At 43.3% G+C, this 57,671-nt stretch carries 52 protein-coding genes and 1 riboswitch (2 of these 53 running past the window's edge); of the genes, 23 read left to right on the forward strand and 29 right to left on the reverse strand.

What is annotated here, in order from left to right:
- The 10 genes from BM271_RS03865 to brnQ all read left to right on the forward strand — a co-directional run.
- Positions 1 to 1,026: the 3' portion of an undecaprenyldiphospho-muramoylpentapeptide beta-N-acetylglucosaminyltransferase gene (locus BM271_RS03865; RefSeq protein ID WP_046790305.1), read on the forward strand. It extends 51 nt beyond the left edge of the window; the window shows 1,026 of its 1,077 coding nt (coding positions 52–1,077); its start codon lies off the left edge, out of view; the stop codon is at positions 1,024 to 1,026.
- Positions 1,026 to 1,652: a phosphatase PAP2 family protein gene (locus BM271_RS03870; protein ID WP_046790306.1), complete on the forward strand. Its 627-nt coding sequence runs from the start codon at positions 1,026 to 1,028 to the stop codon at positions 1,650 to 1,652. Before BM271_RS03865 ends, BM271_RS03870 begins: the two co-directional genes overlap by 1 nt.
- 257 nt (positions 1,653 to 1,909) lie before the next feature.
- A complete protein-coding gene (locus BM271_RS03875) occupies positions 1,910 to 2,584 on the forward strand; it encodes a response regulator transcription factor (RefSeq protein WP_046790307.1) in 675 nt (224 codons plus the stop codon).
- On the forward strand, positions 2,581 to 3,939 hold the full coding sequence (locus BM271_RS03880) for a HAMP domain-containing sensor histidine kinase (RefSeq protein ID WP_046790308.1): 1,359 nt from the start codon (positions 2,581 to 2,583) through the stop codon (positions 3,937 to 3,939). The genes BM271_RS03875 and BM271_RS03880 overlap by 4 nt, the downstream gene beginning before the upstream one ends.
- A gap of 106 nt (positions 3,940 to 4,045) precedes the next feature.
- The gene (locus tag BM271_RS03885) at positions 4,046 to 6,820 is read left to right on the forward strand and encodes a 2-oxoglutarate dehydrogenase E1 component (protein ID WP_046790309.1); all 2,775 of its coding nucleotides are present in this window, start codon (positions 4,046 to 4,048) and stop codon (positions 6,818 to 6,820) included.
- 11 nt (positions 6,821 to 6,831) lie between these two features.
- Complete coding sequence (odhB, locus tag BM271_RS03890) at positions 6,832 to 8,127, forward strand: 2-oxoglutarate dehydrogenase complex dihydrolipoyllysine-residue succinyltransferase (protein WP_046790310.1); 1,296 nt, start codon at positions 6,832 to 6,834, stop codon at positions 8,125 to 8,127.
- Between the two features lie 90 nt (positions 8,128 to 8,217).
- A complete protein-coding gene (locus BM271_RS03895) occupies positions 8,218 to 8,421 on the forward strand; it encodes a DUF6501 family protein (RefSeq protein WP_046790311.1) in 204 nt (67 codons plus the stop codon).
- A 2-nt stretch (positions 8,422 to 8,423) separates the two neighbouring features.
- Complete coding sequence (locus BM271_RS03900; protein WP_046790312.1) at positions 8,424 to 9,215, forward strand: ATP-binding protein; 792 nt, start codon at positions 8,424 to 8,426, stop codon at positions 9,213 to 9,215.
- A gap of 5 nt (positions 9,216 to 9,220) precedes the next feature.
- The gene (locus BM271_RS03905) at positions 9,221 to 10,966 is read left to right on the forward strand and encodes a vWA domain-containing protein (RefSeq protein ID WP_046790313.1); all 1,746 of its coding nucleotides are present in this window, start codon (positions 9,221 to 9,223) and stop codon (positions 10,964 to 10,966) included.
- Between the two features lie 107 nt (positions 10,967 to 11,073).
- Positions 11,074 to 12,387 (forward strand): branched-chain amino acid transport system II carrier protein, encoded by a 1,314-nt coding sequence (gene brnQ, locus BM271_RS03910; protein WP_046790314.1) that lies wholly within the window; start codon positions 11,074 to 11,076, stop codon positions 12,385 to 12,387.
- Between the two features lie 50 nt (positions 12,388 to 12,437).
- Here brnQ and BM271_RS03915 read toward each other — a convergent pair whose 3' ends face one another.
- The 3 genes from BM271_RS03915 to BM271_RS03925 are packed head-to-tail and all read right to left on the reverse strand — an operon-like array spanning position 12,438 to position 14,653.
- A complete protein-coding gene (locus tag BM271_RS03915) occupies positions 12,438 to 13,646 on the reverse strand; it encodes a toxic anion resistance protein (protein WP_046790315.1) in 1,209 nt (402 codons plus the stop codon).
- Positions 13,630 to 14,358, reverse strand: a complete 729-nt coding sequence (locus tag BM271_RS03920; RefSeq protein ID WP_046790316.1) for a 5-bromo-4-chloroindolyl phosphate hydrolysis family protein — start codon at positions 14,356 to 14,358, stop codon at positions 13,630 to 13,632. Before BM271_RS03920 ends, BM271_RS03915 begins: the two co-directional genes overlap by 17 nt.
- Positions 14,359 to 14,383: 25 nt before the next feature.
- The gene (locus BM271_RS03925; RefSeq protein ID WP_046790317.1) at positions 14,384 to 14,653 is read right to left on the reverse strand and encodes an acylphosphatase; all 270 of its coding nucleotides are present in this window, start codon (positions 14,651 to 14,653) and stop codon (positions 14,384 to 14,386) included.
- A 103-nt stretch (positions 14,654 to 14,756) separates the two neighbouring features.
- On the opposite strand from BM271_RS03925, the gene BM271_RS03930 reads away from it, so the two are divergent.
- Both BM271_RS03930 and cspA read left to right on the forward strand, forming a co-directional pair.
- Positions 14,757 to 15,056 carry a DUF1033 family protein gene (locus tag BM271_RS03930; RefSeq protein WP_046790318.1) on the forward strand — a complete coding sequence of 100 codons (300 nt, stop codon included), beginning with the start codon at positions 14,757 to 14,759 and terminating at the stop codon, positions 15,054 to 15,056.
- A 168-nt stretch (positions 15,057 to 15,224) separates the two neighbouring features.
- Complete coding sequence (gene cspA, locus BM271_RS03935) at positions 15,225 to 15,425, forward strand: cold shock protein CspA (protein ID WP_017548994.1); 201 nt, start codon at positions 15,225 to 15,227, stop codon at positions 15,423 to 15,425.
- A gap of 85 nt (positions 15,426 to 15,510) precedes the next feature.
- Here the strand turns inward: cspA and lysA are convergent, their stop codons facing one another.
- The 9 genes from lysA to BM271_RS03980 form a co-directional block, all read right to left on the reverse strand.
- Entirely contained in the window at positions 15,511 to 16,773 is a 1,263-nt protein-coding gene (lysA, locus tag BM271_RS03940; protein ID WP_046790319.1) for a diaminopimelate decarboxylase, read from the reverse strand.
- On the reverse strand, positions 16,751 to 17,839 hold the full coding sequence (locus BM271_RS03945) for an alanine racemase (protein WP_046790320.1): 1,089 nt from the start codon (positions 17,837 to 17,839) through the stop codon (positions 16,751 to 16,753). Before BM271_RS03945 ends, lysA begins: the two co-directional genes overlap by 23 nt.
- Before the next feature lie 14 nt (positions 17,840 to 17,853).
- Positions 17,854 to 18,990: a M20 metallopeptidase family protein gene (locus tag BM271_RS03950; RefSeq protein ID WP_046790321.1), complete on the reverse strand. Its 1,137-nt coding sequence runs from the start codon at positions 18,988 to 18,990 to the stop codon at positions 17,854 to 17,856.
- A complete protein-coding gene (dapD, locus tag BM271_RS03955) occupies positions 18,983 to 19,699 on the reverse strand; it encodes a 2,3,4,5-tetrahydropyridine-2,6-dicarboxylate N-acetyltransferase (protein WP_046790322.1) in 717 nt (238 codons plus the stop codon). The genes BM271_RS03950 and dapD overlap by 8 nt, the downstream gene beginning before the upstream one ends.
- A gap of 4 nt (positions 19,700 to 19,703) precedes the next feature.
- Positions 19,704 to 20,435 carry a 4-hydroxy-tetrahydrodipicolinate reductase gene (dapB, locus tag BM271_RS03960; RefSeq protein WP_046790323.1) on the reverse strand — a complete coding sequence of 244 codons (732 nt, stop codon included), beginning with the start codon at positions 20,433 to 20,435 and terminating at the stop codon, positions 19,704 to 19,706.
- A complete protein-coding gene (gene dapA / locus BM271_RS03965) occupies positions 20,432 to 21,325 on the reverse strand; it encodes a 4-hydroxy-tetrahydrodipicolinate synthase (protein WP_046790324.1) in 894 nt (297 codons plus the stop codon). The genes dapB and dapA overlap by 4 nt, the downstream gene beginning before the upstream one ends.
- 6 nt (positions 21,326 to 21,331) lie before the next feature.
- Positions 21,332 to 22,312: an aspartate-semialdehyde dehydrogenase gene (locus BM271_RS03970; RefSeq protein ID WP_046790325.1), complete on the reverse strand. Its 981-nt coding sequence runs from the start codon at positions 22,310 to 22,312 to the stop codon at positions 21,332 to 21,334.
- 18 nt (positions 22,313 to 22,330) lie between these two features.
- Positions 22,331 to 23,533, reverse strand: a complete 1,203-nt coding sequence (locus BM271_RS03975; RefSeq protein WP_046790326.1) for an aspartate kinase — start codon at positions 23,531 to 23,533, stop codon at positions 22,331 to 22,333.
- Between the two features lie 79 nt (positions 23,534 to 23,612).
- Positions 23,613 to 23,789: riboswitch (Lysine riboswitch) on the reverse strand.
- 86 nt (positions 23,790 to 23,875) lie between these two features.
- Positions 23,876 to 25,480 (reverse strand): ABC-F family ATP-binding cassette domain-containing protein, encoded by a 1,605-nt coding sequence (locus BM271_RS03980; protein ID WP_046790327.1) that lies wholly within the window; start codon positions 25,478 to 25,480, stop codon positions 23,876 to 23,878.
- An 84-nt stretch (positions 25,481 to 25,564) separates the two neighbouring features.
- Here BM271_RS03980 and BM271_RS03985 point away from each other — a divergent pair, with 84 nt between their 5' ends.
- The gene (locus BM271_RS03985) at positions 25,565 to 26,290 is read left to right on the forward strand and encodes an NAD-dependent protein deacylase (RefSeq protein ID WP_046790328.1); all 726 of its coding nucleotides are present in this window, start codon (positions 25,565 to 25,567) and stop codon (positions 26,288 to 26,290) included.
- Positions 26,291 to 26,301: 11 nt separating this feature from the next.
- Positions 26,302 to 27,171: a CvfB family protein gene (locus tag BM271_RS03990; RefSeq protein WP_046790329.1), complete on the forward strand. Its 870-nt coding sequence runs from the start codon at positions 26,302 to 26,304 to the stop codon at positions 27,169 to 27,171.
- A gap of 284 nt (positions 27,172 to 27,455) precedes the next feature.
- Here BM271_RS03990 and pepF read toward each other — a convergent pair whose 3' ends face one another.
- Positions 27,456 to 29,261 (reverse strand): oligoendopeptidase F, encoded by a 1,806-nt coding sequence (pepF, locus tag BM271_RS03995; protein ID WP_046790330.1) that lies wholly within the window; start codon positions 29,259 to 29,261, stop codon positions 27,456 to 27,458.
- A gap of 156 nt (positions 29,262 to 29,417) precedes the next feature.
- Between pepF and BM271_RS04000 the strand changes: the two genes are divergently transcribed.
- Positions 29,418 to 29,762: a hypothetical protein gene (locus BM271_RS04000; protein WP_046790331.1), complete on the forward strand. Its 345-nt coding sequence runs from the start codon at positions 29,418 to 29,420 to the stop codon at positions 29,760 to 29,762.
- Positions 29,763 to 30,157: 395 nt separating this feature from the next.
- Here the strand turns inward: BM271_RS04000 and BM271_RS04005 are convergent, their stop codons facing one another.
- Positions 30,158 to 30,721: a recombinase family protein gene (locus BM271_RS04005; protein WP_046790332.1), complete on the reverse strand. Its 564-nt coding sequence runs from the start codon at positions 30,719 to 30,721 to the stop codon at positions 30,158 to 30,160.
- A gap of 452 nt (positions 30,722 to 31,173) precedes the next feature.
- Between BM271_RS04005 and BM271_RS04010 the strand changes: the two genes are divergently transcribed.
- Positions 31,174 to 32,742, forward strand: a complete 1,569-nt coding sequence (locus tag BM271_RS04010) for a BCCT family transporter (protein WP_046790333.1) — start codon at positions 31,174 to 31,176, stop codon at positions 32,740 to 32,742.
- Between the two features lie 146 nt (positions 32,743 to 32,888).
- Here the strand turns inward: BM271_RS04010 and BM271_RS04015 are convergent, their stop codons facing one another.
- The 4 genes from BM271_RS04015 to BM271_RS04030 form a co-directional block, all read right to left on the reverse strand.
- Positions 32,889 to 33,179 (reverse strand): hypothetical protein, encoded by a 291-nt coding sequence (locus BM271_RS04015; RefSeq protein WP_046790334.1) that lies wholly within the window; start codon positions 33,177 to 33,179, stop codon positions 32,889 to 32,891.
- A 159-nt stretch (positions 33,180 to 33,338) separates the two neighbouring features.
- Complete coding sequence (locus BM271_RS04020; protein WP_046790335.1) at positions 33,339 to 34,583, reverse strand: peptidoglycan bridge formation glycyltransferase FemA/FemB family protein; 1,245 nt, start codon at positions 34,581 to 34,583, stop codon at positions 33,339 to 33,341.
- Between the two features lie 25 nt (positions 34,584 to 34,608).
- A complete protein-coding gene (locus tag BM271_RS04025) occupies positions 34,609 to 35,871 on the reverse strand; it encodes an aminoacyltransferase (RefSeq protein WP_046790336.1) in 1,263 nt (420 codons plus the stop codon).
- Between the two features lie 8 nt (positions 35,872 to 35,879).
- Entirely contained in the window at positions 35,880 to 37,139 is a 1,260-nt protein-coding gene (locus BM271_RS04030) for an aminoacyltransferase (protein ID WP_046790337.1), read from the reverse strand.
- Positions 37,140 to 37,336: 197 nt separating this feature from the next.
- Here BM271_RS04030 and BM271_RS04035 point away from each other — a divergent pair, with 197 nt between their 5' ends.
- A complete protein-coding gene (locus BM271_RS04035) occupies positions 37,337 to 37,993 on the forward strand; it encodes a sigma factor-like helix-turn-helix DNA-binding protein (protein WP_046790338.1) in 657 nt (218 codons plus the stop codon).
- A 112-nt stretch (positions 37,994 to 38,105) separates the two neighbouring features.
- Entirely contained in the window at positions 38,106 to 38,333 is a 228-nt protein-coding gene (locus BM271_RS04040; RefSeq protein WP_234960406.1) for a hypothetical protein, read from the forward strand.
- A gap of 27 nt (positions 38,334 to 38,360) precedes the next feature.
- Here the strand turns inward: BM271_RS04040 and BM271_RS04045 are convergent, their stop codons facing one another.
- Entirely contained in the window at positions 38,361 to 39,623 is a 1,263-nt protein-coding gene (locus BM271_RS04045) for a Y-family DNA polymerase (RefSeq protein WP_046790339.1), read from the reverse strand.
- Positions 39,624 to 39,724: 101 nt separating this feature from the next.
- Positions 39,725 to 40,129: a sporulation protein gene (locus BM271_RS04050; protein WP_046790340.1), complete on the reverse strand. Its 405-nt coding sequence runs from the start codon at positions 40,127 to 40,129 to the stop codon at positions 39,725 to 39,727.
- Positions 40,130 to 40,257: 128 nt separating this feature from the next.
- On the opposite strand from BM271_RS04050, the gene BM271_RS04055 reads away from it, so the two are divergent.
- Entirely contained in the window at positions 40,258 to 41,277 is a 1,020-nt protein-coding gene (locus BM271_RS04055; RefSeq protein WP_046790341.1) for a cation diffusion facilitator family transporter, read from the forward strand.
- 39 nt (positions 41,278 to 41,316) lie between these two features.
- On the opposite strand, the gene BM271_RS04060 is transcribed toward BM271_RS04055, so the two are convergent.
- Complete coding sequence (locus tag BM271_RS04060; RefSeq protein WP_052749855.1) at positions 41,317 to 42,297, reverse strand: LCP family protein; 981 nt, start codon at positions 42,295 to 42,297, stop codon at positions 41,317 to 41,319.
- Positions 42,298 to 42,458: 161 nt separating this feature from the next.
- Between BM271_RS04060 and BM271_RS04065 the strand changes: the two genes are divergently transcribed.
- A complete protein-coding gene (locus BM271_RS04065; RefSeq protein ID WP_052749856.1) occupies positions 42,459 to 43,412 on the forward strand; it encodes a DUF1002 domain-containing protein in 954 nt (317 codons plus the stop codon).
- Between the two features lie 38 nt (positions 43,413 to 43,450).
- Here the strand turns inward: BM271_RS04065 and BM271_RS04070 are convergent, their stop codons facing one another.
- From BM271_RS04070 to parE, 5 genes are all read right to left on the reverse strand, one after another.
- On the reverse strand, positions 43,451 to 43,864 hold the full coding sequence (locus BM271_RS04070; protein ID WP_052749857.1) for a MarR family winged helix-turn-helix transcriptional regulator: 414 nt from the start codon (positions 43,862 to 43,864) through the stop codon (positions 43,451 to 43,453).
- A 45-nt stretch (positions 43,865 to 43,909) separates the two neighbouring features.
- Complete coding sequence (locus tag BM271_RS04075; protein ID WP_046790343.1) at positions 43,910 to 44,956, reverse strand: NADH:flavin oxidoreductase/NADH oxidase; 1,047 nt, start codon at positions 44,954 to 44,956, stop codon at positions 43,910 to 43,912.
- Between the two features lie 160 nt (positions 44,957 to 45,116).
- Positions 45,117 to 46,586 (reverse strand): alanine/glycine:cation symporter family protein, encoded by a 1,470-nt coding sequence (locus tag BM271_RS04080; protein WP_046790344.1) that lies wholly within the window; start codon positions 46,584 to 46,586, stop codon positions 45,117 to 45,119.
- Between the two features lie 71 nt (positions 46,587 to 46,657).
- The gene (gene parC / locus BM271_RS04085; protein ID WP_046790345.1) at positions 46,658 to 49,069 is read right to left on the reverse strand and encodes a DNA topoisomerase IV subunit A; all 2,412 of its coding nucleotides are present in this window, start codon (positions 49,067 to 49,069) and stop codon (positions 46,658 to 46,660) included.
- Positions 49,066 to 51,045 carry a DNA topoisomerase IV subunit B gene (gene parE / locus BM271_RS04090; protein WP_046790346.1) on the reverse strand — a complete coding sequence of 660 codons (1,980 nt, stop codon included), beginning with the start codon at positions 51,043 to 51,045 and terminating at the stop codon, positions 49,066 to 49,068. Before parE ends, parC begins: the two co-directional genes overlap by 4 nt.
- 217 nt (positions 51,046 to 51,262) lie before the next feature.
- Here parE and plsY point away from each other — a divergent pair, with 217 nt between their 5' ends.
- Positions 51,263 to 51,847, forward strand: coding sequence for a glycerol-3-phosphate 1-O-acyltransferase PlsY (gene plsY, locus BM271_RS04095; protein ID WP_046790347.1), 585 nt, complete (start codon positions 51,263 to 51,265; stop codon positions 51,845 to 51,847).
- Positions 51,848 to 51,863: 16 nt separating this feature from the next.
- Entirely contained in the window at positions 51,864 to 52,145 is a 282-nt protein-coding gene (locus BM271_RS04100) for a HesB/YadR/YfhF family protein (RefSeq protein WP_046790348.1), read from the forward strand.
- Positions 52,146 to 52,196: 51 nt separating this feature from the next.
- On the opposite strand, the gene acnA is transcribed toward BM271_RS04100, so the two are convergent.
- Complete coding sequence (gene acnA / locus BM271_RS04105) at positions 52,197 to 54,899, reverse strand: aconitate hydratase AcnA (protein WP_046790349.1); 2,703 nt, start codon at positions 54,897 to 54,899, stop codon at positions 52,197 to 52,199.
- 174 nt (positions 54,900 to 55,073) lie between these two features.
- On the reverse strand, positions 55,074 to 56,663 hold the full coding sequence (locus BM271_RS04110) for a BCCT family transporter (protein ID WP_046790350.1): 1,590 nt from the start codon (positions 56,661 to 56,663) through the stop codon (positions 55,074 to 55,076).
- Positions 56,664 to 56,887: 224 nt separating this feature from the next.
- Here BM271_RS04110 and mscL point away from each other — a divergent pair, with 224 nt between their 5' ends.
- On the forward strand, positions 56,888 to 57,262 hold the full coding sequence (gene mscL, locus BM271_RS04115; protein ID WP_046790351.1) for a large conductance mechanosensitive channel protein MscL: 375 nt from the start codon (positions 56,888 to 56,890) through the stop codon (positions 57,260 to 57,262).
- 43 nt (positions 57,263 to 57,305) lie between these two features.
- On the opposite strand, the gene BM271_RS04120 is transcribed toward mscL, so the two are convergent.
- A protein-coding gene (locus tag BM271_RS04120) for a YfcC family protein (protein ID WP_046790352.1) crosses the window boundary here: on the reverse strand, positions 57,306 to 57,671 show its 3' portion. Its footprint extends 1,044 nt past the window's final position; 366 of the gene's 1,410 nt are visible here — the last part of the coding sequence; the start codon falls outside the window, past its right edge; its stop codon occupies positions 57,306 to 57,308.

Here is a 57,671-nt window from a genome sequence, read left to right on the forward strand (position 1 = left end):
CATGTAATGCTTAATAAACTTCTGATTCCCGGACTGTTCAACAGAGACGTCGAGCCTGTATATATCGGCTCCAAGAAGGGTATAGAAAAAGAAATAATCAGTGCAACTTCGATTAAATATTTCAATATCTCAAGTGGTAAGCTGAGACGTTATATTTCAGTTGAAAACGCAAAAGATGTTTTTAAAGTAATAAAAGGCATCTTCGATGCCAGAAAGATACTGAAGAGGGAACAGCCTGAATTCGTATTTTCAAAAGGCGGATTTGTGAGTGTGCCTGTTGTACTTGCTGCAAAATCCCTTAACATCCCGGTCTACATCCATGAATCCGATATTACGCCAGGTCTTGCCAATAAAATAGCCAGTAAATTTGCGACCAGGATATTTGTTACATTTAAAAAAACCCTGGATTATCTGCCGGAAGGCAAATCTGAATATCTCGGCCCGGTCATCAGGGATGAGTTGAAAAGAGGATACTCCCGCATCGGATACGAAATGACAGAATTCACTCCCGAAAAGCAGATTATGCTGGTCATGGGCGGCTCCCTCGGCTCAAAATCAATCAATCAGTTCGTCAGAAATAACTTGGAGTCGCTGCTCGAAGAATGGCAGATTATCCATCTCTGCGGCAGAGGAAACTATGATCCTTCCCTTGAGAGGGAAGGATACAGACAATATGAATTTGTCAAAAGAGAACTGCCTCACCTTATAAAGATATCCGATCTTATTGTCGGACGGAGTGGATCAAACGCTATATATGAGTTCCTTCTCAATGAAAAACCGATGATCCTCATCCCGCTGCCTCTGTCCCAAAGCAGGGGAGACCAGATGGAGAATGCGGAATTCTTTAAGGAGAAAGGATATGCAGAAGTGATTCAGGAAAGTGACTTAAACCTGGAAGCGTTCAATCGTAGTGCATCCAGAATAGAAGACAACAGGAGTGAAATTATCGCAAGAATGAAAGGGTTTGAAGGAGGGTTCAAGCCTGAAAACCTTGTCGATCGATTGCTCAGCAAGGAGGAAAAATAGTGAGTCGGACAAAAAAACTATCATTATTTCTTGTATTCACACTGATATTTGGAGTGATCGCCTACTTTCATGAATCCAGAGTGGGGAAATGGATTGATACCGAGGTCTATGAGTTCATCTATGCTTCCGAAAGCTTCATCACTACGGCTCTGATGCTCGGCTTTACACAGGTCGGCGAAGTATTATCAATGGTGATTCTGTCTTTGATAATGATTACTATTTTAATGTTATATAAACTTAAATTTCATACACTTTTCCTGATTGTTACAATGCTGGCAAGCAGCATCCTGATTCCTGTAACTAAAAACACCTTTGACCGAGAAAGACCTTCGTTATTAAGGCTGATTGATATTACCGGATTCAGTTTCCCCAGCGGACACGCTATGGGCTCCTCGATATTTTTCGGATCACTTTCGGTAATCATTAAAAACAGCGGGCTGCGGAGTAAAGGATTGTTGTATGCACTTTGCGGCTTCTTCATACTGATGATATCGTCTTCGAGAGTTTATCTTGGTGTCCATTATCCAACGGATGTCATCGCAGGAATCGTTGCGGGAACAATGGTTGTACTTGCAACTACAATGATTTTTCATAAAAGGCTTGACAGTCTGAGAATAACTGGATAGAATGTAATTGAAAATGATTATCAATGAGAATGAATAAGCCCCCCTTATTTAAAAGATCATTTTCAAACCAGAGGAATATATCCAACACACATACGACAGCGTCTAATTTTTGGGCGCTGTCTTTTTTATATTCTGGAACCGGATATAATGGATAAGGATTTTTCATCAGAGAGACGGTTTTCTCATGACACATTTAACTTTTTCCATAGAACACTTAAAATGATATGATATGAAAAACAGAAGATAGGAAGATGCATATGAAACATATTTTGGTCGTAGAGGATGAGATCAATCTCGCGCGGTTCATTGAACTGGAACTTGTTCACGAAGGATACACCGTGACACTCTCGGATAATGGCACAGACGGCCTGGAAAAAGCTTTGGATAATGAATATGAATGCATCCTGCTCGATTTGATGCTTCCTGAGCTGAACGGGCTTGAAGTCTGCAGAAGAATTCGGAAAGTCAAGGATGTCCCCATCGTAATCATCACTGCAAAAGGGGAAACTTATGATAAAGTAGTCGGGCTTGATTACGGAGCGGATGATTACATCGTAAAACCTTTTGAAATAGAGGAACTGCTTGCCCGGATCCGTGTCATCATGAGACGTTCTGCGAATTCTGAAGAAAAACAGGAAATTCTGGAGCTTTACGGGATTTCAATAGACACTTCAGCCTACAGGGTTACAATTGAGGGCGAGGATGTTGAACTTACCAAGACAGAATATGAACTGCTTCATCTCCTTGTTAAAAATGCCGGCATCGTCCTCCAGAGGGAAACTATCCTGAATCATGTATGGGGATATGAAAGTGAAGTTGAAACAAATGTCGTAGATGTGTATATCAGATATCTGCGCAATAAACTAAAGCCCTTTAATAAGCACAAGTACATTGAAACAGTACGCGGGGTTGGATATGTGATCCGGGCATGAATAAAAACTCATTAAAATACAGATGGCTGAAACTGTCCACACTGATCATTACGATCACTTACCTCATATTCAGTTCTTTACTCATTTATTTTACGAGCGTTTATTTAAAAGACCAGGAGGATCGTTCGCTGAAAAGAAGCCTTGAAGAACTGGAATCTCTGTATGAATCCCAGCCGATAAATACTATAGGGCAGAATGAAATCTACTCAAGCCTCTATGACAGGCAGAAAATGATCCTCTATACCCAGGGCGGGGATGTCGTCTACAGTGCGACCACAGGTGTACCCATGGACCTTGAGAGTGAATTCGAGCCGGTTCATGAGAGAGAGATTTCCCAGATGGAAACAGATGAGACCAGTTATCTGATTGGCAGGGTTAATATCGAATCCCAATACTGGAGTGGATATTTATCTGTAATCCATCCGCTTGATTCCTACAATGCGGTTATCCGCATGATGATGTTCATCGCCATCATTGTCGGTTTCCTCTCAATACTTTTCACATCGATCATCAGTTACTTCTTTTCTACACAGATGGTCAAACCAATCAGAAGTATTGCGAACCAGTTAAAACGGATTGAATCGGAAGGTTTTTCGGAACGGCTGAAGCTCAGTACCAACACTGAAGAAACCGATTATATGGTGGATTCATTCAACCATATGATGGATTCTCTGGAAGAGTCATATAACCAGCAAAAGCAGTTTGTAGAAGATGCCTCACACGAACTCAGAACACCGCTGCAGATTATCCAGGGACATCTGAAACTGATCAGCAGATGGGGGAAACATAAGCCTGAAGTACTGGATGAATCTCTCAACATTTCGATAGATGAACTGAAAAGAATCAATAAGCTTGTGGAGGAACTGCTTCTTCTTACAAAAAATGATGGAAAAACGAATGACACCAGGGATGAAATTGATATTAATGCAGAAATCAGAAGCAGGGTGAACTCAATGCAGAAAGTTCATCCGGATTATACATTTTCTCTGGATCTGGATAGTTCACCCATCCATTTCACGATTAATTCCTATCATCTGGAACAGATGCTCATCATTTTTCTCGATAACGCCATAAAGTATGACACTGAGAATAAACACATCATCGTAACGTCGGAGAAGAAAGAAGACTATTTCGATATTTCAATCCTGGATCACGGCATAGGAATTCCGAAAGATGAAATAGAAGCGATATTCAACAGATTTTACAGAGTGGATAAATCCAGGAGCAGACAACAGGGAGGAAATGGCCTTGGCCTTTCTATTGCTAAAAAATTAATTGAGAACTATAAGGGAAACGTATGGTTGGAGAGCGCTGAGGGTAAATTTACCAAAGTGACGATAAGATTCCCGTTATAATTGTCTGTATTGTGACTTTTACACCTATAATTCGCTTTAAAACAGTATATCTTAATGCTAAAATAGTATGTGTAAAAGTTAAAAAGATTCTAAAGAGGGTGGCAAAATGCAAGAGAAAGAACTTGAGAACGCTCCGCTTCGTTTTGGAACAAATCTGGGGATGATTCTCGAGCTTCATGACATGTATCAGGAAGATCCCAACAGTGTGAGTGAGGAAATGCGCACACTATTTGAAAGTATCGGGTCAGGCCAGGCCGGTACTGCCGTATCAAATCTGGATCACAGCAAAGTAAAAGGCCTGCTGAGGCTGTTGGATAACATCAGACTGTTCGGTCATCTGAAATCGGATATTTATCCAGTATACAGACCCGATGTCAAAAATGTTCCAAGCCTTGATTTTGAGGATTACGGTGTTACTGAAGACGATCTGAAAAAGATGCCTGCTTCTCTGGTTAGTTCGCATCTTGGAGATCATTATGATAACGCATACGAAGCAGTGTCCCAGCTGTATGAATTATACACGGGTCCGCTTGCTTATGAATACATGCATATCAATGACACTGAAGAGCGTCAATGGCTTAAAGAAACTATCGAGCAGCAGAGCAGTATTTCTTTAAGTGACGATGAAAAGAAACATCTTTTTAAAACACTTGCAAAAGTTGAAGGTTTCGAAAAATATCTTCATAAAAATTTTGTCGGTGCTAAACGTTTCTCAATTGAAGGTGTTGACAGTTTAGTTCCGATGCTTGATCACCTCCTGGATTTAATGGCTGGCGAAGGGATTCCAAATCTCCAGATCGGCATGGCACACAGAGGACGCCTTAATGTATTGACACATATCCTTGAAAAGCCTTATGAAATGATGATCAGTGAATTCATGCATACTGATCCTATGAAATTCCTCCCGGAAGATGGTTCACTTGAAATCACTCAAGGCTGGGCACGCGATGTCAAATATCACCTGGGCGGTGCCAAAACAAGAAATGACAAAGGTTTGGATCAGCGCATCAGCCTTGCAAACAATCCAAGTCATCTGGAAGTTGTAGGTCCCGTAGTACTTGGTAAAGCACGTGCACAGCAGGAATCAACGGCACATGCCGGCTTGCCTGAACAGGACTTCAACCAGGCAATTGCTGCAATCATTCACGGGGATGCGGCATTCCCGGGTCAGGGCATCGTATATGAATCTTTAAACTTAGGTAAACTTGACGGCTATTCCGTAGGAGGTTCCCTCCATATCATTGCAAATAACCGTATCGGATTCACAACTGAAGAGACGGATGCGAGATCAACAGTCTATGCATCAGATGCAGCTTTAGGTTTTGATCTGCCGGTTCTTCATGTGAATGCGGACAAGCCTGAACATGTATTGAGATCGATTGAAATCGCATTAAAATACAGACAGAAATTCAACAAGGATATTGTGATTGATCTTGTCGGCTACCGCCGGTACGGGCATAACGAAATGGATGAACCGACTACGACCAATCCAATGCTCTACAAAGAAATCAAAGAACGTGAAACCATCGATGAAATTTATGGAAATGAGCTGGTAGAACAGGAAGTCATCACTGAGGATGAAAAGAAGCAGGTTATCCAGGATGTGATCGACGAAATGAGAGCAGCTCACGATAAAATTGATAAATCCGATACCAACATCGACAGTGAGCTGAAAACTCCTGAGGCGGTTCTTAAAGGTCACGAGAACGCTGTTGAATCTATCACGTTGGACAGACTTGCAGCAATTAATGAAACACTGTTCAATTATCCTGAAGATTTCACTGTCTTCAAAAAACTCTCCAATGTTCTGGATCGCAGAAAGAAACCTTTTGAAGATGAAAGTGCATTGATTGACTGGTCACATGCAGAAGCACTTGCATTTGCTACAATTAATCAGGACGGCACCCCGATCCGATTGACCGGTCAGGATTCCGAACGTGGTACGTTCGCACAGCGCCATGTCGTTCTCCACGACCCTGAAACAGGAAAAGAATTTATTCCGCTGCATGAAGTTGATGATGTAAATGCATCATTTGATGTTCATAATTCACCACTTTCAGAAGCTGCAGTAGTCGGATTCGATTATGGATATAATGTCGAGAACAAGAAAGCTTTGGCGATATGGGAAGCACAGTACGGGGACTTCTCCAACATGGCCCAGGTGTTCTATGACAACTTCCTGTCTGCAGGTAATGCCAAATGGGGTGAACAGTCAGGTATGACCTTGTTCCTGCCGCACGGTGCAGAAGGACAGGGGGCCGAGCACTCCTCAGCACGACTGGAAAGATACCTGCAGCTTGCTGCTGAAAACAACATGACGGTTGCCAATCTCTCAAGCAGTTCCAACTACTTCCATCTTCTTAGAAGACAGGCTAAGTATCTGGGTACTGACAACATGAAGCCACTCGTGCTTATGACGCCGAAGAGCCTGCTCAGGAATCAAATTGTCAGCGAACCGGCCAGTGCTTTTGTTGAAGGCAGTTTTAAAGAAGTCATCATACCTGAATATAAAAAGACCAAAGTCAAAAAAGTTCTCATTGCAAGTGGTAAAATGGCGATAGATCTGATTACTGCACAGCAAGATAATCCTGATGACTCAATCCTGGTTGTCCGTCTGGAACAGATCTATCCATTCCCATCCGAAAGAATCAAGGATCTGTTCGGTGATCTCAAAAATCTGGAGGAAGTCAGATTTGTTCAGGAAGAGCCGAAAAACCAGGGTGCATATCATTATGCACTGCCTTATCTTCTGGATATTGTTCCAGAAAAGACAGAGTTCAATTATGTAGGCAGAATCAGACGTGCTTCGACGGCAGAAGGCGATGGCGAGTCCTACAAACTCATACAGCAAAATATTATTGACAACGCTCTAAAATCCTAGGAGGTAAAATAATGGCAGAAGTAAAAGTACCTGAATTGGCGGAATCCATCACAGAAGGAACGATAGCAAGCTGGTTAAAACAAAAAGGCGACAGTGTGGAAAAGGGTGAAAACATCCTTGAACTTGAAACTGATAAAGTCAACGTAGAAGTTATCAGTGAAGAAGCCGGAGTAATTACAGAACTTAAAGCTGAAGAAGGTGACACTGTCGAAGTTGGACAGGTCATCGCCATCGTTGATGAAAATGGTGAAGGCGGCGGATCTTCAGACAGTTCTTCTGGAGAGAACAAATCAGAAGAGAGCAAACAAGAAGAAAATAAAGCAGAAGAAAGCAAATCTGAGAAAAAATCTGCTGAAGACAAAAAAGAAGAGCCTGCTTCATCGGAAGAAAGTGAATCCGGCGATAATGATGAACGTATTGTTGCCACACCGTCAGCAAGACGCCTGGCACGTGAAAAAGGCATTGATCTAAGTGAGATCAATGCATCAGATCCACGTGGACTTGTAAGAAGTCAGGATGTCGACAATCATTCCAAGCAACCTGCTAAAGCGGAAACGCCAAAACAGGAAGCACCTAAGTCAAAATCATCAGATAAACCTGAAAAACCGGTAGTCAGAGAAAAAATGTCCCGCAGAAGAAAAACAATTGCCAAGAAACTTCTTGAAGTGTCACAGAACACAGCAATGCTGACAACATTCAATGAAGTGGATATGACAAACGTTATGGCACTTAGAAAACGTAAGAAAGATCAATTCCAGGACCGCCATGACGGCACCCGTCTCGGCTTCATGTCATTCTTTACAAAAGCATCTGTCGCTGCGCTCAGAAAATTCCCGGCAGTAAATGCCGAGATTGATGGCGACGACCTTATTCTTAAGCAATTCTTCGATATCGGTGTTGCCGTTTCAACAGAAGAAGGACTCGTTGTTCCTATTGTAAGAGATGCGGAGCGTAAAACATTTGCTGATATAGAATCTGATATTGCAGCTCTTGCCAAAAAGGCACAGGATAAGAAACTCGGTCTGGATGATATGACCGGTGGATCATTCACGATCACGAACGGCGGAGTTTTCGGATCACTTATGTCAACACCGATCATTAATGGCACTCAGGCTGCCATCCTGGGTATGCATACAATCCAGAAACGCCCAGTAGCGATAGACGATGATAAGATGGAGAACCGTCCGATGATGTATATTGCCCTCAGTTACGATCATAGAATCATTGATGGCAAAGAAGCTGTCGGTTTCCTTAAAACGATCAAAGACTTGATTGAAAACCCTGAAGATCTTCTTCTCGAAGGTTAATACGCAATTTCCGCAGCAGGTTTCCTCATGGGAAGCCTGCTGTTTGTATGTTAGAATATATTTAAAATCTGAAAGTCTGGGGAGATAGACATGCTTCATGAAACTTGGAACGACAATAATTTGAAAACAGTAAAAGCAGTACATACGAATGCTGCAAAATATAAAGTTTCCGATATGCTGACAGAAGGCAAGGAATATACAGTGGTTAATGAAACTGAAGAGTATATATTCGTCAAAGACAACTCCGGAAAAGTCGGCGGTTATTATAAGACATATTTTGAAGATGTGAATTAATCATGGCTGCTGAATTTCTACACAATGATGAACATATAAAACAGGATGCAGAAAGTATTTTAAAACTGGGTAAGAACCTTTTATTAAAAGGACCCACTGGGTCAGGTAAAACACGTCTGGCAGAAGATTTGGCAAGTGAATTGGACCAGGAGATCTTCAGCATCAACTGTTCGGTGGACGTTGATATCGAAGCATTACTCGGATTTAAAACAATTGAATATGTAGAAGGCAGACAGGAAATCGTCTTCATCGACGGTCCTGTGATACGTGCCATGAACGCCGGAGCAATCCTCTATATCGATGAGATAAACATGGCTAAACCGGAAGTCCTGCCGATATTGAATGCGGCTTTAGATTACAGAAGGACCCTTACCAATCCACTGACAGGCGAGACACTTACAGCTCATGAGAATTTCAGGGCGATTGCTGCAATAAACGTCGGCTATGTCGGTACAATGCCTATGAATGAAGCACTACTTAACAGATTCAATGTCGTTGAGATCGGTTATGTGTCCAAGGAATCCCTGAAAGCTGTACTGATGGCTCAAAGTATACAAAAGGATGAAAGAATCATTGATACATTGACTGAATTCCATCAGGATCTTGTGACAATGACAGAACAGGGCCAGATATCGAGAGAACCTTCAAGCGTAAGAAGCTTGCTCGACATGGCTGACTTAAGTACAATGATGCCATTGTCCCGTGCATGTTATCGCTCCATTATCGATAAACTCGATAGTGAACAGGAAAAGAAAGCGATACTGAATGCCGCCGAACTTCATTTTGGAATGTGATAAATATGGGTTATTCATTTATAAAATTCAATGACGAGATCATCGACTCTAAAGTCATGATGGAACTCACGGATCTGACACGTCTATTATTCAAAGATAAGGACGTGTCTGTTTCTGTACGCAAATACAGTTATTTCAATCCTTCAACCAACACCATGAATGTCAGCACATTCTGGAAACACAGATATGATATTTCAGAGATTGAGGGATTCAGACATGATATACTCACAAGGTTCCAGTCAGATGCAGTATTTGATTATAATGAATTTGAAAATGTGAAGGATCGGAATATTCTTTTCCAACAGATCTTTCTGACACTGGAACATTATCGAAACAGAAGAGAAGCAATCAGTCAGAGACCATTTATAGAACATATGATTGAACCCGGAGACATCATCTTGATGGCGGAATATGAAAAGCCCGCCAATAATGATGCAGAGTTCTTTTTGAAGACATTGAACAGAGCCGTCTTAGAGCATAAAGATCATTTTAAAATCAATGATTATTCATTCAATATCATCAGCCGCAGTACGAAGGAAAGCATAGATATGACAGATAAAATGCTTAAAGAGGTTTCGCTCGATGACAGGTTGTCCACCTATCATCAGATCCATGATATGCCGTTTAACGATATCAGTGTTTATACTCATACAACACCTTACAGAAAAGACAGAGCTGAACTGCAATCGGAAGATGATGAGAGTGATATTGAGCATGATACTGGCAGAGTGGATACGAAAACAGACCGTGATGCTGATGATGCTGGCATACTGGGTGAAACGGGGGATAATGCAGCCAAAAAGAACAGACATAACATCGAGAATACTTACGACGATGATGTGGAAGATTTTTATGAAGGGTTTGGGCATAACCTTGGGGACAACACTATAAATGATAAAAGTGCTGCGAATACTCACGCCGAACTCATTATAAAAAAACCGAAGATTAAAATGGTGAATTACGATAAATACAGAATAAAATACGATTTTTATAATGACCTGGCACAGCAGGTGATTGGAGATATAACCAAAATACTGAACTTCAAAATGAATGAATTTCAGACAAACAGAAGTTCAGGTAAATTGATGAAAAATCCAATTGGACCAATCATCAGCGGCAGCCATAAAATATTCACCAAGAAAGTGTCAGAATCAAAAGAGGTGGATGCAGCATTTTCCATCATCTTGGATCAGTCTTACTCAATGACAGAGCATATGGAGGACTGCATCAACGGTGTCATCATCATCAATAATATCTTGAAGTCCTTGAACATTCCGCAAAGGATTGTTTCACACCACGAAGATTCATTTGAAATCATGGGCGACCATTATCCAAATTATCTGTATGAACACCTGGATTTCGACAAATCCAAATATTATTATCCTGTTTCTCTATTAGATATTGAGTCCTCAGGTGATAACAGAGATGGATTCATTTTCAGACACGAAATCGATGTATTGAACAAACGGATGGAAAAAGATAAATTCATGATCATATTTTCTGATGGTCTCCCAAGTGCAGAACAATATAATCAAAGTGGGGTGATTGATACCCACGAAGCAATCAACGAGGCAAGGAAAAACGGCATCAGAGTCATGAATGTTTTTATAGACGTTGAAAATGAGGAAAATACACGTGAAGCGATTAAAAATATATATGGTCAAAACACAATCATCGTAGAAAAACCGGAAGAAATCGCTCACATCCTGCCAAATGTTATTGAACGGATTATTAAGTCATTAATCATTTAATTTACATCATTTTAATATATCTGATAATTTAAAATTTTATAGACTTTAAAGATATTATAATGTAAACTAATGTTTATCTATTATTTAACAAATTAGGAGGTCACATGATGAGTACTAAAAATAGTTTCATCGTCGGTTTCATGCTTTTTGCCATGTTCTTTGGTGCGGGTAACCTTATTTTCCCGCCGGGTCTTGGCTTTGTAAGCGGAGACTATTTTTGGCTGGCAATCGCAGGCTTTGTCCTTACGGGTGTAGGGCTGCCGCTTCTTGGCGTCATTGCCGGCTCAATATCAAAAGATGGGTATGTAGAATCACTTAAAGTAGTACATCCTGCTTTTGCAGTTATTTTTATGATTATTATATATTTAACAATAGGACCATTCTTTGCCATTCCCAGAACAGCGACTACGAGTTACGAAATGGCTGTCCTTCCATTCATGGACAATGCAGGAGCTTTAAGTCTTCTTATTTTCAGTATAATTTTCTTTGCAGCAGTCTTCTTACTAAGTTACAAAGCAGATTCTCTAACAAACAGTATTGGGAAAATACTGACACCTTTCCTTTTGATCACTATCGTTGCACTCATTATACGTGCAATCACATTATACTTTGGTAAAGAACCTGCACCGATAGGGGAAGAATTCAACGTGAGCTCGCCGTTTTCTGTAGGCTTTACAGAAGGTTACTTGACGATGGACGCCATCGCTGCTATCGCATTCTCGGTTGTCGTACTTAATTCCATCAGGGATATGGGTATCACCAACAGAAAAGATCTGCTGATCGGCACTATCAAATCAGCATCAATCGCCGCTTTTCTTCTTGGGATCATTTACATTTCACTTGGCTGGATCGGCAACAAGGTTGACTTGACTCCTGCTGATATCGGTGACCAGAATGCTGGTACTTTCATTCTAACCTTTGTATCTGATGTAGCATATGGTCAGTTTGGAATGATTCTGCTGGCTGCAATTGTACTTCTTGCCTGTCTCACGACAGCGACAGGACTTATTGTTTCAGTAAGTGAATATTTCCATAAGATCATCCCTAAAGTTTCTTATGAAATTTTCGTGATAATATTTACTTTGATATCTTTCATACTTGCAAACCAGGGACTGGAACAGGTAATCCAGACAAGCGTACCTGTACTTTCAATCATTTATCCTATTGCAATTACTTCTGTCATAATGTTATTCGTAACTTACTTCATCTCCTCACCGCGTCTCAGCTTCCAGCTGCCTGTAGCACTGGTGATTGTTATAAGCGTACTCGGTGTTGTTCATAGAAACGGATGGTTGGAGATGTCCTGGATTGAAAGTCTGCCTTTCTTCGCAAGTTCATTCGAATGGATTCCATTTATGGTAATAGGTTATATTGCCGGTTATCTGATAGGTCTCAAAAAAGAAAGAATTCAATATACTTAAGATACAAAAAGCAGTCCGGAAAATTTCCGGACTGCTTTTTATTAGTTTATCTAGTAACGGTGATCTTCTTTAAGCTGGAGTAATCTCGATTTCAAATCTTCCTCCATCTCTACAAGTTCCTTTTCCGCCACTTGACGCTTCTGCGAACCTTCCTGTTGAATTCTAAGCGTTTCTTCGATTGTTGTAACAAGATTTTCCTGTGTCGTTTTCAATGTTTCAATATCTACGATACCCCGTTCATTTTCCTGCGCCGTACGCAACGAGTTCTGCTTAAGCATTTCCGAGTTTTTAGTAAGCAGTTCATTTGTAGTATTCGTCACTGCACGTTGTGCCTGTGACGCAGATTCCTGACGGAGCAGGGTGAGAGCAATCGCCATCTGATTTTTCCATAACGGAATACTTGTCAAAATCGAACTTTGAATTTTTTCAGCAAGTGTCTGGTTGATGTTCTGGATCATTCTTATCTGTGGTGCAGACTGGAGTGTAATCTGCCTTGAGAGTTTCAGGTCATGAACCCGTTTTTCCAGACGATTGATATACTGCATCATATCGTTGACATCCTGTACATGCATCTGGTTATTTGAAGCATCAGCTTTCTTTTTAAGATCCGGCAGCACCTCATTGTTCAATTCTTCTTTTTTCAATTCAGCAGCTGCGATATAAATATTGATTGCATCAAAATAGTCCTTGTTCTGATCATACAGTTTATCCAGAAGATGCACATCTTTCGTCAGTACTTCTTTGGCATGCTCGAGCTGGATACTGATCCGGTCGACCTGTGAGGCAACACTCTGATGTTTGGAGACGATTTCGTTAACTGATTTCTTAACACGCCTGAAAAGCCGGGAGAAGATATTTTTCTTCTCACTGGATAATTCATCAGGATCAATTTCTTTGAGTTTTTTCATCAGATCTTCCAAAGTGTCTCCAATAGGACCGACATCTTTGGACTGAACTTCATTCAGCATCTGATGTGAAAACTTGGATAGTGCCTGCTGTGCGTTTGAACCGTAATGGATGAGCGCATCATTGTTGAGTGGTTCAATTTTATCTTTGATTTCGTTGATTTTCTTCAGATCATCTTCGTTGAATCGTTCTTTATAAGTCGTCAATGCTTCTGTCGTCTGATTCGGATTCACTTCCGTTCCGCTTTGTGGCTGAAGCTTCACATCTGAATTCGTCTGTTCTTCTTCTCTGGTATTCATCGGCGCAAAAGGATCGCTTAAAAGCTCTTCCTTCAGCTTATTCTCTTCCTTCATTTCCTTCACCTCTGTCTGCTTTTACTGGTTCTTTCTGTTTCTTGTTCAGGTTCACTTTCTGTTTTTCCAGCTTATTGCTTAGTTTCAGTGGACCATCAGCTCGTCTGCGGTTCAGTTTAATGACTTCTTTTTCTACATCCAATGAATGATATGTGCTCCTGTTCATTGCAGAAAGATTGGATTGCATCGTACGTTTCAATTCCAAAAGAGAGATTCTTGTTTCATGCAGTTTTACTTTCTCTTCTTTCGTCTTCCCCGGCATCTTGTAAAGAAACAGATATTGTTCTATCGTATTCACAGCGGAATCAAGGTTGGAGTGGAAGAACTGCTGGACATTGAAAAAAAGTTTAGGATTATCTTCTACAGAACTGTAGATTGTCCTGACAATCCTGTTGATATCATATATAAGTTTCGCATCTTTCAAAGTTCTCACATTTTTATAATTCTTCCTCAGACGTCTGATCTTCTCCCTCGCTTCGGCAAGCTGGGTTTTGACATATTTGTATTCACTCTTAGTGATTCCCATTTTCTCCAATTGCGATTTCATGCTGTAGGATTGTGATGGAAAATATGCGGCAAAAAATCCACCCGCTGCGATCAACATATCGTAGACAAGATGGATATCGAATGCAATCATTGAAGCCAGCCCTGCAACAATGGCAACCGGAATGGAGACCATTGATGCAAACCAGTGGGATATATTATATTTCATGTCGATATTACACCTTCAGTCAGTACTATTTTGTTATAAATTTTTTATAACTGTCATCGAGGTTCAATTGCTTAATGGAGTGGTCATCCACTCTCGAAGAAGGGGAGGCGCCTTCAATCACTCTTTTCGTAAATGCTTCCAGGGCTTCTTCGTTTCCAGTCGCCAATATTTCCACATAGTCCTGAATATTTTCTGCATATCCTGTAATTCCAAGTTCATCAGCTATCATTTTCGTAGAGAATCTGAAGCCGACTCCCTGAACATGACCAATGACAATAATCAACCTAGTTTCCATATTCTGCACCTCTTTATATTACATTATAAGTTTTTTAGCTTGATAATGCTAATTATACGCGTATATAATACATATATTATCAAAAGCGAATGGAGTTTTTAAAATGTTTCATATCGTTATATTAAAAGCCGATTATGAGGGTTGGTGGCTTTTTGAAGACTGGCAGCAGAATATCGTAGAGAGATACACATTCGGTGCCGAAACTGAAATGAGACAACAATATGAAAAATTACTTGATGAGATGAAAAACACCTATCACAGCTTCAAAACAGGCAAGTATGAAATGCATGCTTTTTTCAATGGATGTGAGCTTGAATACTGCGACGACTGTGGGGAAGATATACAGATTTATTATACTCCGATCATGCTGGAAGACGATAAAGTATACATTGTAAAGAATTAAAAAACAATATGAAAACCTTTAAAGATTGGTTTGCAATATTCTGATTCATGGCGTATAATTGGAAGTGCAATAGGCATTAATTATAAAGCTTAGACGTATTATATTTTAATACAATTGTCTTCTCTGAATAATTTGCATATTGAATATCGTCTTTGGAGGATTTAATTAATGAAACAAGGTACAGTAAAATGGTTCAACGCAGAAAAAGGTTTTGGCTTCATCGAAATTGAAGGCGAAAACGACGTATTCGTTCACTTCTCAGCTATCAACCAAGAGGGCTACAAATCCCTTGAAGAAGGTCAATCAGTTGAATTTGAAGTAGTTGAAGGCGACCGCGGCCCACAAGCTGCAAACGTTGTTAAACTCTAATATAAATCATTTAAATGTAAATTGATTTGTATCATCTAAAGCCCCCGGACAAAATGTCCGGGGGCTTTTTCAGTTTATTTTTCAATCAGAAGACATCATTTTCTATGAGTTGGTCCAGGCTTTGTCTTTTAATGACTGTTCTGACACTTTCATCATTCACAAAGACAACTGCCGGTTTTGTCATCTGGTTATAGTTGGAGGCCATGGAATAGTGGTATGCACCTGTCGTTTTAACAGCGAGCAGATCACCACGTTTTAGATTATACGGCACATTCAGTTGTCTGCCGATGATATCTCCTGATTCACATAATTTCCCTACAACATGTGTTTCTATATTTTCAGCACCTGTTTTGTTCACAGGAACTACAGCATACTCAGCACCATAGAGCGGTGTTCTCAAATGATCACTCATTCCGCCGTTGATGGACACATATTTCGAAAGCCCCGGGATTTCCTTGATCACTCCAACTTCATAAATGGTTGTACCCGCTTCCGCTGCGATGGACCTGCCCGGTTCTATCATCACATGCGGCAGTGGCATATTATGAGTCTCTGATAAATTTCTAAGCCGTTCCGTGATGTTTTTAAATGCTTCCTCGATGGGAAAGCGCGTGTCGCTTTCAATATATTTCACACCATAGCCGCCACCCATGTTCAGCACTTCAATGTCTATGGAATACTCAGACAGCCATTTGTATACTGCCTCCAGCGCATTGATGAATGGAGATTCAGCAGAGAGCTGGCTTCCGAGATGATAGTGGATTCCCCTGAAGTTCAAATGACGGCTTTCCCTGATTGCATTGACCGCTTCCAGAGCAGAGCCATTATGTATGGAAAGACCGAACTTACTGTCTTCCTGCCCTGTCTGAATGAATTCATGCGTATCCACATCCACACCAGGGTTGATCCGGAGCAGCACATCAATATTTTCTGTTGCGATACTATCGATCAATTCGACTTCATCAAGTGCATCTACAACGATCAGACCAATCCCTGAAGCAAGCGCGTATTCCACTTCTTCTGTAGTTTTGTTGTTACCGTGAAAATGAATATCTGCTGCGTCGAATCCTGCTTTGAGCGCTGTATAGAGTTCACCCTGGGAAACTACATCAAGCTTCATATTCTCCTCACGGAGCAGCTTCACCATCTGTACAGATGTAAAAGCTTTGGATGCGTACGAAATGGAATAGTCCAACTCTTCCTCTTTTAATACACGATGATATCTTCTGCACTGGCTCCTTATCATATTTTCATCATAGACAAAGAGGGGAGTGCCATATTCTTTTACAATACTGTTGATTCCATGTCCATTTACAGACAGTTCATTATTGATGTATTCCAGAGTCATTTAAAATCACCTTTTTCAACGATTGATAATTCAGAGCGCCTAATTGTTCGGAGTTTGCCCCCACGCCTTTTGCAGTAAATTCATCGATTCTCATTTCATCATTATACAATATCACTTCATCCCCGATGGACACATCATCATCAATTTCAACAATCATGTGACTCATCATGAGGGATTTTATCGGATAGCGTCTGGAGTTGATCAGACAATCGAAGGCAGCCCTTTTTCTTAACACACCATCACCGTATCCGATATCCACTACGGCAATTCTGGAATCGTGTCCTGGTTCATAGGAGCCGCCGTACCCGCATCTCTGATCTGCTTTTATGTTTCTTATTTGTACAATTTCAGCTTTAAGTTCGAGACTTTGCATATAATCAGCTTCAGGCAGGATAGAGTAGGGGCGTGAACCGTAAAGGCTGATGCCGAGCCGTAAATGCGTATGACCATCCAGAAGACCGTCACGTGCGAAGCTTGCACTGTTTTGAGCATGGATAATTTCAAAAGTATGGCCCGCTTCATTCAGCATATTCAACAACTCCTGCCACATTCCGCGTTCAATTCCATATTCATCCATATCCAACTCATCTGCGTAGCCGAAATGTGTCCATATCCCTTTAATATTCATCCGTTTTCCCGCATCCAGAGATTTTTGGTGCTCCAGCACTTCTATCATGGCTGATGCATCTTCGAAGCCTGAACGATTGAAGAGACCTGCAAACTCCAGATGAACATTGACACCACTCAGAGCCTCCTGGTGTTCATAATAATATTCGGGTGAGGGAAGCGTGACATGGAGATCATATTCGTATACCGCTTCAAAGTTACGGACAGGATTCATTATAAAAATCAGTGCGTCCGGCGCATACATTCTTATCCGTTTGGCTTCATCCAACGAAGTAGTGGCGAATGAGTGGATACCCGCTTCTCCAAATGCCTTGACAGCGAACTCAAGCCCATAGTTATAGGCATTGTTCTTAACCACTGCGATAACATTCCTGCCACCTGCAGATTTTTTTGCTGTCTCTATAAATTGTTTCCTGTCGATTGTAAGTATTCCACCCATTTGATGCACTTCCTTTATAAACTGTTTAATATTGCCTCGTAGTAATCCGCAACACTTACAAGCACCGATTCATCAAAGTTGAATGTTGAAGTATGCAGACTGCTGGTGTACCCTTTTTGTGCATTTCTGCTGCCGAAGAATACAAAATACGACGGTGCGAGCTTTTGATAGAAACTGAAGTCCTCCCCGAATAGATACGGTTTGTCTTTATCGATGACATCCAGCTGCAGCTGATTCAACGCATCATCCACTGTGTTCCTCAGTACTTCATCATTTATCACCGGCGGGTACCCTTCATTGAATGTCACCTGTACATCGGCACCAAAAAGTGTTTTCGCAGTTTCTGCCAGTAATCCGAGGCGTGATTTGATCTCTGTCAAATCTTCAGGTACATAAGTTCTGATTGTTCCTTCAAGGTATCCCCGGCTTGCAACCGTATTGATGGCCTCACCCGCATTCAAATTGCCTATGTGAATGATGTTCCTGTTGAGTCCGTCCAGATGGAAATGCTGGAGCTGGGCCACTTGGGCTGTAAGGTGCATCAGCACTTCAATTGCTGAAATACCCTGATGTTTGGATGCTACGTGACTGGACTCACCATTTATATAAAAACGGTATTCAGTGGCACTTGCCGTAATCGGCCCATCTCTTAAAAGAACTCTGCCTTCATCTTCATCAGGCATGAGGTGTACGCCGAACACAGCTTCAATTTCTTGTTTTGGTGCCCAGGCGTTGAGCAGCTGATTGGCACCCGCTGCCGTTTCCTCGGAAGGCTGGAATATGAGCACGACATTATGACCAAGCTGATTTCTTTCACTGAGTGACAAACAGCGCTTCGCGAACAGCATCAATGCAGTTGTATGTCCGTCGTGGCCGCACGCATGCATTTTGTTGTCTGTACTGCTGCGGAATTCAATATTGTTCTCCTCATGGATGGGGAGAGCATCAATATCCGCCCTGAATGCGATTGTCCTGTCTGAATTTCCGTCCAGATATGCAACGACCCCTGTATCCAGGGGGCGTTCATAGGAAATATCCAGTTCATCTAGGAAGCTGACGATGTATTCCGTCGTCTGTACTTCTTCCATGCTTGTTTCAGGTATCTGATGCAGTTTCCTTCTGTGAGTCATCGCAAAATCCAGGTCAGTCATTTAATTTCCTCAGCGCTGATACGATTTCACGCTTGGAGCTCTCCACGTCTGATGATTGTTTTATCACTTTGGCCGGCGTACCTGCGACTACAGCACCCTCGGGCACATCGTCAGTAACAATCGCTCCCGCAGCTACGATGGCACCCGCACCGACTCTGACACCTTCCAGAATAACAGCATTTGCTCCGATCAGCACATCATCTTCAATCACTACCGGGGACGCACTCGGCGGCTCAATGACGCCTGCAAGGACGGCGCCTGCCCCGACATGGACATTCTTGCCTGTGACTGCACGTCCGCCGAGGGAAGCATTCATATCAATCATTGTACCTTCACCGACGATTGCACCGATGTTGATTGTCGCACCCATCATTACTACCGCACCGTCTTCAATCACTGCATTTTCACGAATAAACGCCCCCGGCTCAATACGGGCATTTGTCGCGGAAAGATCTTTTAATGGAATTGCCGAGTTTCTTCTGTCCATCTCAATCTCTATATCTTCAATGATGTCTTCGTTCTGATCCTGGAAAACTTTCCAGTCGGCATAGTCTCCGAAAATCGTTTTGGAGTTGTCACTGCCGAATACTTTCAGAGCATCCGGGAAAGTAACACCTTCAAAATTACCGTTGACGTATACTTTAACCGGCGTCACCTTGTGTGCATTACTAATATATTGAATGATTTCTTCTGCTGTAAAATTTTCCATTGTTTTATCTCTCCTCGAATAAGTTGTTATAATCATAAAATCCTGTTTGACGTTTTACAAGTTCATTTGCCGCTTTCAATGCACCATTCGCAAAAATCTCCTTGGACTGGGCCTGGTGTCTGATTTCAATCACTTCGTCGTCTTTTGCAAAAATTACATCATGCGTCCCGACAATGGATCCACCCCTGATTGCACTCACACCGATTTCTTCAGGTTTTCTCTTTTCATGAAGATTGGACCTGTCATATACCGGATAGCTGTCCTCTCTGTGATCGAGTGCAGTATCCAGAAGTTTCACGAGAGTGCCGCTCGGTGCGTCCACTTTTTTGTTGTGGTGGCGCTCAATCATCTCAAGGTCGAAATCATCCAGCATGGATAATGCCTTTTTCAGCACTTCATTTAGGACATGGACGCCGTAGCTCATATTTGCACTGAAGAACACCGGTATATCTGCACTCTTCTCTTCAAGCTTTTCAATAATCGTTTCCTTTTCGCCTGTTGTGGCAATGACGAGTGGTGTCTTCACTTCATTTTCAAGCAGCGGCAGGATGAGCTCCGGATGTGAGAAATCAATCGCCACATCGGCATCAGCTGCATCAATCGACCGGAATGCAGGGTAGGGGAGATCTCCGGTATCATCCCTTAGAATGACACCTGCTATTTCATGCCCCTCTTCTTCAGCAAGTCTTGCTGTAATTTTATTCATCGTGCCATAACCTATCAGAAGTATCCTCATACGAGGGAACCCTCCCTGAACTGCCTGAAGGTGTTCAGAACATCTTCGAGCGTTTCATCTTCAAGCGGAATCAGAGGCAGTCTCAGTTCATTGTTTCCAAAACCAAGCGCACTGGTCATCGCTTTGACCGGAATCGGATTTACATCCACTTGGACCGCTTCGATCATCGGCAGCACACGGTTGAATTTATCCTGTGCGGACGGATCATTATTCTGGATCCTTTCATACACATCCTGCAATTCACCGGGTATGATATTTCCAACTACTGAAATCAGCCCTTTGCCGCCCAGTTTGACGAAATCATGCATGTTGTCATCATTGCCGCTGTAGAGGACGAAGTTCTGGCCGTCTGTAAGTTTGAGTACTTCTTCTGTATATCCAAGATCGCCTACAGCATCTTTAAGTGCGACGATATTTTTATGCCCGCTCAGTTCCCGTACTGTCCCGGGTTCGATTGTCATACCTGTTCTTCCCGGCACATTGTAAAGGACTGCCGGCAGACCTGTGCTGTCAGCAATGGCAGTGAAGTGTCGCACAAGACCACGCTGATTACTTTTGTTGTAGTAGGGGGTGATGAGCATAAGTGCATCCGCACCTACACCTTCAGCATATTTTGATAATTCTATGGAAGCACTTGTCGAATTCGTCCCTGTACCTGCGATCACAGGGATACGCCCGTTTACCGTTTCAACGCCGACACGCAGCATTTCACGCATTTCTTCCGGTCTTAAAGTAGGGGATTCGCCTGTTGTTCCATTGATGATGAGTGACTGTGCATTATTATCGATCAAATACTCAATATGGTTTCTGAATGCTTCATAATCAATTACATCATTTCTGAACGGCGTGGTCATTGCAACTCCAATACCTTCGAAAATTGTAGTATTCATAATGAATTACTCCCTTTCCATCATTTTTTTGAGAATTTGAACTGAGTTCTGTGCTGCACCTTTTAATATGTTATCTGCCGCGCACCATACATGGAAAGTATTTTCCATTGAATTGTCTTTCCTGATGCGTCCTACGAAAACTTCAGGTTTTCCTGTTGCTTCAAGAGGAGTAGGATATTCGTTATTTTCAGGGTCATCGACCAGCTTGATATGAGGGATATTTTTAAATGCATTCCGCACTTCTTCCTCAGTCGCATCCTTTTCCAGAGTTACATTGATCTGCACACTGTGTGAATTCGATACTGGTACTCTGACACATGTTGCGGACACCGGCAGTTCTGGAAGGTCCAGGATCTTCTGTGTTTCATCTATCATCTTCTGTTCTTCCTTTGTATAGCCGTTTTCAAGGAATACATCGATGTGAGGCAGAACATTATCATGGATTGGGTGAGGGTAGGTTGTCGGTGCGTTCCCTCTGGCACCTTCCTCGAGATCTCTGAGGCCGCCTGAGCCGGAACCGGACACTGCCTGATAGGTTGTGTAATTCACACGTTTCAGTCCAAATTCATCAGCGAGCGGTTTCAGTGCTACTACTGACTGTATTGTTGAACAGTTCGGATTGGCGATGATTTTTCTATCCAGTTTCGGTTCATTGATTTCAGGAACGACCAGATCGATACCTTCATGCATCCTCCACTGACTGGAGTTATCGATGACGATTGAACCATTCTCTTCAAATAAAGGTGCGAACTGTTTGCTTGTGGAACCGCCGGCACTCATCACCACATAATCGAATTTCTGTTTCGGTGTTTCTTCAGTCAGTTCCTCTACTGTATGTTCTTTGCCCATCACCTGCAGCTTCTTTCCTGCAGAACGTGCTGAAGAGAGCAGCGTGATTTCATCCGCCTGAATATCATATTGTTCAAACATCTCGATCATTTTAGTTCCAACAACGCCTGTTGCGCCTACGATTGCTACTTTTACCATTAACATTCTCCTCCTGATTTATAGGTCAAATGCAGCAGCAAGTGATTCCACCGCATGTTTACCGTGAATTTTATCAACAACATATGAAATGCTGATTTCTGAAGTCGTTGTCTGATAGAACTTTATTCCTGATCCATTAAGCGCCATGAACGCTTTGGATGCGACACCCGACATATCCCTCATACCAGAACCGATGATTGAAACTTTGGCAAAGTCCTTTTCCCGTGTCAGGAACATGTCGGAATGAGTCATCTGTATTTCGGCAAATATCTGATCCAGTTTCCCTGCCTCAGTACCCTTTATCGTAAAAGACAGCTGGAATCCTTCATTGCCTGCAACCTGTGAAATCATATCCACGTTGATTGCTTCTTCTTCAAATCTTTTGAACAGGTCAAAAATCAGTGTTGAATCCACATGGGGTTCAAAGATTGTTGCAAGGATGATATCTTCATCCAAAGCGGCACCTGTCACTGCTTTTCTTTCAAGAACTTCTGTTTCCTGCATAATCCATGTTCCTTTCTCATCGGATAATGTTTTGCCGAGATAGATGGGGATGGAATGATTTTTGGCAATCTCTATGCTCCGTGTTTCTATGACCCCGGCACCCAATGCGCTCATTTCCATCATCTCATCATAGGAAATGCCGTAGATCCGTTTTGCGTCCTTATAGACCCGCGGATCGGTTGCATAGATGCCATCTACATCCGTATAGATTTCGCATGGCATATCACAGCTTGCTGCAATTGCAACTGCAGTGGTATCCGAGCCGCCGCGTCCGAGTGTTGTGATTTCATTCTGATCGTTCACACCCTGAAAGCCTGCAACGACTAAAATATCATTTTCTTCGAGTGCATCCAGGAGACAGGCTTTGTCGATGTCGGCAATCCTGCTTTTCATGTGTCCGCCAAATGTTTTGATACCTGCCTGGAAACCCGTCATCGCCTTTGTTCTTACCCCGAGATCCTCCAATACTATCGAAAGATAGGAAATCGTCTGCTGCTCTCCTGTTGTAACAAGGAGAGCAATATGATCATCCTTCGGGGCGGGGGAGAGACGGCTTACATTTGAAAGAAGGGCATCCGTTGTCCCTCCCATGGCGCTGACGACAACAATCAGCTTCTCGCCTAAAATCGTCCTGTCCTTCAAGGACTCTGCAATTTCTTTAATCTTTTCAAAATCTCCGACTGAAGTACCGCCGAATTTTAAAACGCTGTTTTCCATATGTCCTCCTGTGGATAGAAGGCACTCACTTAATAAAAAAACAAGCCTGGCGGAATGCCAGACTTGTTCTAAATTTATCTACAAGTGATGCACTCCATTATTCAAAAAATAATGACAAACCCGTAGCTCTTAACCACCAGATCCAACAGAGTCCTGCTGCAACAGAAAACTATTTCGGCATCGCACCCTTTCACACGCTCCAGTTCGCAGACTGTTACAAGCGGCTACTCATGATTGATGCGCCTCATCCATATTCGCTATTTAATTATAAATGTCATTATACATTCAACAAATGGTTCTGTAAACCTCATTTGTTGAAATTTTATATAAAAGTCTAAAAACTTAGTTTCTTATAAGTCCTTTATCCCGCAGGTACTCTTCATAGGTGGACTCTTTGACAGTTGCACCGGAATCTTTCAATTCGAGTACTTTATTGGCAATCGTGTTGATGAATTCAAAATCATAGGAAGTGAAGATGATGGAGCCCTTGAAATTCTTAAGTCCATCGTTGACTGCTGTGATACTCTCAAGATCAAGGTGGTTCGTCGGCTCATCAAGCATGATGACATTCGCCTGTGAGAGCATCATACGGGAAAGCATTGCACGCATTTTTTCTCCACCTGAAAGGACGCTTGCCTTTTTCTTTGCTTCCTCACCGCTGAACAGCATTCTTCCCAGGAATCCTCTGAGGAATGTTTCCGTCTGCTCTTCAGGCGGCGCATATTGACGCAGCCAGTCGACAAGGTCGGTATTGACGCCTTCGAAAAATCTGGAGTTATCTTTTGGCATATAACTCTGTGATGTCGTGACACCCCATCTCACTTCGCCTTCATCCGGAGTGATTTCACCGGCAAGGATGCGGAGGAGAGTAGTGCGGGCAGTTTCACTGTTGCCGATCAGCACTGTTTTATCATAAGGGTCCAGTGTGAAGCTCACATTGTCCAGCACTTTTTCTCCATCGATTGTGTGTGTAAGCCCTTTGACATAGAGCAGATCATTACCGATTTCACGCTCGGGCGTGAACTTGACGAATGGGTATTTCCTGGATGAAGGTTTGATATCATCGAGTTCGATTTTATCGAGCATCTTCTTACGGCTCGTTGCCTGTTTGGATTTCGAGGCGTTGGCGCTGAAACGTGCGACAAAATCTTTAAGTTCCTTGATTTTTTCTTCCTTCTTTTTGTTCTGTTCCTGAGCCATGGATTGCGCCAGCTGGCTGGACTGGTACCAAAAATCATAGTTGCCGACGTAAAGCTGGATTTTTCCAAAGTCAAGGTCAGCAATATGTGTACATACATTATTCAGGAAGTGTCTGTCGTGGGATACTACAATGACAGTATTGTCAAAATCGATGAGGAAATCTTCCAGCCATTGGATTGCTTCAATATCAAGGCCGTTGGTAGGCTCATCCAGCAGGAGAACATCAGGGTTGCCGAACAGGCTCTGTGCAAGCAGGACTTTAACCTTCTGGTTATTTTCTAGTTCAGACATATTTTTATCAATGAGTTCCGGACCGATGCCCAGGCCGTGGAGCAGACCTTCAGCATCCGCTTCTGCAGTCCATCCGCCCATTTCTCCGAATTCACCTTCGAGTTCTGCTGCACGGATGCCGTCTTCATCAGAAAAATCAGGTTTCATATAGATTTCATTCTTCTCTTTCATGATTTCCCAGAGCTTTGTGTAGCCCATCAGCACAACATCGAGTACACGCTGGTCTTCATAACCAAAATGATCCTGTTTCAGTACAGCAAGACGCTCGTCTTTCCCCATGCTGACATTTCCTGTCTGAGCATCCATTTCTCCGGATAAAATTTTAAGGAAAGTCGATTTCCCGGCACCATTGGCACCTATCAGACCATAGCAATTCCCCGGAGTGAATTTAATATTTACATCTTCAAACAACTTGCGGTCACCAAATCTGAGACTCACATCAGTAACCTGTAGCATAGGCATTCTCCTTTAATATATTCTTAAGCGATGATACCACATTTATGGTACCATTGAAATATAATTCGAGGAGGCTTGTTACCTATGGATACTGATTTGCGACGATTTAAGGACATAATGGGAGATGGTCGCCGCATCGTGTTCTTTACAGGTGCCGGTGTATCTGTAAAAAGTGGCATCCCTGACTTCAGGAGCATGGGCGGGCTGTTCGATGAAATTTCAAAAGAGGGCCATTCACCCGAGTACCTGCTCAGTGCCGATCACTTGAATGACAATCCCGAAAGCTTTATAGATTTTTATAGAAAACGGCTTTTGCTGGCAGACAAAGCACCGAATATCGTGCACGAATATATAGCTTCGATGGAACATGAAGGACGATCCTCCGGTGTCATCACACAGAACATCGACGGACTCCATTCTGATGCAGGCAGTAACAATGTGGACGAGCTGCACGGCACTTTGAACCGATTCTACTGCACACTCTGCAGGCGGCAGTTCACTAAAGAAACGGTAATGAAAAACGACCTCAAACATTGCAGCTGCGGCGGTGTACTGAGACCGGACATTGTACTTTACGGTGAAATGCTGGATGAACAGACCATATTTTCTGCGATTGATAAAATATCAAATGCAGATGTACTTGTCGTTCTTGGCTCGTCACTTGTAGTCAATCCGGCAGCCGCCATGACAGACTATTTCAATGGAGAACATTTCATTATTATTAATAAAGACCCGACACCGTTCGATCGGGATGCAACGCTCGTATTTAACAGGGACATGACAGAAATCATAGAAACCATCCAACAATAAGGAGAAATCAAATGGAAAATATTTCAGGTACAGTACAATTTTTAGAAGTGATAAAAAAAGAAGGATCGACCTATCATCTGAAGACAGAAGGGGATTCGTACATCCGCATGAATGCCTCAACATCGGAAGAAGAATATGAAATCGGTGAAGAAGTCAGTGCTTTCATCTATCCGAACCGCAGCGGAGAGCTTTTCGCCGCACCCATCGTGCCGCCGGTCGGCATCGATAAATACGGTTTTGCCACAGTGTCCGAAGTTAATAGGGATGGAGCTTACATCGATATCGGCGCACCACGGGAAATACTCGTGCCATGGGTCGATCTTCCCAAACTGAAAACTGTCTGGCCGAAAGAGGGGGATAAGATCTACCTTAAACTGAGGGCAGAAAGCGATAATCAGTTATATGGAAGACTGGTCACAGAAAATGAAGTCGCAGAACGTTTTACTCCGCTTAAGAAAGAAGATTTTGCAGAACTGAAAAACAAGTGGATGGAAGGCCGTCCGTACAGGCTTCTGAAAGTAGGTACATTCCTCCTTACAGAAGATGGCAAGAAAGTATTCGTACATGAATCAGAACGCGAAGAAGAACCCCGTATGGGTGAACTGAAGAAATTCAGAGTCATCGGCATCAATGATCAGGGGGAAATCAATGGTTCCTTCCTCAAACAGGCATACAAGAAAATGGATGCAGACAGTGAGAGAATTTTGGAATATATCACGAAAAACGGCGGTTCTATGCCGCTGAATGATAAAAGCGATCCGGAAGATATCAAAGAAGCATTCAACATGTCAAAAGGATCATTCAAACGTGCACTCGGCCGTTTGATGAAAGAAGGTAAAATAGAACAGACGAAGACAGAAACGATTGCAAAAGAACAATAGTTCCTTAGAACATGCGAGGTGCGAACAATCGATTTTGTAAATAAAATACCAATGAAATTTCTGAACATCACCATATTCTCATTAAGCATCATCGTATTCTCATTAAGTATTATTCTCATTAAGTATACTGATCCTGTTTTCAGGTATTCAAAGCCAGATTTTCAACTGGATATTAACATTATCACTGCTCATTATAGCATCGGCCGGTATATGTAAATTGTTCAAGGAAAAGCGTGAAGATAAAAACAAGCTGTAATGAATTCAATTCATTACAGCTTGTTTTCTTATTCTTCTATTTCATCGGTCAGCTTTTCCAGTTGGTCTACAAGTTCACCAATGTAATCGATTGTTTCCTGAAGTGGCTTTTCTGTTGTAATATCAACATCCGCCATCTGAGCAAGTTCAACCGGAGACTTTGTTCCGCCTGCCTTTAATACTTTGAGCCAGTCATCTACTGCCGGCTGGCCTTCGTTCAGTACACGCTTGCTCATTGAAGTCGCAATCGTAAGTCCTGCAGAGTACGTATATGGATAAAGTCCCATATAGTAGTGCGGTTGTCTCATCCATGTGAGTTCTGCGCCTTCTGTAATTTCTATGTCCTCACCCCAGAATTCTTCTATGACCTCACGTTTCAGCTGATTCAGATCATTTGCAGATACACTTTCATGGTTATCCACTTTTTTGTAGACTTCACGCTGATAGGCGGCTTCCAGCAGGTGCGTCACACAATTATGATAGTACGTTCTGGAAATGATGGAACTGATCACCCAACGCTTGAATTTAGGATCATTGGAGTTTTCAAGCAGATGATTGGCCATCAGCATTTCATTCATTGTGCTTGGGGCTTCGACGAAGTACATTGAGCTGTTTGCGTCAAAAACAGTTTGTTCACGGTTGGCATTGTAGAAGTGTCCGGCATGCCCGAGTTCATGGGCAAGGACAAACACTTCTGTCATGAGCGAAGTCCAAGTAATCAGAATGAAGGGATGGGATCCATAAGGGCTGGAGCAGAATGCGCCTGTGGATTTCCCTTTATTCTTGACGAAATCGATCCAACGCTCGTCATAGGCACGGTTGACCATTTCAAGGTAATCGTCACCCATGACACCGAGCGCATCATTGATGTATTTACGTGAATCTTCAATGCTTATTTCCGGTTCTGATTCAGGGTCCAACGACATTTTCAAGTCTTCATATTTCATTGTATCAAGGCCGTGCACACGTTTTAACAGTTTGGCATACCGTCTCATATGCGGAGATAGATCACTCATTATCATATCGATCTGACGGTGGTACAGTTCCTGATCGACTTTCTGGTCATGCAACAGATAGTCGATGACAGAGTCGAAACCTCTTAAATCTGCAGTCGTTTTTTCCTTCTTCAGATGCAGATCATAAGTGCCGGCAGTTGTATGTTGATATTCACGAAGCTTGTCACTGAATGCGCGGAATGCATTCCGTCTCATTTCAGTATTTTCATGTCCTTCAAGATCTCCCTCAAACGACAGATAGGAGAGGGGGATCTCTACACCATTCGCTTCGAAGGTGCCAAAATCAATATCAAGCAACTTCGTCTTGTTGTAAAGTTCGTATGGTCCATCAAATACGGCGGAGTAGGAGGCAAGGACCTTCTCAACTTTTGGGTCCAGCTGGTATGGTTTCTGTCTTAAAAGATCATCGATGAAGACATTCAGATCCGGCTGTTTTGTTTTGATTTCTTCCAATGCTGATTCATCCAGTGCCAGAAGTTCACTTTTGACAAAACTCGTTTCGCTGCCGAAATATGTAGCGACATTGGAAGATGCTGTGCTTAATTTCTGTGCATTTGCATCACTCTGGTCTGAAGATAGACTCAGGCCGGCGTATGTTCCGATGGGTATAAAGTCTTCAACAAGAGCTTTCAGCTCTTTGAGAGCCGCCGCAGAAGTATCTGAATCCGTCAATTTGCCTGCATATTTTGATGAGAAAGACTGGACACTTGGTTTGAAAGCTTCTACAGCACTGTAGAATGCATCATCTGACTCGAAAAGATCCGACAGATCCCAAGTATACTTTTCTTCAACCTGACTTCTTGTTTTAAGTTCTTCCATTAAGATAACACTCCTTTAAATTTCGGAAATCGAAGTAATGATTCAATTATACATGAGAATTCAAAAAATTGAAATAATCACATTATAACAGCAGTTAATAATATGTTTCGATAATCACAATAACGAGTATAGAACATACAAGTGAGGTGAAAAAATATGATTCAGGATGTAAGTTTCTACGTTATCAGTGTTTTGGCAGTACTATTACTCAGTGCATTGGTGCCATTGGCATTAAAGAAATACTTTATCATACCCATATTGACTTTGGCGGTAATGCTGCTGGCTGCATTTGTCATACCGAACTTCATAGACACCACAAACTGGGAATCGCTGGCCGGTTACGCGGTTTTTCTTGGAATTTTGTCTTTATTGGTCAGTATATTGATGTGGTTCTATTTAAGAGGCCGCAAAAAGAAGAAAGAGCTTTCTAAACAGAATGATCCATCGTATGAAACGAATGAGGATGAAAAGCTTGTAAAACGTGGTAACAGAAAAAGATAGAACAGCTGCTGAACAGACAGCTGTTTTTTTATTGACATAATCGGATGAGTATTCAGACAGTATGATGGTATGAGCCATAATCATCAAAAAGCAACATGGACTGAATTCCGCAGAATCGGCAGATAAATTCCCTGAGAACGGATCATATATTGACGAAGGGTCAGCTATAAGTACATACTATTATCAATTTGAGTTTATAGACAGGCTGAAATACCGTTAAAAGACACAGGGAGCGTAAGTGCAGGGCCCCTCTCTTTTTAATATATATAACTTCCTATAATATATATTATGTAAACTTTATAATGAAAAATAATAGACACTTCCAATAAGTCCCAAAATCATTAAAAATAGCTGGTCCGGATATTATCTATCCAAACCAGCTTCATCAGTTATATTTATTCCATTTCTTTTGATTCATTTACAACTTTATATACAGTCGCCCTTGATACGTCCGCCATTTCCGCGATTTTACTTCCTGTATATTGCTGCGTTTCATACAATGATTTGATCATCGCTTTCTTATCTTCGCTGATTCCAGGTCTTCCGCCGTTTCTGCCGCGTGCTCTTGCTGATTCCAGACCTTTCTTTGTCCGTTCACTCATCAGATTCGCTTCAAGTTCTGCGAATGCCGACATCATCGTAAAAAACATCTTTCCCATCGGATCTTTCGTTGTGACGTTCATATTAATGATTTCCAAATCCATTCCGCGTTTTTCTAGCTCTGTAGATAATTCTATCAGCTGTTTTGTCGTTCTTCCTAGCCGATCCAGCTTTGTAATGACCAGTGTGTCACCATCTCTCATGTATTCCAGGCAATTCTCAAGTTCTGTTCTGTCCGTCTTCTTCCCACTCACCTTTTCTGAGAAAATTTTGATGCATCCTGCTTCTTTCAGCATATCCAGCTGGCTTGTCAGGTTCTGATGTCTTGTACTTACTCTTGCATAGCCTATTTTACTCATTTTTCCATCACTTCCATATAATGTATTTAAAAGGTTATAAGTTCATTATAAACCGACTGTGAATAAAAGACAACAAAAAACACAACATTTTATGTAATTTATTCAATATTTGTTAACTTATTGTTTTTGTATGTAAAACCCTCGTTAAATAGACTCATAAATTCTTGTCTTTCAGCGTTATATCTTTCCAGTTATAGATATGAAGAATTATCAGAATTAATATTTTTCATTTTTATTCTTGACTTGGTACTTCACGCACTTTAATCTTGGAAACTGGTTTGTTTTTTGAAATGGATTATGTAATTGATATACTGTGTATTTCAAGCAGACATTTTAAAGTGATATATAGTAGTAAGAAAACTTCAGTAACTTCAATAGTATCTCTTTTATCATCATATACATCCCTGCCTTTTTCAAATAGCAACTATATACTTAGAGAAAGAAGAGATAACTTGAATCATCCAAAGGAAAAGAATAATTCTATCGACTGGTCTGTGTTTATCATCAGCGGTGGCACACTGCTGTTATTTGTAATAGCCGGCATACTCAATCAGGACTTGGTGACACGTCTTGTCAATCAACTTTTCACTCTCTCTGCAACCTATTTCGGCGGTGTCTATCAGATTATCATGCTGGTGACCTTCATAATGGCCTTAGTTTTGGCATTTTCTAAATACGGCAAAATTCGGCTTGGTAAAATGGACCGTCCCGAAATAGGTAATTTCAGATGGATTTCCGTCATCATGTGTACTTTACTAGCAGGCGGCGGTGTATTCTGGGCTGCTGCCGAACCACTCAGTCATTTTATGGAAGTTCCGCCCTACTTTGAAGGAATCTCAGGCGGCACATCTGAGGCTGTGGTTCCGGCACTCGCATCAAGTTTTGTAGATTGGGGATTCCTTGCCTGGGCTGTACTCGGAACACTTGGCACCATCGTTTTAATGTACGCTCACTATCATAGAAATGCTCCATTGAAACCGAGATCACTGCTTTATCCCCTCCTTGGTGATAGAATTTCACAAAAAAGTGTACTCGGTACGCTTATTGATTCATTTTCAATCATCGCTGTAGCAGCGGGAACCATCGGGCCAATCGGCTTTCTTGGTCTACAGGCGGCATATGCTTTCAATCAGCTACTCGGCCTGCCAAACACATTTTTAGTACAGGCGATTATCATTACGGTTGTTGTAATCATAGCTGCCATATCAGCATTGACAGGTGTATACAAAGGAATTCAGATATTAAGCACCTACAATGTCATCCTCTCGGTCTTTCTGGTAACAGCCATATTGATTGTCGGGCCGGCGCTTTTCATATTCGACAATTACATCGAATCATTTGGTGTGTATATCCAAAATTTCTTCACTATGAGCACGTTCCGAAGCGATGATGTCTGGTTAAGTGCCTGGACGGTATTTTTCTTTGCATGGTTCCTCGGATACGCACCGATGATGGGCATTCTCGTCGCACGTATATCAAGAGGACGTACTATACGCGAACTTGTCATTGCCGTAGCAATTATTTCACCCGTTGTAACCACTTTCTGGTTTACTGTAATCGGCGGAACAGGCATCTTCCAAGAGATTGCCAACCCGGGAGTTATCTCTTCTGCGCTTGACAGCAATGGCCCGCCTGCAGCAATGATCGCCACTACAGAACAATTGCCGCTGGGCTTCATCCTCGGTTTACTATTCATGATCGCTACTGTTGTATTTGTACTGACTACGACTGATTCGATGGCTCTGGCCATTTCGATGGCTATCACTGGTGGTGGCAACCCATCTGGAATCATGCGTGTCTTTTGGGCGCTGCTAATGGGGGCGGTGGCAATATTACTGCTGACTATTGGTGAAGATAGTATCAGTTCATTGCAATCCTTTATCGTCGTGACTGCAGTACCAGTCGCACTTTTGATGGTGACGACATTCTGGACTGCACCCAAAGTCTGCAGAGATCTGGCAAATGAACAATTTAAATCTACTCCAGAGCATACTAATAAAACACTTTCTGACTCCGAATGACATAAAATCGGAGTCGTATTATCATTTATTTTATAAATGATAATATTATGAATAAAGCCCGAATATTGGACGGTTGTATTAACTGTACAATATTCGGGCTTTTCTTTAATTAATATCTATCTTTTTTGAACTGTCTATATTATTATTCAATTTCCTGTCGGGTTATTCTTTAACTCATCAATATATTCTTTTCCTTCGAGCAATGAAAGCCCCAAAGCTTCTCTTGCCTTTTTAATCGCTTTTATATCTTTACCCTCTTTAATAAGTTTGCGCAACTCATTATTTATTGGGTTTTCAGGCATATCCGATTGTTTAGCCAATTGGTCTAAAGTACGCTTCATAGTCTTTATGCGTTTTTCCAAATCATTTACCTTAAGGTATAAAGCCAATATTATAAATGCCATTACCAAACCTACACTCAGGAGTGTGTATCCCATTGTATCTGTCCCCTTCATTAATGTTTATGTATCTGACGATCATATGGAAATTTATCGCTTTATTTTTAATATCCAGATACTATCATATTATTAACTGAAGAAAACAGTTCTGTCATCCGTCCCAGAACTGTTTTCTAAAATATCATATACGATTCAATTTTATATCTTATTCATTTTTTCCGCTATTTTGTGTACCGGCTTATTGAACACCTTGTAAAATGTTCCCGGGAGTTCTTCGATAAACGTATTGTAGCCCTTCTTGAACTTATATACACCGTAATCTTTGGAGTCTTCGGTGAAATCACCCGTGAGTCCGAAGAAATTGAATCTTGGCAGTCCCATCTCTTTTGCCTTCCTGATCATTTCCCACGTTGTGAAATTGGTGCCCATGAACATTGAATGCTCAGGATAGCTGCCGCTGAACAGATACACCATCTCATGATTGTTGTAGTAGTACATTGCAGCGGATAATTCTATTGTATTGCCGTACTCTTTCTGTACTTCTTCTATTTTGGCGATTCTTTTTCGTTTATTCGCCACCAGATCTTTTGTTTCGTTCAGCCGCCCTTTCATCCGTTTCGTTCCCTGACCGCTTTCAAGTTTTTCTTCCATTCCGATCTTGTCGGCTTCAAGGGATCCGAGCTCCTTATTGAGCCGTTCGAGGTATACATCTATTTCAATATAGCTAAGAGTGAGGTATGTTTTGTCCTTCAGTGTTTTGAGAAGGTTTTTAATCTTCTGGCTGCTCACCGGATCAAAACCGATGCGCTCTTCCGTATCTTTATATATATCTATGAACTTATCATACTCATCTTCGTCCAGATACCTGAGTTTCAGATCCATCTGTTCGACTGCCCGGGTGTTATACCGTGTTTTTGAATCCATGTTCTTGACCAGTTCATCTTCACTCTTCGTTATATCCAAAATTGCCTGATGTCTGAGCAGTTCTTCAGTGACAAGCTGTTTTGTGAACCCCTGATGTGTGTACCCCAGTCTGGTATAGATATCGACTATTCCGGGATTGTTCTTTTCACTGTGCAGGACTTCCCCTTCGCCGTTCCTCACTTGGTATATATGGTACGGGGAGTGTATGAGCTTGAGTGCATGGTTTTTCTTTACATATGCATCTATTTCTCCGAGGAAGAATTCCAGACGTTCATTGTTGAAGCCTTTTATGAGTGGTCCCGTATGTGATGTGAATAATCTGTATCTCTTGAGCACTGGTGTCGCACTCAACATGGAGACACCGATCAGCACATCATCCTCATAAAGTCCGAGAAGATGAACTTCCTGGATTTTGGATATATAATCATAATAAAGAGTATCATGCAGGTAATGGGAGTAACCATCATAGCTTTCCATGAATGTTTTGAAAGTACTCTCCTGGATTGGTGATGTACGCATGTTTACGACAAACCCTTCTTGAATTTTACTTTTTCATTTGCTGCAGTTTGCTTTTAACTTTGTAGATATTGTATTGGATCGGACTGATCACTTTCACGAAGTCACCGACAAGTTCTTCGATTTCAGCATTGAATCCGCGTTTAAAACGGTACACACCGTAGTCTTCGCCGTCTTCTGAGAAATCTCCGCTGACACCGTAAAAATTGTATCGGTCTATCCCTTTTTCCATGCAGTATTTCATCATTTCATAATGCATCATATAGGGGCCGACAAATTGGGCATATTCAGAGGAACTCGCTCCTGAATTGTAGACCATTTCATATGGCGTCTCAAAATAAATACCGGCAGCAAGATTGATGATGCTGCCCTCTTTCTTCTGAATCTCACTCGCAGTCTCCCGGTCTGTTTCCAACTTTTCGATTTGTTTTTCTGCTTCAGCTATTTTATTCATAGTCTTGTCATTCTTATTGTCCTTCTGCATCATCTGACTGTGTTTCCTTTTCAGATCATCCAGCTGGTCCTGCAGGTTCTGGACATATTCATCAAGTTCCAGATAGGCAAGTGGAATGAGGACCTTGTCCCCGTAGGTCTTTTTAAAATTGGAGAAATACTCTTTTGGATTTGGGTGTGTAAAGAATCCCTGTCTTTCACTTGTATCTTTGTACAGATCCATGAAGATATCAATTTCATCCACATCGAGGAAACGGATTTTGACACCGAACTTCTGCGCTTTTTTAATATTGCGCTTCCTTTGAGAATCGAATGATTTGACGAGCGTATTCTCATTGAATCCATTCAGATTCAGCACACTCATCCAGCGTGCCTGTGAAGTTCTGGAGTAACCGCGTGTGAAGCCCTGGTGCACATACCCTTCATCCTCCATGATTTTTATGAGGGTATCCTGAGCTTCATAATCTTCTGTCTCATTGACATCTTTATCATATTTTTTATAGATCCAGTTCGGGTCCAGTTTAACGTAGAGACCATTGTTCGCCTTCAGATACCTGCTCAGTTCCTGCAGGTAGAATCTGACGAGACCGTGGTTATGGTAGTCAAGCACAGGGCCCCGGTTCGAGTAGTAGAACTTCTTGCCGACGCCCGTTTGCTTAAGTGTGAACAGGCAAGCCGCGACAACAATGCCGTCATTGTCCTTTACACCAAGGAGGCGGACCTCCTGACCGTCCAGTTCTCTGTTCGCTTTATTTTCAACCATTTGAAAAAAGGCGGATTCCTCCCCTTTTTCAATGTAATTCTTATATTCTTCCTCAGTCAGTTCCGTAAACTTCATTTTTTATCCTACCTTCCTATGAACGTGCGCAGTTTTGCAAAACCTTTATATGCAGCATATGCCGGTCCGTTTACCGGTTTGATGAAATCCCCGACATACTCGAGCACTTTGGCATTGAAGCCTTTCTTAAACTGTATTACACCGTAATCTTCCGCCTGTGGTGTAAATTCACCGCTGATTCCGTAGAAATTATATATATCAATGTCATGATCCAGCGCATAGTTGATCATATGCCACTGAATCAGATAGCTTCCTGCAAAATGTCTGAATTCATTCGCACTGCCGCCGGCAAGGTAAACCACTTCATGCGGTGTAATGAAGTAATAAGAGCTCGCCACAGGCAGTTCCCTGTCGTGGGTGCTTAAGAGAGCTTCGCCTTCGGCAAGCTTGTCTTCAATATTATTAAGCTGCTCACTTAGATTTTTAATCTTGTTTTCAGCTTTTTTATTGGACGGATCCTTTTCCAGGCCCTTTTTGGCTTTATCGATATTTTTGATTAGCTGGTCGCGGTCTTTGCGCGTTGAATCATTATATTCCTCAAGGTCTACATAGACGAGCGGAATCAGTACATTATCGCCGAAATGCTTTTTACGGCTGATGTAGTACTCATCATCACGATCTATGAACGACTTCATTTCGGAAGTGTCCTTCATGAATTTCCTGAACACGTCGATTTCATCAAGTTCCAGATAGCGCAGGTGAAGCCCGTTTTTCTGCGCTTTTTTAATATTACGCTTTCTCAGACTGTCCATATCATCAAGCAGCGTTTTCGGATCCTTGTCTCTGAGGTCCAGCACGGAATGCCATCTGATCTGGACGATTGGATCAAAACCTTTGGTAAAGCCTGTATGACTCCATCCAAGCGCCCTGAAATAGTCAAATATATAACGATTGCCCATATCCTTTATTATTTCCCCGTCATGGGTCCGCTCTTTGATCACTTCATAGGGATCGACTCTTGTGTACATCACTTTTTTAGGTTTTAAAAACTGTTCCAATCCTTCGAAAAAAGCATCAAAAACGCGTTTGTCACTGTAATCCATCACGGGACCACGGTTTGTATAAGCATACTTGAATACTTTCATCACAGGGGTTAATGTAACTAAACCTGCCGCCCTTATTTCCCCATCATCTTTTACGCCGACAAGATATGTTTCCACACCTGAATCTTTTTTCAGATTGTAATTGTCGAGTGTCTGGGTAAAGTGGCTGAAATGAGTCCGTGTGAACTGGTCGAACTCCTGTGGCGTTAACTCTGTAAATTGCATAATGGCACTCCTGTCACCTATTTTTGATACCTAGATTATATTATCAGATTTGTTCTGCCTTCTCCATCGTTTCCCTAATGGATATTTTCAAATTCGTTTATTTGGACGAATTAATTCAAATCCGCTTATTTAAACGAATTTATGTATAACCTAATTTATAGTCGTCTGTATTATAACATTAAGGAGGTTTTGTACACATGATTTCATCTTTGATCATCGATATCTCGGGCAGCTCTGACGCAGACAAAGAAGTTTTAGACGATCTCAGAAGAATGGAGACGGAAATAAAGACCTGGGTTGCGGATGATGACTTCTCTCATGTAAACCATCGGATGGGCGATGAACTTTTCGCATTATCCTCTGTTCCGTATAATACCCTTTTCATTGCGATCTATGCCAAGCTGCTGTGGTATCATAGTGATTTTCCACTCAAATGCAGCTATCATACTGCGGATATAGAACCACCGGACGGGAATCCGGAGCAATGGAGCCACCGGACAGTCAAGGATACACGGGAAGCGCTCGAAGCTATCAAAAAATCATCAATACAGGATTTCGCATCACCGGGGATGCCGGATGAAATCGTCATACCTCTCATGTACCTCACTGATATCCTGAGCGGCATGACGCCGCTTCAGCAAGAAGTCGCTTCACTGAGACTCTCCGGCATGCCGCAGAAGGATATTGCCTGCATACTTGATAAAAATGAGTCCACGGTATCCGCCCATTACAGCAAATCCCGCGGCAGACAGCTCGGCATCATCATCACGTTCCTTGCGGCCCGTTATGGATCACGCACCGAAGCACTGAGCGGGCATTTCAAGGAATCAGTGGAACGGAGGTTCAAATCATGAAAGTAGCACTCACCGTCCTCTCAGTCCTCAATATGTATCGAGCGGCTGGCTGATCAAGCGGCTGCTCGGCAGACTCTCAGGCACCAAAAATCATGATACCGACTATATCGGCATGACCACCGGATTCAGCGAAAGGCTGCTTGCAATCATATTTGTCATTTTCAGTAAGTATACTGCTCTCGGTCTTATCATTGCCGCCAAATCCATATTGAGGTTTCCCGCAGGCCAGGAAGAAACGAGAGCCCACAAGGAAAGCGAATATGTTCTCGTCGGGACAATGTTTTCACTTGTCTTGGGCATTTTGAACGGCCTGCTTGCGCTTTATGCATTAAACTATTAGAAGCGGTTTACGGAACCGCTTCTTTTTTCACCTCTTATGTCCCGCAATGAGTCCGTCACGGAGCTTGAGCGTGGACGCTTCGGTACAGCTGAGCGCCCGCATTACACTCAGCTGTCCGTATCTTACTTTCAGAGCATCGACTGTCTTCATGAGCGCTTCCTGCCGTTTAAGCTGATTGATATCATCAAACAACGAAACCTGGGTGACGCTGTCGGGGATGAAATTTGTAAGCGTCACGCTGATGGTGCGGTACAATGCATGCGGATCTGCGATTCTTTTTAGTATGTTCCAGATTCCCTCCATCACCCGGTTGCTGTTGTTCGTCCCTTCCGGGACGGTGAACTGTTTCCGGTATATCCGCCCGTCTTTTGTACCTACAGCAATCTGAACGGTCTTGGCAAGTTTCCCGGTCAGCCTGAGCCGGTGCATCACTTCATCGACATGCTCGAGCACAACAACATATATCTCCCTGAACCTGTAGTCCCGCATAAGAATCTGGCTTTTGCATATGGAAGGGGCATGCACAGTATGCTTCTCCCGGATTTCGCTGAAGTCGATTCCGTTGGCATGGAGATGCCAGTCGACACCGATGATTCCGAAATCCTGCTTCAAATGCACCGGCGAGTATTGTGCCAGGTCCCCGATTTTGAATATCCCCCGTTCGTTCAACTTCACTTCACTCCGGCGGCTGATGCCCCAGAAATCCCTTAAAGGCTTGATTGGCCAAAGCTTCTCAGGCACATCATGATACCGCCACTCTGCAATACCGTCTCCCGTCTTCTTCGCTTCAATATCCAAGGCCAGCTTGCTGAGCAGAATGTTATCGCCTATACCCACAGCGCACTCTATCGCAGTCTCTTCATATATCTCGCGTTGGATCCTTACGGCAAGCTCTTTCGGATTTTCTGCGAACAGGTAATAACTTTCGGTTACATCCATGAAAAATTCATCGACGGAATACTGATGGAAATCTTCCGGCGCAACGTACTTCAGTGCAATCTCTGTAATCTTCGCGGAATAATCCAGGTAGGTTTTCATCGATGGGTTGATGATGTAGATGTCTCCGCGGCCCGGTATCTCAAATAATCTCGATCCTGTTTTGATACCCAGCTTCTTAAGTTCCGGTGTTGCTGCAAGAACAACAGCTCCGGGATTCTTCGTATCTGCTACCACCGCAAGCTTGGTGGTTTGCGGCTCCAATCCGTTCATAATACACGATACGCTCGCAAAAAAACTTTTCTGATCGACACAAAATATATCCCTTTTGGGACAGATATGATAGTTATACATGACGACTCCTCCTATATAGAACGTATGTTCGTACTACGATAATATCACATTCATTCCGTACTTAAACAAAAAAACAGCCCCAATTCCTGGGACTGTTCTCTTTATTCTGTAATTCGGATGTCGTCTTCATCCTTTGCATCGATGGAATTCGGAAGAAATACCTTTGTATGAAGCCTGACGGAATGTCTGTCATCACTGACTGTAAGCCCAGACACAGAAAATTCGAATGGGATCTCCACGGTTTCATCTGTCCCGATCGTCACTGTGTGTTCAAGACGGATGGTCTGCAGCACTTCCTGATGTTCATCAAAATCGGAATCTTTCCGGTATCCGCTGATCACTTTATACAGTGTAAGCTCAATGTCCTCCACTGACTGGGTACTGCTGCCTCCTGTAATCTCTATGACACCATCAATGTCATCTTCAACGCGGTAGGACGCGTCCGACAGCCGGGTATCCACCGTCACTCCGTCAATGCCTATTCTTGTCAGAAGATTTTCAAACATAAACATGCCCTCCATATAATGAATTTTATCCATGTTGCTATATATTTAACCTAAAATAAATAACTCTAATCAGGAATGGGTAAAGATTGATATGATACATCATTAAAACTTTAAGGGAGATGACTATAGTGAAAGATATTTTCGCACTGCTCAAACAAGGGAGTAAGGCTTCACTGACAGCATCTATTGTCAACTTTTTCATCGCCGGTCTAAAAGGCGTCGCCTTTTTATTCACTGCAAATGTGGCAATGTTTGCTGAAATGATGCACTCGCTCGGTGATGCAATCAACCAGTTTTTTGTCTTTATCGGGTCAAGCCTTTCCAAAAAGCCGCCAACAAAACGATTCCCCTTCGGCTTCGGCAGACTGGTGAATCTGGTCTGTGTGTTCGCCGTCGTAGTCGTCGGCATACTGGCTTATGAAACCGTAAAAGAAGGAATCCATCATATTGTAGAACCGCTTCCCGGCACAGCAGATACCTCAATGCTGCTGATTAACATCGGTGTGCTCGGAGCAGCCGCTATACTCGAAGGTTACGTATTGTATAAAGCAGGGAAAGAACTGCTGGGACAGGCCGGCCAGCCGCAGGATGGCCTGAAACCGCTGACACTCAGCTTTAAGCATATGGACCGTGCAAAACCTGCAACAAAGCTCGTGTTTCTCGAAGACACAGTCGCAACTTCGGGGGCACTGCTCGCGATTCTTGCGATTCTGGTTGGCCGCTTCACCGGCTTTGCCCAGGCAGAGGGCATAGCTTCTGTCATTATCGGTCTGATGATGTTCTACATTGTTTATAAAGTATTTATGGAAAATGCCGCCGGTGTCCTTGGTGAAAGTGACCCGTATATGGAACAGAGAGTTGCACAGATTGTTCTGAGACATGAGGAAATTACAGATATCCAAAAGCTCTTTGTTTTAAAAGAAGGCGATAACCTGCATGTTGAAATCGTAGCGGAAACCGATCCGGACATAACAGTCGAACATGCAAATGAAATCAGGGATGAGATCGAAGCCCTGATACTGGAGCAAAGCCATGTGACAGATGTCAATACAGAATTCGAAGTGGATGACGGCCGCCGTGCGTGGCCTGAAACACAGGAACAGATGGATAGAAGATCCAAGCGGAGTAAAAAATCCAAAGAGGAATAGCAAAAGAGGATGGGGCCCCCCATCCTCTTAATTTATGATCTATTGGCCCTCCCCGGCATCCTCCTCAGTGCTTTCAAGGAAATCATGCAGCTTCTGGTTGTTCGTCTCAAAATCCAGATCGATGACATTGCCCGCATGAGGCGTATCCATGAACTGATAAGTATCCTCCATAGGGATCGAAAGGGTTTCTATGTCCTTGTCCCCCCGCACGAGGAATGAAGCCAGCATGCGGTACATCTCGCCATCAGACATGCTTGTGTTGACATGTCCCATCCCCGTACCGGCGATCTTCGGCAGCTTGAAAATATTCCCCACCGTCAACGCCTCGTTCTTCACCGCTTCAATGACCTGCTGCTGACGTCTGACGCGTCCAAAGTCCCCCTCGGCATCATGCCGGAACCTGGCATAGGCAAGAAGGTCCTCGCCGCCCAGTCGCTGTTTTCCTTTCTTTAACTCCGTATCGATTTTCGCAGACATATCCTTTTCAACATCTATCGGTATGCCGTCCTTATCGATGACATTCACTATGGATTCGAAGGCATCATAATCGACCACCGCATATTCCTCGACTTCAATGCCGAAATTCTGCTGAATCGTCTGCCGCAACAGTTCCACACCGCCGAGTGAATACACGGAATTGATCTTATAGCTCTGATAACCCGGTATATCCACATATATATCACGCATCAGGGAAACCAGCTTCATATCCTTCTGCATATAATCATATTGCGCAATCATAATCACATCGGTGCGCTGTGCACCGTCCACTTCCCGGTCCGCACCCAGCAGCAGGATGTTTTTCTTTCCGTCATTGTTGTCCGCACCGTTAAATTCATGCGTTTGCTGTTCCACACCGTTCTCTTTGGCAATATCGATTCCCGCCTGATATGAGAAATATATATAAAGCACAGATCCGGCAAGCAGCAGGAGGATTACAAGGGGAATGAGCCCTCTTTTGCGTATCCTTCGCTTCTTCACTGTGTGTCCCGCTCTCCCGGAACGACTGTATTCTTTATCCATAATCATGCTCCTGTAAATAATCTACTGACTCATTTTACCTGTTTTCAACCGAATAATAAAGAAATATCCTGCGCTGTGCACCGGCCGGGTTATGATATCAATTGAGTCCGGTGCTGCCATTATAGTAATATAAATGGATACCATAAGGAATGAGGGATAATATGATACGGAAAATGATGCCGTTGATTATAGTTTTATTATTGCTGATGCCATTGAATGTAAAAGCTGCTTCTGAATGGAACCAGGCTGTTACAGTATATGGTGCAGGGCTTGAGAATAATCAGGAACTGCTGGATGCGACAAGTGAAATACTGGGCGTCATGGAGGAAGATAAAATAGAATACGTCAGAAGCGGTGATGTTGAGAAATATCTTGGTGTCACATATGATGACTCCGTGCTGAAATCCAGCATACGCATACTGCAGAAAGACGAAGGTCAGGGGCTCGATATCACTGTCGATGAAAGCATGGGACAGATAACGAAAATCACAGAAGAGACATACAAGAATGCACTTCTGACTTCAGGCATCACGGATGCGGAAGTTGTCATCGGTGCAGCTGAAGATGTCACCGGTGAAAGTGCGCTGTCCGGCATATACAAAGCTTATGAAGCCCAAGGGGAAGAGATAGACCCTGAACGTACACAAAATGCACAGGATGAGCTGGAAGCAATTTCCGACATCGCTGAAGAAAACAGCAATGTGGAAGGCTTCTCCCAGGAACAGCTTAACAAGATGATCACCGAGATCAAAATACAGGTCATCGAAGCCGGTGGAAATCTCTCCGAAGGTGAAATAAGAAATATTGTCGGCGAGGAACTGGAAGCCAACGGCCTTAACGGGGTATTGGAACAGGATCAGATAGACCGCATCACCGTCATCATTATGAATATACAGGATTCCGGCCTCTTCCAGAGTGAGGAAGCTCAGCGCCTGCTCGACAGTTCCAAAAACCTGATTGATGATATCACTTCCAGCGAAGGGTTCCAGGATGCGAAAGACTCGGCACAGGAACTGGGTAAAGATATCCAGGAATCCGGAGCATGGGAATCATTCAAAAATGCAGTCTCCGATTTCTTTAAAGCAATCGTTGATTTCTTCAGATCACTATTCTGATCCAAAGCAAAAAGCGGACATATGTCCGCTTTTTTTGTTTACTCTATGAACACTCTCAAATTCTTCATATCTTTCTCCGACAGGGAGTGATGGAGTGCTTCTCCCGCGTCATCCATCAATTCGGAGATGAATTTCTGCCCGTTCACGGTCAGTTTCGCATAGACGCTCCGCCTGTCTTCTGCACGACCCGCCCTTTCCACGAGTTTCATCTCATGACTTTCCAATCTGGAAATCAATCGTGACAGTGCACTTTGACTCAGCCCCACCATATGCTGCAGCTGGGACAGCCGAAGCTGCTTCTCTTCATTCTCATTTAAAAATACCATCAAGTAAAAATCATTGACGCCGAGATGATATTTATTTTGTAAAATCCGATCCAACGCTCTTGTCGTCCGGTTGTGAAACTTGGAAAACGACATCCAATCGTGAATCAGTTCATTATGATTATTCATTACGATCACCTGATATTCATATTACATCCATTATACCACTTCTGTTCAGCGGATACCGCGTTCATATTGTACAGGCGGATTGATTTCATGGGTGACTTTCCTGATGGCGTGCATCGCCCAGTATGGATCGTTAAGCATACCGCGAGCCACGGCAACCAGATCTGCATGGCCATTCGACAATACAGCCTCTGCTACTTTAGGTTCGTCAAGCATGCCCACGGCAATCACCGGCATACCGAATTTATTTTTGAATGCCTGCGCAAAAGGCACTTGATAGGCCGGGTAATTCCCTGGTTTCAATTCGCCGGGCACGCCTTCCCCGCCGGTTGAAATATGGAACGCATCCACTCCCGCGTCTTTAAAAGCTTTAGCCATCTTCAATGAATATTCCAGATCATAACCGCCATCAATATATTCAATGGCCGACATACGCATAATGAGCGGCATATTTTCGGGCATCACCGACTTGACTGCCTCAATGACTTCAACACCGAACCTGGAGAGGTCCCGGCCATACTCATCCACTCTGTGATTGATGGAGGGGGACATGAACTGATGGAGCAGATAACCATGGGCGCCATGCACTTCAATCGTATCAAAGCCGGCTTGCACGGCTCTCCTTGCTCCCTCTTTAAATTGCCCCACTGTATTCCGTACCTCTTCAGCCGTAAGGGCACGGGGCATTTTCAATGCGCCGTGTTTAGTTTCTTCAACCAGTGCTTCCCCTTTCACTTCAGATGGTGCCAGAGGGGGATTCGCATCTTCCGCCTTTCTTCCGGCATGGGCGATCTGGATGCCTATTTTTGCCCCCTGCCTGTGTACTTCATCAACAATCTCCCTGTAAGCCGGAACATGACTGTCATCCCATATTCCCAGATCCTGGTCCGTTATTCTGCCCTCAGGTGTCACGCCTGTCATCTCCATGATGATAAGTCCCGTTCCCCCGACTGCCCGGGAGACATAATGGACAAAATGCCAGTTGTTCGGCACACCGTCTTCTTTTGTCACCGAATATTGACACATGGGTGCCATGACAATCCGATTAGTAAGTTCGAGACCTTTCATTTTAAAAGGTGTATCAATTTTTTTCATATATAACCCTCCTGATTAATTAAATGCATGTGCATGCATTTAAAATGTTACCTTAATTGCCTGGGTTTATCAAACTTCACATATCATCATAAGAAAAACCCGGAACTGAATTGGAATTTCAGCCCCGGGGTGGATATCAGAATATGGTTTTTAGATACTTTTATTTCGATCTGTCAATATCTCTGTAGGTGTAGCGGTTTTCACCCCACTCATCGACATCCGAAAGATCCGCTTTGATATTGTTCGGCTGGAACACGGGGTTTATACCCTGTTTCAGCTGCGTTCTGTAATCCGCTGCAACCTGGAATACTATACTGCTCAGTGCAAATACTGCAACCAGGTTGGTGACTGCCATGAGCGCCATGAACATGTCCGCTGTTGCCCATGCAGTTTCCAGGTCCATTACGGCACCGACGAACACCATGACGACGACAAGTGCCTTGAATATGAAGAGTACGCCTTTGTTTTCTTTAATGTAATTCAGGTTACTCTGACCGTAGAAGAAGTTCCCGAGTATAGAGCTGTAGGCAAAGAGCAGAATGACAATGGCAATGAAAGTAGCCCCGAAGGAACCGATCTGTGAAGTCATCGCCGCCTGTGTTACCTGGATGCCCTGCAGTGCGTCTGCACCGTATTCCAGATCTGTATACATGAGTATGATGACCGCTGTCGCTGTACATACAACCATGGTATCGAAAAACACACCAAGGGATTGTATAAGCCCTTGTTTGACTGGATGGCTGACTGCAGCTGCTGCGGCAGCATTTGGAGCGGAACCCATACCCGCTTCGTTTGAAAAGAGCCCGCGCTGGAAACCGTTAAGTATTGCTGCGCCCACTGCACCGCCGAATGCTTCACGGAGACCGAAAGCATTTGCAAATATAGTGGAGATCATTGGAATAATCTGGTCATAATTGATGATCAATACTACCAGAACCACTGAAAGATAGATGACAGCCATCACAGGAACGATATATCCCGTCACGTTTGCCACCCATTTGGCACCGCCGAATATGACGACAGCCGTCAGCGCTGCGACGATCAGTCCGATAACCCATCTGTCAATGTTGAATGCTTCTTCATACGCATGGGCAATCGTATTGGACTGCAATCCATTGAAGACGAATCCAAAAGTGACCGTAATCAGTACGGCAAAGAATATGCCCAGCCATCTCTGATTAAGCCCCTTCTCCATATAGTAGGCCGGTCCGCCACGGAATCCGCCCTCCCTGTCTTTCACCTTGAAGACCTGTGCCAGCGTGGACTCGAAGAATGCAGTCGCTGCACCGAAGAATGCAATCACCCACATCCAGAACACCGCGCCCGGTCCCCCGAGCACGATTGCTGTGGCAACCCCTGCGATATTTCCTGTACCGACACGGGAAGCCGCACTGATTGTGAATGCCTTGAAAGGAGAAATACCTTTTGAGCCATCCGGTAAAATCTCCGCCTTTTCCTTTAATACATAAAACATTTCTCTGAACCATCTGAACTGGACGAATCTGGAGCTGATGGAGAAATATAAACCGGCAAGTATCAGAAGCCCGATAAGGAAGTCTCCCCAAAGAAGGGTGTTACCGACTTCTACTATTGTTTTGAACCAATCCGGTATAATGCCTTCAAAATCCATAAAAAAACACCTCCTGCGTGATATTAAATATTATATCACTACAGGAGGAAAGAGGAAATTCAATTTACGGATCATATGAACGCTTCGAACATGACTTCGGTCACTTCACCGAACTCATTTTCATCGACAATAAATGAGCCATTGGAATACTTGCCGCTCACTCTGATTGATTTTGCGTTTGTCTTAAATTCGGATGATGCAGATTTCAACACTATATCGATGTCATCCTTAACGAGCGTCGCATTTATCAGGCGATGCGGTTTCGACTTGATATCCTTCAGCAGCATGCTGCCGACCTGAGCCCTTGCCCCTTCTTCGAAAAGATCCAGATCTGTACGCTTTACAGAACCCCTTTGGGACACTGTGACCAGGTATTTCTGATCCGCTATCAGACCGGCCATGATGACCCGGTCGTCATCCTTGACATTCATCGCCCTGACACCCTGTGCTTTAAGTCCGGTGTTGTTGACTTCCGATACCGGGTACCTTAGCGTCATCCCTCTCTGTGTGACAAGGAGGATATCCTCCTCTTTCGCATCCGAAAATTCCACAGATACGACCCTGTCATTGTTTTTAAGTCCCATGCCCGCTATCGGCCGTTTGATGCGGGTGGCTTCATAGGCATCAAGACCGGTCAATTTGATCTGGCCGCGCTCTGTTGTCGTGACCACAATAATCCTGCTGTCGTACTCCCCGACAAGAAATGCAGTGAGCGGCATTTCATCGGATTTGAGGTTGAATCTGCTCGAGAGGTGCTGCCCGTTGTCCTTCCACTTGATATCCTGAAGCTCATGAACCGGGATGATCATGTAGTTGCCGTAGTTGGTGAACACAAGGCAGTGCTGCAGTGTATGCCCCTCCTCCAGCATGACCAGCCGGTCTTCCTGTTTCATCCCGATCTCTTCGATTGTGCTTGCATTATAGCTCCGCATGCTTGTACGTTTGATATATCCATCTTTAGTCACGGAAACCATGACCTCTTCTTTAGCAATGAGGACTTCTTTTTCAAGTTCTATCGTCTGGATTTCATCTTCAATGACACTGAGCCTTGGAGAAGAGTATTTTTTGCGTATATCTTTCAGTTCCTTTTTGATTACAGAGAGCAATTTCTTTTCATTGCCTAAAATTTCCCGCAGCTGATTGATGGTGTACTCAAGTTCATTGTGTTCTGTCTCAAGTTCTGCGATGTCTGTATTCGTCAGGCGGTAAAGCTGGAGCATTACAATCGCTTCTGCCTGGGCTTCAGTGAAATCGAAAGCTTCCACCAGATTTTCTTTTGCATTCCGCTTATTGTCCGACTCGCGGATCACACGGATCACTTCATCCAGGATGGACAGTGCTTTCATCAGGCCTTCGATGATATGCATGCGTTTTTCCGCTTCGCTCAGCTCATATTCAGAACGGTTGCGGATCACTTCTTTCTGATGCTTCACATACGCTTCCAGGATCTCTTTAAGGCCCAGAAGCTTTGGTGCCCGGTCACTGATTGCAACCATATTGAAGTTATAGGAGACCTGCAGATCCGTCTTCTTGTAGAGGAAATTGATGATGCCGTCGACATTTGCATCCTTCCGCGTCTCGATGACCACGCGCTGCCCGTCACGGTCCGTCTCATCCCTGACCTCGATGATGCCGTCGACTTTACGGTCTGCCCGGATTTCATCGATTTTCTTCACAAGATTTGCCTTGTTCACTTCAAACGGCAGTTCATCGATGATGATATGTGTCTTGCCGCCTCTGACATCCTCGGTCCGCACTTTACTGCGGACGATGATTTTACCTTTGCCTGTCTCATACGCTTTCCTGATCTGGGAAACGCCCTGGATGATGCCGCCTGTCGGAAAATCCGGTCCTTTGATGATCGTCATCAGCTCATCTATTTTTACAGTCGGCTTATCGATGAGTTTAAGCGTAGCATCAATCACTTCCTCCAGGTTATGCGGCGGGATTTCTGTTGCATAACCGGCAGAGATGCCCGTTGTACCGTTTACAAGCAGATTTGGGAATTTAGCAGGCAGGACAACCGGCTCAACTTCCGTATCATCAAAGTTATTAATGAACTGGACTGTGTTTTTTCTGATATCCCGGAGCATCTCATTGGAAATCTCCGAAAGCTTCGCCTCTGTATAACGCATCGCAGCAGGCGGATCCCCGTCCACACTCCCTTTATTTCCGTGGATAGTGATGAGCTCTTCACGCATCTTCCATTCCTGGGAGAGTCTGACCATCGCGTCATACACACTCGTATCCCCGTGCGGATGATAGTTACCGATGACATTACCTACGGTTTTGGCGGACTTCCTGTATCCCTTCTCGAATGTATTGCCCTCTTTGTACATTGCATATAATATTCTTCTCTGAACCGGTTTCAGACCGTCCCTAACATCCGGAATCGCCCGGTCCTGAATGACATATTTACTGTAACGGCCAAAACGATCACCGATGACATCCTCCAGTTGGAGCTGCTGAATATGATCGGTCATGATGTCTCACCACTTTCTTCCAATTTTGCCACATCATCATTTTCGAGAATGCTGTCCTGCTCCTCGAGTGTGAAACTTACATTCGATTCAATCCACTTACGCCTCATTTCAACATTATCACCCATCAGGGTCGTGACACGTTTGAGTGACAGTGCTTCATCTTCGATCCTCACCTGGATCAGTGTACGGGATTCAGGGTTCATCGTCGTCTCCCACAGCTGCGCCGGCATCATTTCACCGAGACCTTTGTAGCGCTGGAGCTCGACATTCCTGCCCAGTTCCTTTTGGGCTTCTGCAAGCTCATCCTCTGTCCAGACATACCGTACAACTTCCTTGCCCTTGACTTTCTTCTTCAATTGGAAGAGCGGCGGCAGTGCAATGTAGATCTTGCCCGCATCAAATAAAGGACGCATATAGTTGAAGAAAAAAGTCAGAAGCAGCACCTGTATATGTGCACCATCCGTATCGGCATCGGTCATGATTATGATTTTATCGTAGTTTGAATCTTCCACTTTAAATTCATTCCCGACTCCCGCGCCAATTGTATGGATGATCGTATTGATTTCTTCGTTTTTGAATATATCTTCGAATTTCGCTTTTTCCGTATTGATCACTTTACCGCGAAGCGGGAGGATCGCCTGGAACTTCCTGTCCCTGCCCTGTTTGGCAGACCCGCCGGCGGAATCCCCCTCTACGAGATACAGTTCATTTTTCCTGGCGTTCCGGCTCTGTGCCGGTGTCAGCTTTCCTGACAATAAAGTGTCTTTACGCCTCTTTTTACCATTTCTCGCTTCTTCCCGGGCTTTTCTCGCTGTTTCCCGGACACTCCTCGCCTTGATCGCTTTTTTGACAAGCTGGGTACTCAAAGCCCCATTTTCTTCAAGATAGTACGGGAGATGATCAGCCAGCAGCGTTTCCATTACATTTCTTGCTTCGCTGGTTCCGAGTTTACTTTTTGTCTGCCCTTCGAATTGAAGCAGGTCTTCCGGAACTTTGATGGAGACGACCGCTGTCAGGCCTTCTCTTATATCATTGCCTTCAAGGTTTTTATCCTTGTCCTTAAGTTCATTGATTTTTCTTGCATACTCATTGAAGACACGGGTGAAACCTGTTTTAAATCCGATTTCATGTGTACCTCCGTCTTTCGTCCGTACGTTGTTGACGAATGAGATGATCGTTTCGCTGTACTGATCATTATACTGAAAACTGACTTCAGCGAGAATGCCATTATATTCACCTGAGAACATGCTGATTTCACCGATGGAATCCTTGCCTTCGTTCAGAAATTCAATGAATGCTTTCAACCCGTCATCATACTTGAATGATTCCTCGAGCGGTTCCTCAGGGCGTGCATCCACAATGCTGATTTTTAGTCCTTTCTGCAGAAACGCGGATTCGCGCATCCTTTCCATGATTGTTTCAAAATGGAATACCGTCCCTGATTTAAATATTTCCGGATCAGGTTTGAATGTCACTTCTGTGCCGGTTTTCTTAGTTTTGCCGGTCACTTTTAAAGTGCGGTCAACTTTGCCGCCGTCTTTGAATGACATCTCATGAATTTTACCGTCCCTGAATATCCGCAGCTCGACCCATGAACTGAGCGCATTGACGACGGAAGCACCAACGCCATGAAGACCGCCTGCTGTCTTATAACCCCCTGAGCCGAATTTACCGCCGGCGTGCAGAATGGTAAAAATGACTTCGGGTGTCGGTCTGCCGGATGCATGTGTACCCGTAGGCATCCCGCGGCCGTTGTCAGTGATTGTGATGCTTTCATCTTTATTGATGGTGATACTGATTTCATCACCATATCCATTTATAATCTCATCCACGGCATTGTCTGTAACTTCGTAGACAAGATGATGAAGCCCTCGATGGTCAGTAGACCCTATATACATTCCAGGCCGTTTACGTACCGCATCAAGGCCCTCCAAAATTTGTATCGATTCATCTGTATAAGTGTTTTGTCTTGCCAAATCAGGTGTCCTCCCACAAACATACGTTCGTTTAATGTAATCTCTTACTATTTTTATACAAATCTTTGACGATTGCAACCCTAATCCTCATTTTACACGTTTTTTACGATTCAGACCAATAGTTTACAATAACATTGATATGTAAACTAATTTATGTTAGGTGTAGCTATTTTTTTATGGTAAACTGTTAGTACCTGATGATAAAGGGGTGTTTAATTTGGAAATACTCATTTCACTGCTAGTGTTTGGTTACTTGATCGGAGCAGTACCTTTCAGCCTCCTCATTGGGAAATGGTTCTACAAAATTGACCTGAGGGAACATGGAAGCGGGAATATCGGCACCACCAATACATTCCGCATCCTTGGTAAAAAAGCGGGAATCATCGTGCTTATCATGGACATGATGAAAGGTGCGATTCCTGTCTGGACAGCAATGCTCATAAATACTGATTTTCACGTCTTTCTGCCGGGACTTGCTGCCGCACTGGGTCATGTTTACTCCATATTTCTGAAATTCAAAGGCGGCAAAGCCGTTGCGACGAGCGCCGGAGCTGTACTTGCATACAATCCGTTAATGTTTGCTATATTATTGAGCGTCTTTTTACTTACTTTAAAAACCAGCAAATATGTATCTTTATCAAGTATAGTCAGCGCTGTTCTATTCTTCATACTTTCGCTTGTTTTCTGGGATCCTCTGCTTATTGGATTTTCATTTATTATTGCTGTAGTTATAGTTGTTAGACATATATCCAACATTAGACGTATAATGGACGGCACAGAGTCAAAGATTACATTCATGTAACGAAAGGATGATCAGTATGCTGAAAGTTACTGACAATGCAGTTAATTGGATGAAAGAAGAACTCGATCCTGAAAATGGCCAAGGCGTAAACATCTATGTAAGATATGGTGGAGAGACACAGCTCAAACAAGGCTTCTCACCTGCTCTTACAGTCGACAGCATTCCTTCCGACAGTAAAGTTTTTGAATACGACGGCATAGACATTTTCATAAAAGAAAGCGACCTTTGGTATTTTGAAGATGCTGAACTCACAGTCGATGTTAACGACCAGGAAGAAATAGCATTTGCAGATAATTGAATTGAAAAGGAAAAACCCATCTCATCCGAGATGGGTTTTTTATGAAGTTTTTTATTTAAGTTTGTTTCTGAGAACAAGCTGTAAAATACCACCATGGCGGTAATAGTCCACTTCAACTTCAGAATCAAAGCGCGCTTTGACTTTGAATTCTTTTTTCTCACCTTTGTCGTTGGTTGCAACAACGTCGAGCAGGTGGCCTGGTCTTACTGATTCACCGACTTCGATGTCGAATGTCTCACTGCCGTCGAGACCAAGTGCATCTGCATCTTCACCATCAACAAATTGAAGCGGGAGTACACCCATCATTACAAGGTTGGAACGGTGGATACGCTCGTAGCTTGCAGCAATGACCGCTTTGACACCAAGGAGATTCGTACCTTTGGCAGCCCAGTCACGGCTGGAGCCCATACCGTAGTCGTCTCCTGCCATGACGACAAGGCCTGTTCCATCTTCCTGATACTTCATCGCTGCATCGTAGATGCTCATCACTTTACCAGTCGGCCAGTAAGTCGTGAATCCGCCTTCTGTTCCCGGTGCAATCTTGTTACGGATACGGATGTTTGCGAAAGTACCGCGCATCATCACTTCATGGTTTCCTCGGCGGGAACCATATGAGTTGAAGTTTCTTGGAGATACACCCTGTTCAATCAGCCATTTACCTGCCGGTGTGTCCTTACCGATGGCACCCGCCGGTGAAATGTGGTCAGTTGTGACAGAATCTCCGAATTTACCTAGTACACGAAGGCCATTAAGCGGTTTTACAGTACCTGCTTCCGTGGAAAGATCCTGGAAGAATGTCGGGTTTTGAATATAAGTTGATTTCGGATCGAAATCATAAAGCGGCGCATCAGTTGTTTCGATATTGTTCCAGATTTCGTTTGAATCGAATACACTTTCATATTCTTCTCTGAACAATTCAGGAGTCACTGTACTCATTACTGCATCTCTGACTTCTTTAGTCGAAGGCCAGATATCCTGCATGAATACGTCGTTGCCGTCTTTATCCTGACCGATCGATTCTGATTTAAGGTCGATGTCCACAGTCCCTGCAAGTGCATAAGCAACAACAAGCGGTGGTGAAGCCAGGTAGTTGGCTTTCACAAGCGGATGGATCCGCCCTTCGAAGTTACGGTTACCTGAAAGCACAGAAGACACAAGAAGATCATTGTCGACAATCGTTTCAGTGATTTCCGGCTTAAGCGGTCCGGAGTTACCGATACAAGTCGTACAACCGTAACCAACAAGGTTAAAGCCGAGTGTGTCGAGGTGCTCTTGCAATCCTGAATCTTCAAGGTAGCCTGTAACAACTTTTGAACCAGGTGCCAATGAAGTTTTAACGTATGATGGCACTTCCAATCCTTTTTCCACCGCATTCTTGGCAAGCAGTCCTGCACCAAGCATTACGTAAGGGTTGGATGTATTCGTACAGGAAGTGATTGCAGCAATCACAAGGTCGCCTGTCTTAATTTCTGCAGTCTCTCCATTTTTGAAGTTGACTGTTCCTTTTTTATCGAATTCAGATTCGTCCATGCCGTGGCCGTGGTTGCCGCTTTCAGCTGTAACGGATTTTCTGTACTCGTCTTTCATCGCTGAAAGTGGGATAAGGTCCTGCGGACGTTTCGGTCCGGCAAGGGAAGGTTCAACCGTAGACAGGTCAATCTCTACCACATCAGTGTAAACTGCTTCCTCTTCCGGATTGAAGAACATATCGTTCTCTTTCAAATACTGTTCCACAACAGCAAGATGCTCTTCGGAACGGCCTGTCAGACGCATGTAATCGATTGTTTCAGAATCCACCGGGAAGAAACCGCATGTCGCACCGTACTCCGGTGCCATGTTTGCAATTGTCGCACGGTCGGCAAGTGGAAGTTCTGTAACACCCTGGCCGAAGAATTCTACAAATTTACCAACGACCCCTTTTTGACGGAGTATTTCAGTGACAAGCAGTGCAAGGTCGGTAGCTGTAGCACCTTCAGGCATACTGTTTACCATTCTTACACCAATGACTTCAGGAACCGGGAAGTATGAAGGCTGTCCGAGCATGCCCGCTTCAGCTTCAATTCCGCCGACACCCCAGCCGAGTACGCCGAGACCGTTGATCATTGTAGTATGGGAATCTGTACCTACGAGTGTATCCGGATAAGTAACCAGACCGTCTTCCTGTTCTCTGACATGTACCACGTTCGCCAGATATTCAAGGTTGACCTGGTGCACGATACCTGTTGCAGGCGGTACAGCTTTGTAGTTGTCGAAAGCTTTGGTCGCCCAGTTCAGGAATTCATAACGTTCCTGGTTTCTTTCGAACTCAAGTTCCATATTCTTCTGAAGTGCATCATGTGTACCATATTCATCAACTTGTACAGAGTGGTCGATGACAAGGTCAACAGGCACTTCAGGATTGATTTTCTGTACATCCCCGCCGACATCATCCATCGCTTTCCTAAGTGATGCAAGGTCGACAACGGCCGGAACACCAGTAAAATCCTGGAGGATTACACGGGATGGTTTGAAAGGCACTTCATTGCCTTCATTGTTTCCTTTATCCCATTCAGCCAAAGATTCAATATGTTCATCTTTAATAACCCTGCCATCGTACTGTCTAAGTACCGACTCAAGCAAAACTCTGATTGAGTATGGCAGTTTTGAAGTTTTTGAAAAACCTTTTTCAGTCAAGGATTTCAAACTGAAATAGTTATAATCCTTGCCGTCAACACTAAATGAACGTTTAGCAGCTTCATTTACATTCTGACTCATAGTTAATAGCCCCCTATCAATATTTCAGTCATACGACTGCTCATATCAATTGTATAACTTAACCTTATGGTTGTAAATGAAACCTGTCGTAAAAACGTCATAATTACGATACAAAAAGATGACCTATAGTGATAAGTTGAGCTTATGACTACAGGCCTTAATCATAACTATATATTAATTGTTTTCATTTCTTTTTTCTCTTTCTAATTCAGCTTCATACTCTTTCATCATCTTTTCATAGCGTGTGCCTTCATAATCAGGTTCGATCAGCAGGTTCAATGCTTTCTGCTCATCGGAAATATCCTTATATGTCGCGATCATCACAAAAATCAGGATAATCGAAAACGGGAAGGCTGAAATGATGGCTGCTGCCTGCAGGGGCGCCAGTCCACCGCCCATAAGAAGTACAACAGCAATAAGCACCTGCGCAAGTCCCCAGATCATCTTCACTCTGTTAGGGGGTGTGAGCGAGCCATGTGTGGTCTGCATTCCCAGTACAAACGTGGCTGAGTCGGCTGATGTGATGAAGAATGTCGCAATCAGCAATACCGCAATAATGGAAATGATCATCCCCATCGGCATATTGTTGAACATCTCAAACATTACAGCTTCTGTGGCCAGTTCCCCGAATCCACCGAACATTTTTTCAGATTCTATTGCACTTACACCGAATACACTGAACCAGAAGAAACTGAGTACAGCCGGACCGAGCATCACTGCAAGGACAAATTCACGGATTGTACGCCCGCGGGACACCCTCGCGATAAATATTCCCACAAATGGACTCCAGCTCATCCACCAGCCCCAGTAATAGATTGTCCAGGATCCGAGCCATTCACTCTTGGACTCATTCAATGGTGCTACATCGTAGCTCATCTGTATGAAGTTGCTGATCATGCTGCCGAATGTATCTGTCCACATGTTCATGATAAGGACAGTCGGTCCTGCGACAAGTGTGAAAATGAGCAGCAGGCCGCCGAGCACCATATTGGCGTTACTTAAATACTGGATACCTTTTGAAAGTCCGGACCATGCACTCCACATGAACAGTACAGATACGACGGCAACGATAAGTATCTGGACATAAATATTATTCGGAACGCCGAATAGATAGTTTAAACCACCGTTGATCTGCATTACCCCGAGACCGAGCGACGACGCAACCCCCATGATTGTAGCAAGTACTGCAAGCACGTCAATGGCAGTCCCCAGGCCGCCTTCAACACGGTCTCCGAGTATTGGACGGAGTGTTCTTGAAATCAGGCCGGGTTCCCCTCTTCTGAATTGTGTGAAAGCCAGAGCAAGTCCCACGACAGCATATACAGCCCACGCATGGAACCCCCAGTGGAAAAACGTTCTTCTTAGCGATTCTTTCATCGCTTCATCAGTTCCGGGTTCTGCAGTCGGTGGTGTCAGAAAATGACTGAGTGGCTCAGCCGCTCCCCAGAATACAAGACCGATTCCCATACCTGCACTGAACAGCATCGCGAACCAGGAAACTGTTCTGAATTCCGGCCGTTCCGTTGGTTTTCCCAAACGGATCTGCCCCATGGGTGTAAACACGAATATCAGACAGAATAGGATCATGACAGTAGTGATTGATACATAGTACCAGCTGAAGTTGATAGTAATAAAGTTTTGGACAACACTGGTGACCGAAGCAAAACTGTCAGAGAAAAATGCACCGTATAAAACTAAAATTGCGGTGATTCCCGAAGCGATCCAGAACACCGGAGATAAATTCACTTTTTTCTTATCTTCCATGTTATTCCTCCTTAAGATGTAAAAATAACAAAATTGATTATTCTTTAAACAATTACCCATACTGCCACACACTTAACCGGCCGGCAGGTGGAGTTCAGCCGGTCTGTACATTGTCAAAGGCATATTTCTGAAGTATATATATAATTGTATTTACAAGTGATAAGTGGCATATTATTATTTACACAACCTGAAATTGTGTAATTTAAAAAGAAGGAGGAACTGTCATGTGGAAAGAATTCAAAGAGTTTATTGCACAGGGGAATGTACTTGATCTGGCGGTAGCAGTAGTACTTGGTGCTGCATTTGGGAAAATCGTCACTTCACTCGTTGAAAACATCATCATGCCTTCTGTCGCACTTATTTTCGGTGATACGGATTTTGCCTCTGATTGGTCTTATATGGGTATTACTTACGGCGTGTTCATCCAGTCGATCATCGATTTTCTGATTATTGCGGCTGCAATTTTCCTGTTCGTCAAAATTGTGAATAAAATCTCCAGAAACAGCTTTGTTGAAGAAGAAGCTGAAGATGAACAGGTTGTACTATTAAGGGAAATCAGGGATTCACTGCAGAAGAATAATAATGATCTTGAACTTTAATCAGACAAAAGGAAGGACGGATAATATCCGTCCTTCCTTTTTATTAGGTGATATTCAACATTGTGGCAGCCACCAGTGCAAGCGCTGCTATGACAAGCCATATCAGAGTTATTTTCCACACAAACCGGACCCACTTCACATAAGGGATTCCGGATACTGCGAGCACTCCCATCAGTGATGCCGAAGTCGGGATAATCGTATTTGTAATTGCATCGCCATACTGGAACGCAAGGACTGCAATCTGACGTGGTATTTCCTGCAGATCTGCAATTGGTGTCATGATCGGCATTGTAGTTACAGCCTGTCCGGAACCCGACGGAATGAAGAAGTTGATAATGACCTGGATGACAAGCATGCCGAGAACTGAAATTGATTTGGGCAAATAATCCAGAATCCCGCTCATGGATTG

It is taken from the genome of Salinicoccus halodurans (assembly GCF_900114445.1).
Lineage (GTDB): Bacteria > Bacillota > Bacilli > Staphylococcales > Salinicoccaceae > Salinicoccus > Salinicoccus halodurans.

Bases quoted from the DNA above. Each gene is read 5' to 3' on its own strand.
- BM271_RS03875 (WP_046790307.1), top strand. From the start codon at position 1,910: ATGAAACATATTTTGGTCGTAGAGGATGAGATCAATCTCGCGCGGTTC.
- BM271_RS03880 (WP_046790308.1), top strand. From the start codon at position 2,581: ATGAATAAAAACTCATTAAAATACAGATGGCTGAAACTGTCCACACTG.
- BM271_RS03885 (WP_046790309.1), top strand. From the start codon at position 4,046: ATGCAAGAGAAAGAACTTGAGAACGCTCCGCTTCGTTTTGGAACAAAT.
- odhB (WP_046790310.1), top strand. From the start codon at position 6,832: ATGGCAGAAGTAAAAGTACCTGAATTGGCGGAATCCATCACAGAAGGA.
- BM271_RS03895 (WP_046790311.1), top strand. From the start codon at position 8,218: ATGCTTCATGAAACTTGGAACGACAATAATTTGAAAACAGTAAAAGCA.
- BM271_RS03900 (WP_046790312.1), top strand. From the start codon at position 8,424: ATGGCTGCTGAATTTCTACACAATGATGAACATATAAAACAGGATGCA.
- BM271_RS03905 (WP_046790313.1), top strand. From the start codon at position 9,221: ATGGGTTATTCATTTATAAAATTCAATGACGAGATCATCGACTCTAAA.
- brnQ (WP_046790314.1), top strand. From the start codon at position 11,074: ATGAGTACTAAAAATAGTTTCATCGTCGGTTTCATGCTTTTTGCCATG.
- BM271_RS03915 (WP_046790315.1), bottom strand. From the start codon at position 13,646: ATGAAGGAAGAGAATAAGCTGAAGGAAGAGCTTTTAAGCGATCCTTTT.
- BM271_RS03920 (WP_046790316.1), bottom strand. From the start codon at position 14,358: ATGAAATATAATATATCCCACTGGTTTGCATCAATGGTCTCCATTCCG.
- BM271_RS03925 (WP_046790317.1), bottom strand. From the start codon at position 14,653: ATGGAAACTAGGTTGATTATTGTCATTGGTCATGTTCAGGGAGTCGGC.
- BM271_RS03930 (WP_046790318.1), top strand. From the start codon at position 14,757: ATGTTTCATATCGTTATATTAAAAGCCGATTATGAGGGTTGGTGGCTT.
- cspA (WP_017548994.1), top strand. From the start codon at position 15,225: ATGAAACAAGGTACAGTAAAATGGTTCAACGCAGAAAAAGGTTTTGGC.
- lysA (WP_046790319.1), bottom strand. From the start codon at position 16,773: ATGACTCTGGAATACATCAATAATGAACTGTCTGTAAATGGACATGGA.
- BM271_RS03945 (WP_046790320.1), bottom strand. From the start codon at position 17,839: ATGGGTGGAATACTTACAATCGACAGGAAACAATTTATAGAGACAGCA.
- BM271_RS03950 (WP_046790321.1), bottom strand. From the start codon at position 18,990: ATGACTGACCTGGATTTTGCGATGACTCACAGAAGGAAACTGCATCAG.
- dapD (WP_046790322.1), bottom strand. From the start codon at position 19,699: ATGGAAAATTTTACAGCAGAAGAAATCATTCAATATATTAGTAATGCA.
- dapB (WP_046790323.1), bottom strand. From the start codon at position 20,435: ATGAGGATACTTCTGATAGGTTATGGCACGATGAATAAAATTACAGCA.
- dapA (WP_046790324.1), bottom strand. From the start codon at position 21,325: ATGAATACTACAATTTTCGAAGGTATTGGAGTTGCAATGACCACGCCG.
- BM271_RS03970 (WP_046790325.1), bottom strand. From the start codon at position 22,312: ATGGTAAAAGTAGCAATCGTAGGCGCAACAGGCGTTGTTGGAACTAAA.
- BM271_RS03975 (WP_046790326.1), bottom strand. From the start codon at position 23,533: ATGGAAAACAGCGTTTTAAAATTCGGCGGTACTTCAGTCGGAGATTTT.
- BM271_RS03980 (WP_046790327.1), bottom strand. From the start codon at position 25,480: ATGCTACAGGTTACTGATGTGAGTCTCAGATTTGGTGACCGCAAGTTG.
- BM271_RS03985 (WP_046790328.1), top strand. From the start codon at position 25,565: ATGGATACTGATTTGCGACGATTTAAGGACATAATGGGAGATGGTCGC.
- BM271_RS03990 (WP_046790329.1), top strand. From the start codon at position 26,302: ATGGAAAATATTTCAGGTACAGTACAATTTTTAGAAGTGATAAAAAAA.
- pepF (WP_046790330.1), bottom strand. From the start codon at position 29,261: ATGGAAGAACTTAAAACAAGAAGTCAGGTTGAAGAAAAGTATACTTGG.
- BM271_RS04000 (WP_046790331.1), top strand. From the start codon at position 29,418: ATGATTCAGGATGTAAGTTTCTACGTTATCAGTGTTTTGGCAGTACTA.
- BM271_RS04005 (WP_046790332.1), bottom strand. From the start codon at position 30,721: ATGAGTAAAATAGGCTATGCAAGAGTAAGTACAAGACATCAGAACCTG.
- BM271_RS04015 (WP_046790334.1), bottom strand. From the start codon at position 33,179: ATGGGATACACACTCCTGAGTGTAGGTTTGGTAATGGCATTTATAATA.
- BM271_RS04020 (WP_046790335.1), bottom strand. From the start codon at position 34,583: ATGCGTACATCACCAATCCAGGAGAGTACTTTCAAAACATTCATGGAA.
- BM271_RS04025 (WP_046790336.1), bottom strand. From the start codon at position 35,871: ATGAAGTTTACGGAACTGACTGAGGAAGAATATAAGAATTACATTGAA.
- BM271_RS04030 (WP_046790337.1), bottom strand. From the start codon at position 37,139: ATGCAATTTACAGAGTTAACGCCACAGGAGTTCGACCAGTTCACACGG.
- BM271_RS04035 (WP_046790338.1), top strand. From the start codon at position 37,337: ATGATTTCATCTTTGATCATCGATATCTCGGGCAGCTCTGACGCAGAC.
- BM271_RS04040 (WP_234960406.1), top strand. From the start codon at position 38,106: ATGACCACCGGATTCAGCGAAAGGCTGCTTGCAATCATATTTGTCATT.
- BM271_RS04045 (WP_046790339.1), bottom strand. From the start codon at position 39,623: ATGTATAACTATCATATCTGTCCCAAAAGGGATATATTTTGTGTCGAT.
- BM271_RS04050 (WP_046790340.1), bottom strand. From the start codon at position 40,129: ATGTTTGAAAATCTTCTGACAAGAATAGGCATTGACGGAGTGACGGTG.
- BM271_RS04060 (WP_052749855.1), bottom strand. From the start codon at position 42,297: ATGGATAAAGAATACAGTCGTTCCGGGAGAGCGGGACACACAGTGAAG.
- BM271_RS04065 (WP_052749856.1), top strand. From the start codon at position 42,459: ATGATACGGAAAATGATGCCGTTGATTATAGTTTTATTATTGCTGATG.
- BM271_RS04070 (WP_052749857.1), bottom strand. From the start codon at position 43,864: ATGAATAATCATAATGAACTGATTCACGATTGGATGTCGTTTTCCAAG.
- BM271_RS04075 (WP_046790343.1), bottom strand. From the start codon at position 44,956: ATGAAAAAAATTGATACACCTTTTAAAATGAAAGGTCTCGAACTTACT.
- BM271_RS04080 (WP_046790344.1), bottom strand. From the start codon at position 46,586: ATGGATTTTGAAGGCATTATACCGGATTGGTTCAAAACAATAGTAGAA.
- parC (WP_046790345.1), bottom strand. From the start codon at position 49,069: ATGACCGATCATATTCAGCAGCTCCAACTGGAGGATGTCATCGGTGAT.
- BM271_RS04100 (WP_046790348.1), top strand. From the start codon at position 51,864: ATGCTGAAAGTTACTGACAATGCAGTTAATTGGATGAAAGAAGAACTC.
- acnA (WP_046790349.1), bottom strand. From the start codon at position 54,899: ATGAGTCAGAATGTAAATGAAGCTGCTAAACGTTCATTTAGTGTTGAC.
- BM271_RS04110 (WP_046790350.1), bottom strand. From the start codon at position 56,663: ATGGAAGATAAGAAAAAAGTGAATTTATCTCCGGTGTTCTGGATCGCT.
- mscL (WP_046790351.1), top strand. From the start codon at position 56,888: ATGTGGAAAGAATTCAAAGAGTTTATTGCACAGGGGAATGTACTTGAT.